The following is a 55,418-nucleotide window of genomic DNA, read 5'->3' as shown; positions in this document are numbered from 1 at the left end:
CCAGCCGTCATGCGGCGTGAGCTGGTAGACCCAGGCAGCCTCGCCGGTGTCGGCATTGCGCGCGAAGATCGACGAGCCCCACTTGTTGTCGCCCTTGCGCATGTCGGGGTTCCAGACGCCGGGGTTGCCGGTGCCGTAGTACACCAGGTTCAGCGCCGGGTCGTAGCTGAACCAGGCCCAGGAGGTGCTGCCGCCCTGCTGCCAGGTGGTGCCCGGCCAGGTGGTGACGCCCAGGTCGACGCCGCGGTCCTTGGCATACCAGGGCTTGGTGTTGGCGCCGATCAGCACCTCGCTGTCGGGGCCGGTGCTGAAGGCCTTCCAGACCTGCTGGCCGTCGGACACGCGCAGCGCCTTGACCCAGCCGCGGATGCCCAGCTCGCCACCGGCGTTGCCGATGATGACCTTGTCCTTGGCGATGATGGGCGCGCCGGTCAGCGTCTCGCCGGTGGTGACGTCGCCGTGGCGGGCGCGCCAGACCTGCTGGCCGGTGCTGGCGTCCACCGCCACCGTGCTGTCGTCGAGCAGGTTGTAGATGATCTTGCCGTCCGCGTAGGCCGGTCCGCGGTTGACGGTATCGCAGCAGGCCACCCCGCGCGAATAGGCGTCCACCCGCGGGCTGAAGGTCCACTTCACCGTGCCCGGGTTGTTCAGGTCCAGCGCGATCAGCTTGTTCGGGTAGGGCGTGACGATGTACATCGTGCTGCCCACCACCAGCGGCTGGCCCTGGTGGCCGCCCTTGGTGCCAGTGGCCACGCTGAACTCCTCGACCAGCGTGCCGACGTTGCCGGCATGGATGGACGCCAGCTCGCTGTAGCGCATGGCCTGGGGGTTGCCGGCGGGCGTGGTCCACTCGTTGCCGGCGCCAGCGGCGAGGGCTGAGCCCATCGCCAAGAGGCCGGACAATCCGGCCAGGAATCGGTTCACCCTGCGCATGCGCGTCTCCTCGTTGCGGTGACTGGAGCCTTGATCATGTGCAATATGCACATTTATAGCCAGCCCCCTGAACGTGGGGGGTTGACGTTCAGCGTCCGGCGTGGCGGGCGGCGCGCGAGGACAGCGCGTTCGGGAAGTACAGCGCCGTCAGGCTCTTGCTGTGCACCGGCGAGTAGCCGCGGCCGTCGCCGCCCTCGGCCGCGTCGGCATAGCGGCGCCAGTCGCGCACCCAGTGGATGTCATCGCAGACTTCCAGCAGGCCCAGCGTCTCGCGGTCGCCGACCAGCACGCCCTGCACGCGCAGACCCAGCCGCGCGCGGGCCTCGTCCAGCCGCGCCAGCGTGGCCGGCACGCAGCCGAACTCACCGTCGCTGACCACCAGCACATCGGCGCTGCGCCAGCGTGCTTCATGGACCCGCTCGATCGCGCGCTCGATCGGCGTCTGCACATCGGTGCCACCGTCAAAGCCCTGCCCCATCAGGTCCAGCACTGCCTGCAGGCCCTGCCGGCCGGTGCCCAGTTCGCGCTCGACCAGCTCGCCCGGACCGCCAAAGGCGATCAGGCAGCAGCCGCGCCCGGCCTCGTGCGCAGCGCGCAGCGCGGCGATGACCACCGCCTTGGCGACGTTCTCGGGGGCGCCGCGCATCGAGCCCGAGGTGTCCAGGCACAGCACGATCGGCCCGCGCTCCAGCGCCTCGTCGCGCCGTGGCGGCGTGCTGGCCTGGGGGCGGCCGGCGGGGTCGGGGTGCCAGTCCATCAGCACCGCCTCGCTGTCCCAGCCCAGCAGGCGCGATTCGGCATGGCGGGCGCGCCAGAGGCGGCGCAGCACCGGGTGGCGCAGCATCACCGCCTCGCTGGCCAGCATGCGCTCGGGACGGCCGGTGAAATGGATGCCGGTGAGCTCACCTGGCGCATCGGGCAGGCGGGTCTCGACCGGACGCAGCGGCACTGGCGCCAGGTCGCCGGGCTCGGGCGGGGCGGCCTGGGGCAGCGGCTGCGCGCTGCGCTCGACGCGTCCCAGGCGACGGATCAACGCGGCCAGCTCGGGCAGCTGCTGCAGCCACTCGGCGGCCCGGCGTGCGGCCTGCCAGGGCCGGCCGCTGAGCTGGCCGCGCAGCTCGTCCCAGCGCAGCTGCGCCAGGTCGCCCAGGCCCTGCAGCAGCGCCAGCGACTCTTCCAGGCCCTGGGTCTCGAACTGCCAGGCCGCGGCGAACTCGGCGGCCACCTCGACGATGGCCTCGTCCCGCGTCAGCCGCGGCTGGTGGTCGGCGATGCGGTCCAGGTGCCACAGCACCGCGCGCAGCACCTGCTCGGCCAGCGAGGGCACGCCGCGGCCCATGGCCGGCAGCTTCAGCTCGCCCACCGCCTGGCGCAGCGCGGCCGCCGCCGCAGCATCGCCGAAATCCGCATCGGCCGGGGGCAGTTCGCCAGCAGTCAGCGACTGCAGCCAGCGCTGGGCGTCGCGCAGCCGCGCCGCGCGCTCGCCGGTGGCATTGACCAGGCTGCCCAGCCACACGCCGCGCGGCAAGGGCGCCAGCGCGTCATAGGGCCGGTCGAGGGGGCCGTGGCCACTGACGTCGCCACTGTGGCCCGCATTCACGCCGGCTCCAATTGCACCGGCGGCGGCGCCGGCTCGTTCAGGGTGTTATCCAGCGGCAGCGCAGCGAAACCATCGCGCACCGGCGTCAGCCGGGCCACCAGCGCGGCCAGCACGGCCTCGGTGTGGCGGTGGGCGTCCACCACCTGCTGCGCCAGCGCCGGTGGCCACCACAGGCGGCCGCGCAGGCGCTCGGCCAGCGCGTCAGAGGTGGCGGCGGCCGCAGCGCGCTGAGCCTGCAACTGGGCCAGCAATTCGTCGGCCTGGGCCACGCGTGCCGCCACGTGCACCGGGCTGTAGCGCCGGCGCAGCTGGGCCTCGAGCTGCTGCGACACCATGCGCAGCATGCCGTCCCCGTCATCGCCCTGCCCCATCCCGATCTGGCGCGCCAGCGCCAGCTTGCCCGCGGCGTCATCGGCCTCGGCGTCCTGGCGCGCGCTCATCTCCAGGTCCAGCTGACGCTCGAAAGCCTCGACCGCCCGGGTCAGCCAGGGCGCCTCCTGCGGCACCGCCTGCAGCCACTCGGCCTGGAACCACTGCGCCAGTGCGGCGGCCTGCGCCGGCTCGTCGGCAGCCACCAGCGGCGCGGTCCACAGGTCCAGGCCGTCGATCTGGCTGCGGCCCTCGGTGGCCGCGGCCACCCGCAGCAGGCCCACCCACTGGCGCCAGCGGCGGTCGCTCAGCGAGCGGCCCTGCGCCGCCAGCCAGGCGCGCAGCGCGGCCAGCGCCTGCACCGCCTCGTCGCCCAGCGACACCTGGGTGGCGGCGGCGCTCACCGCGGCCCGCTCGTCGGGGCTGATCGGCACCGGCCAGAGCGGCTCGGCGCCGTCCAGGCGCAGCAATGCAGCAAAGTGATCGTCCCCCACCGGCGTCACCGGCACGCGCAGCAGGAAGCGGTCATGGAAGGCGCGCAGCGCCTCGTCGGCCGGGCCTTCGTTGCTGGCCGCGACGACGCTGAGCAGCGGCGTGCGCTGGCGGCCGCTGCCGTTGTCGAACTCGCGCTCGTTGAGCAGGGTCAGCAGCGCGTTGAGGATGGCCGAGTTGGCCTTGAACACCTCGTCCAGGAAGGCCACGCCCGCGGTGGGCAGGAAGCCATCGACCAGGCGCTCGTAGCGGTCATCCTCCAGCGCCTTCAGCGACAGCGGGCCGAACAGCTCTTCGGGCGTGGAGAAGCGCGTCAGCAGGCGCTCGAAGTAGCGGGCGCCGCCAAAGGCCCGGTGCAGGCGGCGCGCCAGCTCGCTCTTGGCGGTGCCGGGCGGCCCCAGCAGCAGCACATGCTCGCCAGCCAGGGCCGCCAGCAGCGCGGCGCGCACGGCCAGGCTGCGCTCCAGCAGGCCGCTCTCCAGGGCCGACAGCCAGGCCTGCAGGCGTTCAGGGGTGGGCAGGGACATGGCAGGATTGTCGGTGGGCGTGAAGGGGGCGGCAAGGCGCCGCGCCGGGGCATCGGTTATCGTTCACCTTGGAACCTCCTCATGAAATCCCGCGGCGTCCATCTCCAGTACAGCTTCCAGTCGGACGGCCAGCGCGGCGCGGACATCCAGAACCCGCTGTTCGACCTGCTCTCGGCGCTGCGCCAGCACGGCTCGATCCAGCACGCGGCCACCGCCACCGGCGCCTCCTACCGCCACGTCTGGGGCGCGCTCAAGCAGTGGGAGCTGGTGATCGGCGAGCCGCTGGTGCTGTGGGCCAAGGGCCAGCCGGCGCGGCTGACGCCCTTTGCCGAGCGGCTGCTGTGGGCCGAGGCGCGCGCTCGCACCCGCATGACGCCGCACATCGAGGCGCTGCGCTCCGAGCTGGAGCGCGTGCTGGCCGAGGCGCTGGACGGCAGCCACCAGGTGCTCACCATCTACGCCAGCCATGACCTGGCGCTGCCGGCACTGCGCGAGTGCGCCGCCGAGCACCACCGCCTGCACATCGACCTGCGCTTTGCCGGCAGCATGGACGCGCTGCGCGCGCTGTCCGAGGGCCGCTGCACCGTGGCGGGCTTCCACGTCCCGCCGCTGGAGGACGCGCGCAACCTGTTCGCCGAGGCGCTCAAGCCGCTGCTCAAGCCCGGCGTGCACAAGTTGATCGGCTGCACCCGGCGCACCCAGGGCCTGATGGTGGCGCGCGGCAACCCGCTGCGCCTGCGCGGCCTGGCGGACCTGGCCAGCGGCTCGGTGCGCTTCATCAACCGCCAGGAAGGCTCGGGCACCCGGCTGCTGACCGATCACCTGCTGGCCCAGCAAGGCCTGTCCAGCAGCTTCGTGCCGCGCTACCACGAGGTGGTGGAGGACAGCCACCTGGCCGTGGCCGCGGCCATCGCCAGCGGCCTGGGCGATGCCGGCGTGGGCATTGCCGCGGCGGCCGAGCAGTTCGGCCTGGACCTGGTGCCGCTGGTCGAGGAAGACTACTTCCTGGTCTGCCTGAAGGATGCGCTGCAGCACCCGGCGGTGCAGCAGCTGTGCGAGGCCCTGGCCGGCGCACCGATGCACCAGGCCGTCTCGGCGCTGCCCGGCTATGCGCTGAACACGCCGGGCGAGGTGCTGTCGCTGACCCGGGCCCTGCCCTGGTGGCATTTCCGCACCCGCAAGGAAGCGCACGAGGCCCGCCACGCTGCCGAGTAGGCCTGATCAGCGCCGGGCCGCGGCGGCCAGCGCCTCGCGCTCGTAGCGCGGATACAGGTGGGCCACGTTGCGCACGTACTCGGTGCGGAACGCAGCCCAGGCGCGGAACTCTTCGGGCACGGGCGCGCGCAGAAGCTCGTTCATCTCCCAGCCCTGCTGCGCGGCGCGGCGGAAGTGGCCATCCAGCCACTGCAGGTAGCGCCGCGTCTGCGCCAGGCCGCGCGTGCCCTCGTGCACCGGTCCATGGCTGGGCACCACGGTGCGCAGGCCCTGGGCCTGCAGCGCATCCAGGCTGGCCAGCCAGTCGGGGATGCGGGCATGCGGCGTGGTGGGAATGCGGTCGGCAAAGACCAGGCCGCCGACGAAGGCCACGCCACTGGCGCGGTCGAACAGCACCAGGTCAGAGTCGGTGTGGCCGCGCCACTCGCGCAATTCCAGCTCGCGCGAGCCGATGCGCCAGCGCAGGCCCTCGGGCGGCACCACCAGGTCGGTGTCGGGCGCCAGGGTTTCGGTGCCCTTCATCCAGTCGCCGCACAGGCGGTAGAGGTTGGTTTCGTAGGCGGCCGCTTCGCGCGCCACGCCCGCCCGCGTGGAGGCGGTGGCGCGCCGTGGCACGTCGGCAAAGGCCTGGTCGCCCAGGAAGTAGTCGGGGTGCAGGTTCAGCTGCAGCACCTGCACCACCGGCTCGGGCGTGGTGCGGGCGATCAGGGCGCGCAACTGCTCGCCATACCGCCGGCTCGGGCCGGTGTTGATGACCACCACGCCTGCACCGGTGGCGATGAAGCCGGTGTTGATGATGTTGCAGCCATTGGCCACGCTGAAGTCGTCGTTCGCGCCTTCGACCACCCATACGCCAGGGGCCAGCGCACGCGCCTGCAGGCGGTAGTCCTGGGTGACCGGATCCGGCGCGGCCTGCACCCACGAAGGCAACGCGGCCAGCAGCACCAGCACCAGGGCCAGCCCCAACGCCCCCAGGGGCGTGCTGATCTGCGGCCACCTCACGGCAGTCGCCCGTCGATGCGGTTGCCGTTGTTGTCAGCCCCGACGATGCGCACGCCGCCCTCCGGCGGGCTGCGGAAATCCAGGCTGAACACCGGGTTCTCGCTGACCGGCTCGAAGGCCTGCAGCCGGGCCAGCTCGCGCCCCTGCCCGTCCTGCACCGACAGGCGGTTGACGAAGAAGGCCGGCACGCCGCCCACCAGGCCGGTGTCCATCGGGTGCATCACACGCAGGCGCAAGCGCGCCGCCGGGCTGGAGGGGCCTTCGCTCTGCAGCGCAAAGACGCGGCCGCTGAGCTCACCCAGAGTGCGCGACCAGCTGCCGTCCTTGCGGCTGTCACCGCTGACCGTGCAACCGCCGCCGGCCGAGTCGATCTCGGTGCCGCCGACGTGCCACACGCCATCGGCGGTGCGCGCGGCGGCGCGGATCGGCGAGGCCTGCTCCAGCTTGAAGCGCAGCGAGAGGCTGGGCAGCGCCAGCATCGGCTGGAAGGCCACCACCCGCTTGATCGGGTTGCGGTCGACCAGCACCAGGATCTGCTCGATCGGGCCCAGCGCCGGATCGACACGCACGCTCACCGGCACGTTCATCGGGTCTTCGGCGAAGGCCGGGGCCTGCACCTGCACCCGCTCGTCATAGACCACCCGGCCGCCGCCCAGGTACTCGCGGCGCATGTCGATCCAGACGTGCGAGCGGTAGGGGTCGCCCTCGAACTCATCGGCGCGCGCGCCCAGGCCGCCGGCCAGCGCGGCTGCCGCCCCGAGCCAGCGCAGGCAGTCGCGACGCACCGGCATGGTCAGCGCCCCAGTCCCAGGCGCAGGCCCAGCAGCACGCTGCGCGGCGCGCCCGGCTCGAAGAAGCGGCCGTTGCCGTCGTTGACGATCACGCTGCCGGCATAGGCGCGGTCGGCCAGGTTGTCGACGCGCGCCAGCAACTCGGCGCGGGTGCCGTCGGGCAGCGTGTAGGCCTTGCGCCAGCGCAGCGCCAGCACGCCGTAGCCGCCGGCAAAGTCGGTGTTGCGGTCGTTCACCGCCACCCTGCCGGCGCCGCGCGCTTCCAGGCCGAACTCGCCCCAGCGCGCATCACGCCAGGCCAGCTCGGCAAAGCCGGTGCTGCGCGGCGCACCGGCCACGCGGTTGCCGGCCGCCACATCGGCGGTGGGCGCGGTACAGGGCGTGCCCGCGCAGGTCTTGAAGGCGTCCAGGTAGGTGGCGTCCAGCCAGGTCAGCGCGGTGGCCGCGCGCCAGCCGCTGGCCGGGCGCCAGGCGGCGGACAGCTCGGCGCCCTGGCGGCGGGTGCGGCCCACGTTCTGGAAGCTGGAGCGGCCGCCGCTGTTGGTGGCGGTGCTCAGTTCGTCGTCGACCTGGGTGTGGAACAGCGTTGCATCGAGCTGCCAGGCCTGGGCGCGCCAGCGCGCACCCAGCTCGGCCTGGCGGCTGGTCTGGGCCTTCAGCGCGGTGTTGAAGCCGCCCTGGCCATCGGGCCGGTAGGCCAGCTCGCCCAGCGTGGGCGCCTCCACACCCCGGGCCACGCTGGCATGCAGCTGCCAGCCCGGCGCCACCTGCCAGCGCAGGCCCAGCACCGGGTTGGTGTAGGTGTAGCGGACCTCGCCGGAATCGTCGCCATTGGCCAGGTAGGCGTCGTCGGCCGACAGGCTGACCTTGCCGTGGCGCAGGCCGGCGCTCAGCGCCAGCGTGGGGTTCAGCTGCCAGTCGGCCTGGGCGAAGACGTCGCGCGTGTCGGCGCGGTCCACCTCGTCACGCCGCAGCCGGCCGGTCACGCCCAGCGTGCTGCCGATGAAGTTCTCATAGCCGCGGCGGTCATCGCGCTGGCTGTCCAGCGCCGCACCGACCACCAGGTCCAGCGCGTCCCAGCCCCAGCGCAGCCGGGCCTCGGCGCCATGGAAGCCGCGGTCGAAATCGACCACGCCGCCGCCATGGCGCGGGCTGCCCTGCGCCGCCACCGGGATGGCCTGCCACTGCGTGACGCTGCGCTGGCCGCTGTAGCCCGCCAGGCTCGCCTCGCGCAGCGCGCCGGCGTCGAAGCGGTGCGTCCAGCTGCCGCCCACCTGGGTCTGGGCCAGTTCCTTGCGGGTGTTGAAGTCGATCGCCACCTGCGTGGTCTGGTAGGGATCGGCGTTGAAGTCGGCGCGGTTCAGGCCCAGCGCGTCCTGCGCGTTCTGGCGCAGGTGGTTGAGTTGCAGCACGACGCGGTCGTTGCCCTCTTCCCAGGCGCCGCGCAGCGTGCCCAGCGTGCGGTTGGCGGCGCTCTGCGGCCGGAAGCCGTCCAGCGTCATCTGTGTCAGCGAGGCGCGCACGCCGATGCCCGCGCTGGTCAGGGCCCCCACCGAGGCCCGCACCTGACGCAGACCGTCGCTGCCGCCATCGACGCTGAAGTCGGCCTCGGGGCCCTTGACCGGTGCGCTGAACAGCGAGATCACGCCGCCCGAGCTGTTGCCGTAGAGCGCCGAGAACGGCCCGCGCAGCACCTCGATGCGCTGCGCATTGACCAGGTCGAATTGCGAGACCTGACCCTGGCCGTCGGGGCCGCTGGCCGGGATGCCGTCGGTGTACAGGCGGATGCCACGCACGCCGAAGCCGGCCCGCGCGCCAAAGCCGCGGGCGCTGATCTGCAGGTCCTGGGCGTAGTTGCTGCGGTTGTTGACGACGATGCCGGGCACGCGGCCGATGGCCTCGCTGAGGTTGATGCCCGGGCCGGCGGCGCTGATCGTGTCGCGGTCGACCACGCCGATCGCGAAGGGCACCAGGTCGGCGGCGCGCGGCGCGGCGCTGCCGCTGACCACCACCTGGGTGGCGGCGGCGTCCTGGGCCTGGACGGACGGGAAACAGGCGGCCAGCACGGCCAGCGCGACAGGGCGGAGCAGGGAACAGTGGTGTCGAATCATGGGGCGCGATTGAGCAGCAGCCGAAACGGCCGCGATCTGATCCGCATCAGACCCGGACGGCGCGCGCCCGCAAAGTTCGCGAAAACCCCGATCAATGCGCCAGGACGTGACACTGCCCGGCGCGCGCCACGGCGCCCCGGGGATCAGGGCTTGCCCCAGGTGTGGGGGCTACACCACGCAGCCGGCCGTGACGCTGGTCGCCGCGCCGCCCACGAAGCGGGGCTCGGGGATCTCCCAGCCGTAGCGGATGGCCGTCAGCTCGGCCAGGATGGACACCGCGATCTCGGGCGGCGTGCGCGCGCCGTTCTTGATGCCCACCGGGCCGTGCAGCCGCGCCAGCTCGGCCTCGGTCATGCCGAAGTGCTCGGCCAGGCGCTGCTTGCGCTTGGCCTGGTTGACGCGCGAGCCAATCGCGCCGACGTAGAAGCAGGGGCTCCTGAGCGCCTCCATCAGCGCCAGATCGTCCAGCTTGGGGTCGTGGGTCAGCGCGATCACCGCGGTGTGGGCGTCTGGCTTCATCGCGATCACCGCGTCGTCGGGCATCTCGCGGGTGCGCTGCACGCCGGGCAATTCGGGCAGGTACTCCTCGCGCGGGTCGCAGACCGTGACCTGGTAGTCCAGCGCCTGCGCCATCTGCGCCAGGTAGACCGTCATCTGGCCGGCGCCGATCACCATCAGCCGCCAGTGCGGGCCGTGCGTGGAGACCAGCGTGGTCTCGTCCAGCAACACGGTGTCGGCACCCTCGGCCGAGGCCAGCTTCACCGCCCCGCTGCGCAGATCCAGCGTGCGCCGCACCCGCTGGCCATCGGCCAGGCGCTGCAGCAGGTCCTCGACCAGGCTGTGCGACGCCAGCGGCTCCAGCACCAGCTCCAGCGTGCCGCCACAGGGCAGGCCGAAGCGCGCGGCCTCGTCGCCCGACACGCCGTAGCGCACCACCTGTGGCGCGTCGGCCACCAGGGCCTTCTCGCGCATGCGGGCGATCAGGTCGTCCTCGATGCAGCCGCCCGACACCGAACCGGCGATCTGGCCGTCATCGCGCACCGCCACCACCGAGCCCACCGGCCGCGGCGCCGAGCCCCAGGTGCGGGTGATCGTGCCCATCACCACCGCATGTCCAGCCTCGCGCCAGGTCACGACCTGGCGCAGCACCTGCAGATCCACATTGTCCATCGCCGGATTCTGGACCCGTCGTCAGGTTCCTGCAGGCGGCGGGACAAGCTCACCCACGCCACGCCTGCCAGCTGCTCCACAGCAGCCGCAGGCCAAAGCCGCCCACCACCGCCGCCGATACCCGGTTGAACACCCCGGCGTGGCGCAGCCAGGCCTGCTGCACCGCCGGCTGGGACAAGGCCAGCGCCAGGCCGCCGTGCCACAGCAGCGAGTTGCCGAACACCAGCGCCACGGCAGCCGCCTGCAGCGCCAGTGCCGGCTGCGGAGGCATCGCGGTGGCGAACACGCTGGCGTAGAACAGCGCGATCTTCGGGTTCAGCATCGCGGTGGTGAAGCCCACGCGGGCCGCGGCCCAGCGCGACAGCCCCTCGGCCTGGGCCTGCGCGGTGGGCGAGCCGGCCGAGGCCCACAGCCGCCAGGCCAGCTGAAGCAGGTACAGCCCACCCGCCACCTGCACCGCGTCGCGCAGCAGCGGGTGCGCGGCGAACACCACGCCCACGCCCAGCACCGCCAGCAGCGCCCAGCTCAGCGTGCCCGCCGTCATGCCGGCCACCGCGGCAAAGGCACGGTCGCGCTGGCCGCTGGCGGCCAGCTGGCCCAGCAGCACGAAGTTGAAGCCGGGCACCAGCAGCACGGCCCAGTGCAGCACGGCGATGGTGGCGAGCGCAGCGGTCATCAAGCCATGCTACCCGCGCAGCTCAGCCAGCCGCGCCTGCACCACCGCCTCGATCAGGTCCATCGGCAGCGGCTGGTCATGGCGGAACTGCAGGTTGCCCTTCGGGCCCGCCCAGGGCGCCAGCCGCGCGCGCAGCGCCGCGTCCCGCACCGGCGGGTACAAGCCGATGTGTTGCCTGAAGGCGGCGTAGTGAAGCACCACGCCGCCGCGAAACATCGTCGGCATGCGGTAGCTCAGACGCTCCTGGCCATCGGGCACGCAGCGCTGCAGCAGCGCGCGGATGTCGCGCAGGCGCTGGCGCACGGCCGCATCGGGCCAGTCCTCGATCCAGGCCTGCACGGCCGCTGCGCCTTCGTCCATCACGGTCTGCCTCCGGGGTCCATGGTGCACGACGAAGCAGGCCGGCGCCGATCGACGGCTCAGCGCCCTGTCGGGCGGGCGCAACGCGCAAGCGCCGCGCCGTTGGCTATTTTTTGTAAGCGCTGAAGCACGGGCCGAGACCCGCCGCCCAGCCAGTCCCGGGTCAGACCCGGGCCTGCGTTAAGAAGCGTAAGCGCCGGCCCACCGGCCCCGCCGCAGCCCCGGGTGGCTGCCCATGCCGGTGCGGCCGGGCGATGCTAGCCTGCGCCACCGAAGACGCGGTTGCCACGCGTCCGACCGATGGAGACCCTGTTGATGCGCACGCCCCTCCTGGCCACCCTGCTGGCGGCCACCCTGCTCGCCCCGGCCCAGGCCGGCACGCTGACGATCGAGAGCTGGCGCGTCGACGACAAGGCGCTGTGGGAAAGCACGCTGATCCCCGCCTTCCAGCGCAAGCACCCGGGCGTCGAGGTGAAGTTCGCCCCCACCGCGCCCACCGAGTACGACTCCAGCCTGTCGGCCCGCCTGACCGGCGGCACCGCGGGCGACCTGATCGCCTGCCGACCGTTTGACGTGTCGCTGGCGCTGTACAAGAAGGGCCACCTCGAGAAGCTCGACGGCCGCCCCGGCATGGAGAACTTCCCCGCCAGCGCCAAGGTGGCCTGGCAGACCGATGACGGCAAGGACAGCTACTGCATGCCGATGGCCTCGGTGATCCACGGCTTCTTCTACAACAAGGCCATCTTCCGCAAGCTCTCGCTGCAGCCGCCCAGGACCGAGGCCGAGCTGTTCACGCTGCTGGAGACCGTCAAGAAGGCCGGCGGCATCGCCCCGCTGGCGCTGGGCACGGCCGACCAGTGGGAGGCCAACCAGATCGTCTTCACCAACCTGGGCCCGAACTACTGGCAGGGTGAGGCCGGCCGCAAGGCGCTGATCGCCGGCCAGGCCAAGTTCACCGACCCGGCGTTTGAAGGCGTGTTCGAGCTGATGTCGCGCCTGGGCGCCTACCTGCCCAAGGGCGCCAGCGCGCAGACCTATGGCGACAGCCAGAACCTGTTCGCGCTGGGCCGCGCCGCGGTCTACCCGGCGGGCTCCTGGGACATCGCCTACTTCAACCAGCAGGGCGTGGAGTTCGGTGCCTTCCCGCCACCGGTGCGCAAGGCGGGCGACAAGTGCTTCATCTCCGACCACACCGACATCGGCATGGGCATCAACCGCAAGTCGAAGAACAAGGAAGACGCGCAGAAGTTCATCACCTGGCTGGGCTCGCAGGAGTTTGCCGATCTGTACACCAACAAGGTCACCGGCTTCTTCTCGCTGTCCAACCACCTGATCGCGGTGCGCGACCCGGTGGCCAAGCAGATGATGGACTGGCGCACCCAGTGCGGCTCCACCATCCGCCTGAACAGCCAGGTGCTCAACCGCGGCACGCCGCCGATGGAGAACGAACTCTGGAACGTCGGCGCGCAAGTGCTGAACGGCAAGCTCGCGCCCAAGGACGCCGCCGCGCGCCTTCAGTCGGGGCTGGCCAAGTGGCACAAGCCGGCGCAGTGACGCTGCCTGGCCGCGCATGAGTCGTCTGCGCCCGTCGCCGCCGGTCCAGCGCTGGGTGCTGGCCGTGTTCTTGCTGCCGGCGGTGGCGGTCTACGCCGTCTTCAGCGCGCTGCCGCTGCTCGACACGCTGCGGCTGGGCCTGTTCGTCGCCGACGACAGCGGCGCGGCCCGCTTCGCCGGCCTGGCCAACTTCCACACGCTGCTGACCGACCCCGACTGGTCGGCCGCGTTCTGGAACGCGATGGGCAACAACCTGCGCTTCTTCGTGATCCACATGCTGGTGCAGAACCCGATCGCGCTGGGCCTGGCCGCGCTGCTGAGCCTGCGCGGCCTGCGCGGTGCCGCCACCTACCGCACGCTGATCTTCCTGCCCACGCTGCTGTCGGTGGTGATCATCGGCTTCGTCTGGCAGCTGATGCTGTCGCCGCTGTGGGGCCTGGGCGAGCGGATGCTGGGCTGGGTGGGCCTGGCCGAGCAGTTCCAGCCCTGGCTGGGCCAGGAAGAGACCGCGCTGACCACGATCGCGCTGATCTCGGTGTGGCAGTACGTGGGCATGCCGATGATGCTGATCTACGCGGCGCTGATCGCCGTGCCCGAGGACATCATCGAAGCGGCCCATGTCGAAGGCGCCAGCGCCTGGCGCATCTTCTGGGCGATCCGGCTGCCGCTGGTCTACCCCACGCTGGGCCTGGTCACCATCCTCACCTTCGTGGGCAACTTCAACGCCTTCGACCTGATCTACTCGGTCAAGGGCGCGCTGGCCGGACCGAACTTCTCCACCGACCTGCTGGGCACACTGTTCTACCGCACCTTCTTCGGCTACCAGGCGCAGATCGGCAGCCCGCAAATGGGCGCGGCGGTGGCCACGCTGATGTTCCTGGTGATCCTGGGCGGCGTGGGCCTGTACTTCGCGCTGGTGCAGCGCCGGCTGGTGCGCCATGCCCTCTAGCCCGGCCTCGCGCAAGCCACCGCTGCTGAACCGGCCGCAGCCGCTGGGTGTGGGCCCCGGCCTGGGCCGCGCCGGCGTGCACGCGCTGCTGCTGGCCTATACGCTGGTGGCGCTGTTCCCGATCGCGCTGGTGCTGATCAATGCGGTGAAGTCGCGCGCCGCGATCTTCGACGATCCGCTGTCGCTGCCCGACGCCGCCAGCCTCTCGTGGGTCGGCTTCAACAAGGTGCTGGCCGCCACCCACTTCGCCCAGTACTTCGGCAACAGCCTGGTGGTGACGCTGGGCTCGCTGGTGCTGATCCTGCTGTTCGGTGCCATGGCCGCCTGGGCCCTGACCGAGTACGACTTCCGTGGCCGGCGCCTGCTGGGGCTGTTCATGGCCTTCGGCATCATGATCCCGATCCGCCTGGGCACGGTGTCCATCCTCGAGCTGGCGGTGCAGCTGGACCTGGTCAACACACTGACGGTGCTGGTGCTGGTCTACACCGCCCAGGGCCTGCCGCTGGCCGTGCTGATCCTGTCCGAGTTCATCCAGCAGGTGCCGGGCGAGCTGAAGGACGCGGCGCGCTGCGACGGCGTGGGCGAACTGCGCATCTTCTTCCAGGTGGTGCTGCCGCTGATCCGCCCCGCCGTGGCCACGGTGGCGGTGTTCACGATGATCCCGGCCTGGAACGACCTGTGGTTCCCGCTGATCCTGGCGCCGTCCGAGCCCACCCGCACCGTCACGCTGGGCGTGCAGCAGTTCATCGGCCAATATGTCACCGACTGGAATGCGGTGCTGGCGTCGCTGACGCTGGCGGTGCTGCCCATCCTCGTGCTGTACGCGCTGTTCTCGCGCCAGCTCATCCGCGGCCTGACCTCAGGCGCCGTCAAGTAAAGCCCTCCCTCATGGCCCGCGTCCGCCTCTCCCGTCTGCGCAAATCCTACGACGGCCGCACCGATGTGCTGGCCGGCATCGACCTGGACATCGCCCACGGCGAGTTCGTCGTGCTGCTGGGCCCCTCGGGCTGCGGCAAGTCCACGCTGCTGCGCCTGCTGTGCGGGCTGGAGCCGATCACCGAGGGCACGCTAGAGATCGGCGACCGCGTCGTCAATGACCTGCCTCCCGCGCAGCGCGGCATCGCCATGGTCTTCCAGAGCTATGCGCTCTACCCGCACATGACGGTGTGGAAGAACATGGCCTTCGGCCTGAAGATCGCCGGCCAGGACAAGGCCGAGATCGATGCGCGCATCCGCCGCGCCGCCGCCATTCTGAAGATCGAGCACCTGCTGGAGCGGCTGCCGCGGGAACTGTCCGGCGGCCAGCGCCAGCGCGTGGCCATCGGCCGCGCCATCGTGCGCGAGCCGCAGCTTTTCCTGTTCGACGAGCCGCTGTCCAACCTGGACGCCGCGCTGCGCGTGCAGACCCGGCTGGAGATCGCCAAGCTGCACCGTCAGCTCGACGCCACCATCGTCTACGTCACCCACGACCAGGTCGAGGCGATGACCCTGGGCGACCGCATCGTGGTGATGCACGAGGGCCACATCCAGCAGGCCGGCACGCCGCTGCAGCTCTACCAGCAGCCGGCCAACCTGTTCGTCGCCGGCTTCATCGGCTCGCCGAAGATGAACCTGCTGCCCGCCCGCGTGCTGGCGGCCGCCGCCGACGGTGTGGTGCTGAGCCTGGGCGATGGCGCCCAGGTACGGGCGGCAGTCGATGGCCGGGGCGTGGCCGTCGGCAGCGCGGTGACGCTGGGCCTGCGCGCCGAACACGCCCGCGCCGGCCACAGCGCCAGCGAGCGCTTCAGCGGCCGCGTGCAGGCGGTCGAGCACCTGGGCGAATCCAACCACATCTACCTGGCCCTGGCCGATGGCAGCGAGCTGGTGATCCGTGGCGAGGGCGACCGCCCGGTCGATGCCGACGCGCCGCTGCATTTCTCCGCTGACCCGGCCGCCTTCCACGTCTTCGACGAGCGCGGCCAGGCGCTGACACGCTTGCAGCCCGGCAACCTGGTCTCCAGCGGCCGCGCCCGCGCCACGGGGGCCGCATGACGCCGCGCGCATGCCGCCAGGCGTGGGCCGCGATGGCCCTGGTCCTGCTGGGCCCCGCGGCGCTGGCCACCCCCGCCACGCTGCAGTGGTCGGTGCTGCGCAACGGCCCGGTGGCCGGCCACCCGGACCCGCTGGGCCTGCTGGAGCTGCAGCTGAGCCTGCCCGCCGACCTGGCGCTGCCGGCCACCGGCTGGTCGCTGTACCTCAGCACGGTCTCGGGCCTGCGCACCGGTCCCACCGAGGGCGGCCTGCTGGTGGAGCCGGTCAAGGGCACGCACTACCGGGTGCGGCCCATCCAGCCCCAACCGGTGGCCGCCGGCCAGACGCTGACGCTGCGCTTGCTGGCGGCCGAGCCCATGCACCGCGTCGACAAGGGCCCGCGCGGCGCCTACCTGGTGCTGGACGCCGAGCCCGACCGCGCCTGGCCCCTGGCCACCACCGCCCGCGCACTCGTGCCCGGCCCGGGCGACCCCCAGCCACCCACGGCGGCCGAGCTGTATGCGCGCTACCAGCGGCCGGCCCCGGCCGATGCGACGGCGCTGCCGCCGGTGTTTCCGCCGCCGCTGCATTGGCAGGCCGGCGCGGGCGAACTGCGCTGGCGCGCCCGCCCCGCGCTGCAGGCCGCGCCCGCGCTGCGCGCCCAGGCTGATCAACTGAACCGCTGGCTGGGCGCGCGCTGGCCCGGCCCGGTCGATGCCTCGCAGCCACCGCTGCGCCTGCGCGTGGGCGCAGTGCCCGGCAACGCTTCGCCCGAGGCCTACCGGCTGCAGATCCACCCGCAGCGCGGCATCACGCTGACCGGGCGCAGCCCGGCCGGCGTGGCGCGCGGCCTGTCCTCGCTGCGCGACCTGTGGCCCGCCCCGGGCGCCGCCTGGCCGGCGCTGGACATCACCGATGCGCCGCGCTTCGCGGTGCGCGGCCTGCTGGTCGACATCGCGCGCAACTTCCAGTCGCCCGACACGCTGAGCCACACGCTGGCGCTGATGGCCCGCCTGAAGCTCAACACGCTGCACCTGCACCTGAGCGACGACGAGGGCTGGCGCCTGGAGATCCCCGGCCTGCCCGAGCTGACCGACTTCGGCGCCCGCCGCGGCCACAGCGCCGATCCCTGGCGCCACCTGCCGCCGGCCCATGGCTCGGGCGCCGACGTGGCCGACCCGCACGGCAGCGGGCATCTCAGCCGGGCCGACTACATCGCGCTGCTGCGCGAGGCCGCGGCGCTGCAGATCACCGTGCTGCCCGAGATCGAGATGCCCGGCCACGCCCGCGCCGCCGTCTGGGCCATGGCCGCGCGCGAGCGCGCACTGGCCGCGCAAGGCCGGCCCGATGCCGCCCAGTACCGCCTGCGCGACCCGGACGACCCCTCGGTCTACCGCTCGGCCCAGCTGCACACCGACCATGTGATCGACCCCGGCCTGCCCGGCACCTACGCCTTCATCGACAAGGTGCTGGGCGAGATCGCCGCGATGCACCGCGAGGCCGGCGTGCCGCTGCGCCGCATCCACCTGGGCGCCGACGAGCTGCCTGGCCGCGCCTGGAGCGCCTCGCCGGCCAGCCTCGAGACCATCCGCCGGCTGGGCCTGGGTGACCGCGACGGCCTGTGGAACCACTTCTACCAGCGTGTCGACGCCATCGCCCGGCGCCACGGCGCGCGCGTCGATGGCTGGGAGGAGCTGGGCGCGGTGCGCCGCCCGCACGTGAACAGCAACGGCCCAGGCAGCCGGCTCGAGCCCAACCCGGTGTTCCGCGGCCGCGGCATGCGGCTGTTCGTCTGGAACAACCTGGACGACTCCGACGACCTGGCCTACCGCCTGGCCAATGCCGGCCACGACGTGGTGCTGGCGCCCGCCACGCGCCTGTACTTCGACATGGCGCATGACGCCGAGCCCAACGAGGTGGGCGTCAACTGGGCCGCGCTGACCGACCTGCAGCAGACCTGGTCCTATGTCCCGCTGGACGACCTGCGCGCCCGCCCCACCGACCCCACCCCGCTGCCCGGCCGCGCGGCACTCACCGCCAGCGGCCGTCGCCATGTGCTGGGCCTGGAGGGCACGCTGTTCTCCGAGGTGGTGCGCGAGCCCGCCACCATGCAGCGCCTGCTGCTGCCGCGCCTGCTGGCACTGGCCGAGCGCGCCTGGTCGGCCGACCCCGCCTGGGCGCGCAGCCGCGTGCCGGCGGACGCCGCCGCCGGCCATGCGCAGGACTGGGACCGTTTCACCCGCCAGGTGGGCACCCAGGTGCTGCCGCGGCTGCTGAGCGAGCAGCCGGGCCTGGCCTACCATGTACCGCCCCCGGGCCTGCAGGTGGACGGCGCACGCACCCGCAGCGCCACCGCCTGGCCCGGCCTGCAGGTGCGCTACACCACCGACGGCAGCGAACCCGGCCCCGACAGCCCGCTGGCCGGCCCCGACGGCATTCCCGCCACCACCGGCGTGCGCGCCGCCGCCTTCGGCCCGGGCGGCCAGCGCAGCCGCACCATCGCCCTGCCATGATGCGTCACCGCCTGCTCCTGTCCCTGCTGCTGGTCCTGCCGCTGATGAGCACCGCCGCCACCCCGCCCGACGACTGGGCCCAGCTGGGCCGCTTCCGCGAGGCCAACGCCGCGCTGGGCGCGCCGCGCGCCGACGAGGCCCGCGTGGTCGTGCTGGGCGACTCGATCACCGAGCACTGGAGCCACGACGCGCCCGATCCCTTCGGCCCCGGCGGCTGGATCAACCGCGGCATCAGCGGCCAGACCACGCCGCAGATGCTGCTGCGCCTGCGCCAGGACGTGATCGCGCTGGCGCCGCGGGTGCTGGTGATCATCGCCGGCACCAACGACATCGCCGGCAACACCGGCCCCACCACCGTGGAGGCCATCGCCGGGAACATCGCCTCGATGGCCGAGCTGGCGCGCGCACACGGCATCCGCGTGGTGATCGGCACCGTGCCGCCGGCCAGCCGGTACTGGTGGGCGCCCGAGATCGACCCGCGCACGCGCATCATCGAGCTGAACCACCTGCTGCGCCGCTACGCCCAGCAGCAGGACCTGGTGCTGCTGGAGCTGCACACGCCGCTGGCCGATGCCGACGGCGGCATCGCCAAGGCCCTGGCCGAGGACGGCGTGCACCCCACCGCCGCCGGCTACCGCGTGATGAGCGCCGCCGCGCGCGAGGCCGTGCAGCGCGCCCTGACCCGCTGACGCGCCGGTCTGGGCAGACAATGCCGCCGTGCGCCTCGTCCTGTCCACCCTCCTGCTGACCCTGCCGCTGGCCGCCGCCGCTGCCACGCCGCTGCAGGTGCTGCACTGGTGGACCTCGGCCAGCGAGCGCCGCGCGGTGGAGGTGCTGGCCGCGCATGCCGCGGCCGAGGACATCGCCTGGCGCGATGCCGCCGTACCCGGCGGGGCCGGCCAGGGCGCCGGCAAGGTGCTGCGCAGCCGCGTGCTGGCCGGCGACGCGCCCGACGCCACCCAGCTCATCGGCCGCTCGATCGCCGACTGGGCCGAGGTGGGCGTGCTGCTCGAACTCGACAATGTCGCCGGCACCTGGCCGCAGCAGCTGCTGCCCCCGGTGGCCGCGCTGCTGCGCCACCGCGGCCACACGGTGGCGGTGCCGCTGGGCATCCACCGCGCCAACGCCTTGTACCTGCACAAGCCCACCTTCGACCGCCTGGGCCTGAAAGCCCCCACCACCTGGGCCGAGCTGGAACGCACCGCCGCCGCGCTGCAGGCCGCCGGCGTGGTGCCGTTGGCGCAGAGCAGCGAGCCCTGGCAGGTGGCCGGCCTGGCCGAGGCGATGATCCTGGCCGAAGGCGGCGTGGCCCTGCACCGCGCGCTGTTCGTGCGCCACGACCCCGCCGCCGCGGCCGACCCGCGCCTGGCCACGGCGCTGCGCCGCCTGCGCCAGCTGCGCGGCTGGATCGGCGGCGCCGCCGCTGACCGCCCCTGGACCGACGAGGTCCGCCGCCTGCAGCGCGGCGACGCGGCCATGCTGATGATGGGCGACTGGGCCAAGGGCGAGCTGCTGGCGCTGGGCGCCCGGCTGGACCAGGACGTGGTCTGCAGCACCTGGCCCGGCACCCAGCGCCTGCACCTCTACAGCATCGATTCACTCGGCATGTTCACCAACGACTACGCCCGCAGCCCGGCGCAGGAGCGCCTGGCGCGTCTGCTGGTGACGCCGGCGGTGCAGGCCGACTACAACGCGGTCAAGGGCTCGGTGCCGGTGCGCCGCGACACCGACCCGGCCCGGCTGGATACCTGCGCGCGCGACTCCTGGCTGAGCTTCGCCCAGGGCAGCGCGCAGCGCGCGCCCAGCATGGTCCACCGCATGGCCACCGACGAGGCCAGCAAGGAGGCGCTGATCGACGAACTGCGCCGCTTCTTCCTGGACGACCAGGCCACGCCCGCCTCCCTGCAGCAGCGCCTGGCCGCGGTGCTGCGCACCCTGCCCCAACGCGCCACGGACGACTGAAGACCCATGGGACGCCAGATCCTTGTCGTCGACGACGACCAGAAGACCCGCCAGCTGCTCAAGACCTACCTCGAGAAGAACCAGTTCGAGGTGCTGGTGGCCCACGACGGCGCCAGCTTCATGGCCGAATTCCTGCGCCATGCCGACGAGCTGGCGCTGGTCATCCTGGACGTGATGCTGCCCGACACCGACGGCTTCGCGCTGTGCCGCGAGGTGCGCGCCCGCGCGCCCAAGGTGGCCATCATCATGCTCACCGCCAGCGCCGACGAAACCGACCGCGTGGTCGGCCTGGAGATCGGCGCCGACGACTACATGGCCAAGCCCTACAGCCCGCGCGAGCTGCTGGCGCGCATCAAGGCCATCCTGCGCCGCAGCGGCGCCGAGCAGTCGCCCGCGCTGCGCTTTCACCGCTTCGCCGGCTTCACGCTGGATCTGGTCGAGCGCACCGTGGTCGATGCCCAGGGCCAGCCGGTGGTTCTGACCGGCCTGGACTTCCAGCTGCTGCGCTGCTTCGTCGAGCACCCCGGCGTGATCCTCGACCGCGACCAGCTGTGCGAGCAGACGCGCGGCCGCGAATCCGGCCCGCTGGACCGCTCGCTCGACGTGCAGATCAGCCGCCTGCGCCTGCGCCTGGGCGACGACGGCAAGCAGCCGCACCTGATCAAGACGGTGCGCGGCGCCGGCTATGTCTTTGCCGCCGAGGTCGTCTCCGGTGCCGTCTGACGCACGCGGCGGCTGGCCGACCTCGATGATGGGTCGGCTGTCGCTGCTGCTGGTCGGCGGCGTGCTGGTGGTGCAGCTGGCGCTGGGCGCGCTGTGGAACGCCCAGTTGCGCGCCGACCGCCGCGCCGAGGCCGAGGCCGCCGCCCAGGTGCTGGGCCACGGCGCGGCGCACACCATCCGCTCGCTGCGCAGCGTGCCGGCCAGCTACCGGCCGCTGGTGGTGCAGCAGCAGCGCGACATGGGCGGCGCGCGCTTCCTGCTGTGGTTGAACGACGCCCCGGTGCCGGTGCAGCCGATCGCCCCGGCCGCGCTGGCCGAGCAGGCGCTGGCCTCGCTGGCGCGCACCCTGCACGCCGACCTGGCCAGCCTGCCGGGCCTGCAACTGGCCTTTTCCTGGCCGGGCGAGGTGCAGGTCAGCCCCGCCGGGGCGCGCCTGGTGGAGCTGCCTGAGCTGTGGGCCCAGCAGCTGCTGCTGCCGCAGCCGGCGCCGGTGCTGCTGGTGCAGACCGAGCTGGAGCCCGGCCACTGGCTGCTGCTGGCCACACTGATGCCCAACCCCTACTTCCTGGACGGCAGCGACGCCTTCAGCGCCGAGCGCCTGCTGCTGCCCGGCATCTCGCTGGCGGTGGCGCTGCTACTGCTGATGCTGTTCGTGCTGCGCGGCATCATCCGCCCGCTGGCCCGGCTGTCCGACGCCGCCACCGCCATCGGCCAGGGCGAGCCCATGCCGGCACTGCCCGAGACCGGCAGCCGCGAGTTCATCAACACCGCGCGCGCCTTCCGCGCGATGCAGCAGCGCATCCACAACTACCTGGAGGACCGCGAGCGCCTGTTCGTCGCCATCTCGCACGACCTGCGCACGCCGATCACCCGGCTCAAGCTGCGCTCGGAACTGCTGGACGACGACACGCTGCGCACCGAGTTCGAGGAAGACCTCGACGAGCTCGACATGATGGTCAAGGGCGCGCTGCAGAACGTCAGTGACAGCGACATCCACGAGGACGTGGTGGACGTGCGCCTGGATGCGCTGATCGCCCGCCTGGTGCGCGGTGCGCAGCTGTCGGGCCAGGCGGTGGCCTTCACGCCGGCGGGCCTGACGGTGCGCGCCAAGCCGCTGGCGCTCAAGCGTGCGCTGGGCAACCTGCTGGACAACGCGCTGTTCTACGGCGCGCGGGCCGAGATCAGCGTGCGCCGAGACGGCCCGCACACCGAGATCGCCGTGCGCGACCACGGCCCCGGTGTGCCCGACGAGGCCCTGCCGCGCCTGTTCGACCCGCACCTGCGCCTGTCGCATGGGCGCGAGCACAACGCGGGCGGCATGGGCCTGGGCCTGGGCATCGCGCGCAGCCTGGTGCAGGCGCAGGGCGGCGAGTTGCTGCTGGCCAACCACCCCGAGGGCGGATTCGTGGCGCGGATCCGACTGCCGGCCTGATCCGCGGGCCGCGGCCGGGCAAGTTTTTGTAATCTTCGGTGAGGCATCGCGCCGCGCGCACGCGCGGCCCTGGCCCGGCGGGGTAATGATGCGTAAGGGCGCCGCGCGCCGCACGCGGTGAATCAGGCACTTGCACCGGGGGGCCCCGGTGGCCGGGCCTCTGGCCTCGGCGCGCCGGGGATGCTAACTTGGGCACCGATGTCCACCGCCCACCCGTCCACCGCCCCCTCGCGTTCATTGGCGCTGGACGTGATGCGCGGCCTGACGGTGGCGCTGATGATCGTGGTCAACATGTCGCTCAGCGAGCAGCTGTCCTACGGCCAGCTGCTGCATGCGCGCTGGCACGGCTTCACGCTGACCGACCTGGTCTTCCCCAGCTTCCTGTTCATCGTGGGCGCGGCCATGGCCTTCTCGCTGGAGCGCAGCGCGCAGGCCGGCCGCGGCGCGGCCTTCGCGCGCGTGCTGCGCCGCTCGGCCCTGCTGTTCGGCTGCGGACTGTTGCTCTACTACTTTCCGTTCGTCCAGCAGGGGGCCGATGGCAGCTGGTCGCTGCGGCCGCTGGCCACCGCGCGCATTCCCGGCGTGCTGCAGCGCATTGCCCTGTGCCAGGCGCTGGCCGCCGCCGTGCTGCTGTGGGGCGGGCGGCGCGGCGCCATCGTCTTCAGCGGGTTGGTGCTGCTGGGCACCTGGGTGGTGCTGCTGACCGGCGGCGACCTCACGCTGGAGGGCAACGCCGCGCGCCGGCTGGACCTGTGGGTCTTCGGCGCCGGCCACATCTACCAGGGCGAAGGCCTGCCCTACGACCCTGAAGGCCTGCTGGGCACCGCCGCCGCCACCGTGCATGTGCTGGCCGGCTACGGCGCCACCCGCTGGCTGCGCGCCGCGCCGGCGCAGCCCCTGGCGCGGCTGGTGGTGCTGGGGGCCGCCAGCGTGGGCCTGGCCCTGGCCTGGGACCCGCTGCTGCCGATCAACAAGAAGCTCTGGACCCCCAGCTACGTGGCGCTGACCATCGGCCTGGACCTGTTGATCCTGGCGGCACTCACCGCGCTGATCGACCGCCGCGGCTGGCGTCGCGGCCTGTGGGTGTGGCAGGTCTTCGGCCTGAACCCGCTGGCCATCTACCTGCTCAGCGAGGTGGGCAATGCGGTGCTGTGGCTGACGCCGGTGCAGGGCACGTCGCTGATGGAGTGGCTCTACCAGCACGGCTTCCAGTCCTGGGCCGGCGACAAGCCCGGCTCGCTGCTCTACGCGCTGGCCTACACCGCCGCCTGCTGGCTGCCGGGCTGGTGGCTGTGGCGGCGCGGCATCGTGGTGCGGCTATGACGATGCCCCGCTACCTGGCCGGCGTGGATGGCGGCGGCACCGGCACGCGCGTTCGGGTGACCGACGTCGCCGGCACCCCGATCGGCCACGGCCGCGCCGGTGCATCGGCGCTGATGCACGGCATCCCCAGCGCGTGGCAAGCCGTGCGCGACGCCTTGGCCGACGCCTTCGCCCAGCAAGGCCAGCCGATGCCGCCCTGGTCCGAGATCGCGCTGGGCCTGGGCCTGGCCGGTGCCAACAACCCGCCCTGGGCGGCGGCCTTCGTGGCTGCCGACCCCGGCTGCGCCGCGCTGTGCCTGGCGAGTGACGCGCTGACCACACTGCTGGGCGCCCACGGCGGCGCGCCCGGCGCGGTGGTGGCCATGGGCACCGGCAGCGTGGGCCTGCGCCAGGATGCCCACGGCGCCCGGCGCGACGTGGGCGGCTGGGGCTTCCCGGCGGGCGATGAAGGCAGCGGCGCCTGGCTGGGCCTGCGCGCCGCCGCGCATCTGCAGCAGGTACTGGACGGCCGCGCCAGCGCCGACGCGCTGTCCCACGCCGTGGCCCAGCGCTGCGGCGCCGACCCCGACACCCTGCGCACCTGGCTGGGCCAGGCCAGCCAGGGCCACTTCGCCAGCCTGGCTCCGCTGGTGCTGGATCACGCGCCCAGCCACGCGCTGGCGCGCGCCTGGGTGGAACAGGCCGCGCGGGAGGTGGTGCGCCTGGCCGATGCCCTGGTGCCCCAGGGCGAGCTGCCGTTGTCGCTGTGCGGTGGCCTGGCCGCGCCACTGATGCCCTGGCTGCCCGAATCCTTCCGCCGCCGCCTGCAGCCGCCCCGCGGCGACGCGGCCGACGGCGCCCTGATCCTGCTGCGCCAGCACCTGGCGCACACTGACGCATGACCTTGCACACCCTGCACGCCAATGTGCTGACGCCCGAGGGCTGGCGCCTCGGCCCGCTGCGCTTCGACGAGCGCATCCAGGCCATCGACGGCGCGCCCATCGCCCAGCCCGACCCCGCGCTGCCGATCGCCCTGCCCGGCTTCATCGACCTGCACGTGCACGGCGGCGGCGGCGCCGACACCATGGAAGGCGCCGCCGCCGTGCGCACCCTGGCCCGGCTGCATGCGCGCCACGGCACCACCGCACTGCTGGCCACCACGATGACCGCGCCCACGGCCGATGTGCAGCGCGCCCTGGACGGCATCGCCGCCGCCATGGCCAGCGGTCCGGGTGACGGTGCCCGCGTGCTGGGCGTGCATCTGGAAGGCCCCTGGCTCAGCCCGCAGCGCCTGGGCGCTCAGCCACCCGACACCCACGCCGCCACGCTGGCTGAGCTGGACGACTTCTGCGCCCGCGCCACGCTGCGCGTGGTCACGCTGGCGCCCGAGGAGGACGGCCACCTGGCGCTGATCCCGCAGCTGGTGGCGCGCGGCCTGCGCGTGCAGATCGGCCACAGCGAGGCCAGCTACGAGCAGGGCGTGGCCGCGCTGGCCGCCGGTGCCAGCGGCTTCACCCACCTCTTCAACGCCATGTCCGGCCTGCACCACCGGGCCCCCGGCCTGGTGGGCGCGGCGCTGGCCCACGCCCAGCATGCCGAGCTGATCCCCGACGGCCTGCATGTGCACCCCGGCGCGCTGCTGGCCGCGCTGCGCGCCATCCCGCGCGTGTTCGCGGTGACCGACGCCACCGCCGCCGCCGGCATGCCCGAGGGCGAGTTCCGCCTGGGCCGCCAGACCGTGCACCACTGCGCCGGCGGCGTGCGCCTGGCCGACGGCACGCTGGCCGGCAGCGCGCTGACCATGGACCGCGCGCTGCGCCACCTGGTCGGCCTGGGCCTGAGCCTGGCCGAGGCCAGCGACCGCGTGTCGCGCTTCCCCGCCGACTACCTGGGCGAGACCGAGCGCGGCCGCCTCGCCCCCGGCGCCCACGCCGATCTGGTGCTGCTGGACGCACGGCTGGGCGTGCAGGCGGTCTACGTGGCCGGCCGGGAGCTGCCCCGATGAGCCGCATGCGCGACGAAGCCCTGGAGGCCGCTGCCGCGGTCGAGCGCCAGGGCATTGACGAGGACGCGCGCCTGGCCGCGCTGGGCCGCCACCTGGCCGCCTTGTCACCCGCGGTGACGCTGACCCTGGCCCGCGGCAGCAGCGACCACGCCGCCAGCTACCTGGCCTACCTGGTGATGGCGCGCCTGGGCTGCGTGGTGGCCTCGCTGCCGCTGTCGCTGCTGACTTTGGGCCAGGCCCCGCTGCGCACCGCCGGCGCACTGGCCGTGGCCGTGTCGCAATCGGGCCAGAGCCCCGACGTGGTCGAGCCGATGCGCGCGCTGCGCGCCAGCGGCGCCTGCACCGTGGCCCTGGTCAACGACACCACATCCCCGCTGGCCCAGGCCACCGAGTGGACCATCGGCTTGCACGCCGGCCCCGAGCGCAGCGTGGCCGCCACCAAGAGCTTCATCGCCAGCCTGGCCGCCGCCGCCCGCCTGGTGGCCCACTGGCAGGACTCCGCCGCCCTGCACGCCGCGCTGGCCGAACTGCCGCACGACCTGACCCGCGCCGCCCAGACCGACTGGTCGGCCGCCCTGCCCGTGCTGCAAAGCGCCCGCCACCTGATGGTGGTGGGCCGCGGCCTGGGCCTGTCGGTGGCGCAGGAGGCCGCGCTGAAGTTCAAGGAAACCTCGGCCCTGCAGGCCGAAGCCTTCAGCAGCGCCGAAATCCGCCACGGCCCGATGGCCCTGGTCGAACCCGGCTACCCGTTGCTGGTCTTCGCGCTGCGTGGACCCACGCAACCGGGCCTGCGCGCGCTGGCCGCCGACATGCGGCAGCGGGGTGCCGCGGTGCTGCTGGCGGCACCGGCCGATGTGCCCGAACGCGATCTGACGCTGCCCACGGCCACGCTGCCGGAGTTGGATCCGGCGTGCGCGATCCAGGCGTTCTACGGGATGGCGGCGCAGTTGGCCCAGGCGCGGGGGATGGACCCGGACCAGCCGAGGCATCTCAGCAAGGTGACGAAAACGGTGTAGTGAGACGAGCTCTGCCACGGCCCGCTAGAGGCCGCCGACATGCTTGATCAGCGCCTGCTTGTCTTCCGACAACCCAGCCAATTGCGCCTCCTGGATCCGTCCCTCGCGCAACAGGCGACCGAACACGATGATCAGTTGCGAGTACCGGTAGTCATATTTGGCGTCGATCTCGCGTTGCCGGTCAGCCAGGAAGGGCTGAATGGCCCACATCGCCTCGGGGCTCGACACCGCCGCTGCCCGGGCCTTGAACTGGGCCAGTGTGTCAGCCAGTTCCGCATCGAGCGCCTGGTCAAACAGGCGACGTGACAGGCTCTTCTCGGCCTGCGTCCACGTCAGGTTGTGCATCGCGCTCGCCAATGAGGGTCCACCGGGTGTGCGCTCACGCCGGCTGGGCGTGCAGGCGAACACCGAGCGCACGCGCCACCTTGAGCACCGTGGCGAAGCTGGGATTTCCGCCTTCGCTGAGCGCACGATAAAGGCTCTCGCGGCTCAGGCCAGCCTCCTTGGCGACCAGGCTCATGCCCTTGGCGCGAGCGATGTCACCCAGTGCGCGTGCAATGCCGGACACGTCATCGGGAGCGTCCTCGAGCCAGGCATCCAGATACGCCGCCATCTCCTCAGGCGTGCGCAGATGCTCGGCCACATCGTACGAGGACGTCTTGACCTTGGGGGTCGACTTGCGGGCAGCAGTGGCCATATTCACTCTCCGTACAACTGGGCCAGGCGAATGGCCCTGGCAATGTCCTTGGACTGGGTCGACTTGTCACCGCCGATGAGCAGCAACAGCAAGCGGTCACCGCGCTGGGTGTAGTACACACGGTAGCCTGGGCCCACATCGACCTTGAGCTCCGAGACGCCGTGAGTCAGGCAATGCGGTGCGCGCCCGGATTGCCATGGACGAGCCTGTCGACACGCATCAGGATGCGCGCACGCCCGGCAGTGTCCTTGAGGCTGTCAATCCACTCGCGATACTCGTTCGTCTTCTCGACGCGCATGGCCGGATTGTAGCCCAAAAGCTACATCCGGAACCATCTTGTGCATGGCACTGAATGCCTCGCCCGGAGCGTGACGAGTCATCGCCCGCCGTTGCTGCCCGCCGAAGCCCGCCCACCCCAGCGTACCGTCAACACCAACGGAAAGTGGTCACTGGTATAGCGCCCCCGCAATGAATCGGTCAGCACCGCATAGTCCAGCACCCGCACCCCCGGGCTGACGAAGAGGTAGTCGATGCGCTCCTCCGCCGCCGCATCCCACTGGAACGCATTGAAGGTGCCCATCGGCCCATAGGGTGGTGACTCGCTCAGCTCGCGCGCATCGCGCAGCGCGGCCCGCATGATCGCCACCGGCTCGCTGTCGGGGGTGGCGTTGAAGTCGCCCAGGCACAGCACCGGCAGGCCCTGGGACAGGGCCTTCACCCGCTCGACCAGCAGCCGCGCCGATTCGCGGCGCGACACCGCGGCCTCGTGGTCGAAGTGGACCGAGAAGGTGATGAAGCGCTGGCCGCTGGCGCGGTCGCGCAGCCGGGCCCAGGTGGCCAGGCGGTGGCAGCAGTTCGAATCCCAACTCATCGACGGTTTGTCGGGCGTGGCGCTGAGCCAGAAGTCGCCGTGGTCCTCCAGCGCCAGGCGCTCGCGGCGGAAGAAGATGGCCGAGTGTTCGCCACCCTCGCGGCCATCGTCGCGGCCCACCCCCACGCGGGCCCAGCCGGGCATGGCTTCCAGGTCATGGATCTGGTCGATCAGGCCTTCCTGCGTGGCCACCAGGTCCAGGCGGTGGTAGCGGATCAGGGCCTTGACCTGCTCGCGGCGGTGCGGCCAGGCGTTGGGGCCGTCCTCGGGCTCGTTCAGGCGCAGGTTGTAGGTGGCCACCTTCAGCGGCGGTGCGGCCTGCGCGGCGCCGACCAGGCCCAGCAGCAGCGCCAGCAGCCAGGCCCTCATCGGGCGCTCCCCGCCTGCCACACCCGCACATGGTCCACCGCCATCGTCACCGGGAAGATGCTGTCGTCCACGCGCCCGCCCAGGTCACCGCCGATGGCGATGTTCAGCACCAGGAACTGCGGGCGGTCGAAGGGCCAGGCGTCGCCGCCGTGGTTGAGGTAGCGGTAGTGCGCCACGCCGTCGATGCCGAAGTCGATGTGCGTGGGCGTCCAGTGCATCTGGTAGTCGTGGAAGGCGGTGCACACGTCGGTCAGCGTGCGCTCGGCCCCGCTGCCCCAGGCGCCGCTGCCGGCCTGGGTGTGCACGGTGCTGAAGACGCGGTCGGGTCGCTCGCCGATCTGCTCCAGGATGTCCAGCTCACCATCGGCCGGCCAGCGCCCGCCGCTGCCCACCATCCAGATCGCCGGCCAGGTGCCCTGGCCGCAGGGCAGCCTGGCGCGGATCTGGAAGAAGCCGTAGGTCCAGTCGCCTCGTCCCTTGGTGATCAGCCGTGCCGAACTGTAGGGCTGGCCGCCCCAGTCGGGCTGCTCGCGCAGCGCTTCGCGGCGGGCGGTGATGTGCAGTTGGCCGCCCTGCACCACCGCGTTCTCGGCGCGGCGGTCGCTGTAGTACTGGGCCTCCTTGTTGTACCAGCCCTCGCGGTTGCGGTGGGTGTCGTGCACCCAGCGCGCGGGGTCGGGCAGGCCGTCGCGGTCGAACTCGTCGGACCAGACCAGCGTGTAGCCGGCGGGCACGGCCAGGCGCTCGGGCAGCGGCGCGGTGAGCGGCTGCACGCGCTGGGGCGGGCTGCTGCAGCCGGCCAGCGCCAGCAGCGCGGCGCACAGGGCGGTGGCCAGCGCCTTCATGCGCGGGCTCCGGCGCGCCAGCGCGTCAGCGCGTCGCGGTAGGCGCGGGCGCTGGCCTTGGGGGTGCGCGCCAGGGTGGCGTAGTCGACATGCACGATGCCGAAGCGCTTGGCATAGCCGCTGGCCCATTCGAAGTTGTCCATCAGACTCCAGACGAAGTAGCCGGCCAGCGGCACGCCCTCCTGGGCGGCGCGCACCACGGCGGCGATGTGGGTGCGCAGGTAGTCGATGCGGTCGTGGTCGTGCACCAGACCGTCGGCCTGCACCGGGTCGGGGAAGGCGCCGCCGTTCTCGGTGATGTAGGTGGGGGGCAGCGCGTAGTCGCTGTGCAGGCGGGTGAGCAGCGCGTGGAAGCTGTCTGGGCAGATCTCCCAGCCCATGTCGGTCACCGGCAGGCCGTGCGCGGCCGGGTCCCAGGGTCCGGCGCTGCTGGACACGTTGCGGGTGTAGTAGTTGACCCCCAGCCAGTCCAGCGGCTGCGCAATGGCCGCCAGGTCGGTCGGTTCCATGCGCGGCGCGTCGCGCCCCAGATCGGCCCACACGTCCTCGGGGTAGCGGCCCCGCAGCAGCGGGTCCATGTACCAGCGCAGACCGCGGCCGTCCTGCAGGTGCGCCAGCGCCTGGTCGGCCGGGTCGGGGGTGGCCGGATCCTGCGGCGACATATTCAGCACGATGCCCAGCGGCGCGGTGGCGCCGTCGGCACGCAGGGCCTGCAGCGCCAGGCCATGACTCAGCAGCAGGTGGTGGCTGACCTGGGCAGCGGCGGCGCGGCTCTTCTGGCCGGGCGCGAAGATGCCCAGCTCATGGCCCAGGGTGGCGATCACCCAGGGCTCGTTGTGCGTGGCGATGCTGGCCAGCCGGTCGCCCAGGCGGCGCTGCACACCGCGCGCATAGTCGACAAAGCGGTGCACGGTGTCGCGCGCCACCCAGCCGCCCTGGGTCTGCAGCACCTGCGGCAGATCCCAGTGGTACAGCGTGGCGAAGGGCTGGATGCCGCGCGCCAGCAGTCCGTCGACCAGCCGGTCGTAGAAGCCCAGACCCTCCTCGCTCCACGGCCCCCAGCCCTGCGGCTGCACGCGCGGCCAGCTGATCGAGAAGCGGTAGGCGTCCACGCCCAGGCTGGCGATCAGGTCCAGGTCCTCATCCAGGCGGTGCACATGGTCGCAGGCCACGCTGGCGTCGCTGCCGTCGGCGATGGCGCCGCTCTGGCGGCAGAACACGTCCCAGATCGACTCGCCCTTGCCGTCGTCGTGGGCGGCGCCCTCGATCTGGAAGGCGCTGGTGGCCACGCCCCAGACGAAGTCGCTCGGCAGGCGGTGCTCGGGATCGATGGGCAGGCTCATGGTCACTTGACGGCGCCGGCCGTCAGACCGGCGATGAGTTGGCGTGAGCTGATCGCGAACAGCACGATCAACGGCAAGGTGGCGATGGCCGAGCCGGCCATCAGCGCGCCCCATTCGGTGCTGCTGGGCGCCTGCAGCGTGCGCAGCGCCAGCGGCAGCGTGTAATGGGCGGTGCTGCGCATCACCACCAGCGGCGCCATGAAGTTGTTCCACGAGCCGATGAAGGTGACCAGGCCCAGCGTGCCCAGCGCCGGGCGCAGCAGCGGCAGCGCAATGCGCCAGTAGATGCCCCACTCGCTGCAGCCGTCCATGCGCGCGGCCTCGACCAGCTCCTTCGGGATGGCGCTGCCGGCGTACTGGCGCACCAGGAAGATGCCGAAGGCACTGGCTGCACCGGGGATGTACAGCGCGCGGTGCTGGTCGATCCAGCCCAGCGCGTCCATCACCATGAAAGTGGGGATCATGTTCATGAAGGTGGGCAGCAGCATCGTGCCCATCACGAAGCCGAACAGCGCGTTCTTGCCGCGGAACTCCAGCCGCGCGAAGGCATAGCCGCCCATCGAGCAGAACAGCAGCGTCAGGCCGGTGGACATCAGCGCCACGTACAGGCTCCAGCCCACGTTGTGCCAGAACGGCAGCTTGGCGGTCAGGATGCCCAGGTTCTCCAGCAGCGCGCTGCCGAAGAAGGCCGGCGGGGGCAGGCGGAAGATCTCGCCCCGCGGGTGCGTGCCGAAGACGAACATGAACCAGAACGGCGCCAGCATCAGCAGCGCGCCGGCCCCCACCACGGCGTAGGCGGCGCCGGTGGCCAGCGACGGGGTGGTGGCGCGCTTCATTCGCTGGGCTTGAGCAGTCGGTGCGTCAGCCAGGTCATGCCCAGCACCACCAGGAACAGCAGCCAGGACATGGCGCTGGCGCCGCCGAAGTCATTGAAATCGAAGGCCATGCGGTAGAGGTACATGGCCGCGGTCATGCCGGCCTGGTCCGAGCCGCCGCGGCCATTGGTCAGCACGAAGGGCTCCTCGAACAGCTGCAGCCCGCCGATCACGCTGAGCGTGACGCCGAAAAAGATCATCGGCTTGAGCGAGGGCAGCGTGATGTGCAGGAACTGCCGCCAGGGCGTGGCGCCGTCCAGCGCGGCGGCCTCGTACAGGTCGCGCGGAATGGTCTGGATGGCCGCCAGGTACAGCACCAGGTTGAAGCCCAGGAAGCGCCAGAACACCACCATCGCGATCGCTGGCTTGATGAACTCGGGGCGGTTGAGCCAGTCGATGCCGCTGATGCCGGCCAGGCGCTGCAGCGTGGTGTTGACCAGGCCGTAGTCGGTGGAGAAGAAGGACGCGAACAGGATGGCCACCGCCACCGTGCTGGTGATGTAGGGCAGGAAGTACGCGCCCACCACCCAGTCGCGGCCGCGGCGCACGCGGCGGTCGATGAAGGCCGCCAGCGGCAGCGCCACCAGGTGCTGCGGCACGCCCGACATCACCGACAGCCACAGCGTGTTCCACAGCCCCTTCCAGAACCACTCGTCGCCGATGGCGAAGGCGAAGTTGTCCAGGCCCACCCAGTGCATCGCGCCCAGGCCGCCGGTGGGCTCCCAGGACTGGAAGGCCAGCCACAGCGAGAACAGCAGCGGGAACAGGCCGAACACCGCGAACAGCGCAAAGAAGGGCGCCACGAACAGGTAGGGCGCCCAGGCGGGCGGGATCCAGGCACGGCGCGGTGCGCTCATCGATTGGCCCGCCTCTCCAGCAGCCGCGCCGCGTCCTGCAGCGCCTGCGTGATGTCCTTGCCGTGGTCCATCACCTTGTCCAGCTCGCCGCCCACCACCTCCTCGGCAAAGGCGTTCTGCTTGTGCACCGGCACTGCGGGCAGGCGACGCGCGGTGTCGCGCCACTGGCGCCGTGCGCGCTGACCACCCAGGAAGGGCAGCGGCTCGTCGAAGAACGGATCGTCCAGCGTGGCCAGCAGCGTGGGGAAGGCGTCGAACTGCTTGAAGGCCAGCAGCTGCACCGCCGGGTCCAGCGTCATCATCCGGATGAAATCCCAGGCCAGCGCCTTGGTGGCGGGGTCGGAGCGGCGCGGGATGGCGTAGCTGGAGCCGCCATAGCCGATCAGCGCCCCCTCGGGCAGCGGCGCGGCGCGCCACAGGCCGGCGGTTTCGGGTGCCAGCCAGCCGCTGAGCTGGCCGGCCATCCAGGCGCCGCTGAGCGCGGTGGCCACGCGGCCGCGGCGCAGCGCCTCGACCCACTCGTTGGTCCAGATCATGTAGCGGCCGTCCAGGCGCTCCTGGCGCACCTGGCGCGCCAGCGTGAAGCCGCGCACGAAGCGCGCCGAGGTGACCTGCGGGTGGTTGTCGGCGCCGTAGTACAGGCCGTCACCCGGGGCGATGCCGGTGCGCGCGACGATGTCCTTGAGCTCCAGCGCATGCCCCACCAGCCTGGCGCCGGTGCGGGCCTGGATCTGGCGGCCGGCGTCGAGGTAGCTGTCCCACGAGGCGCTCAGGCGCGCTGGATCGACGCCCGCCTTGTCCAGCACATCGGCGCGGTAGAACATCGTGCCCGGGCCCACGTCGGCCGGCGCCGCCACCAGCTCGCCGCGGCGGTTGCGGCCCTGCTCGTAGGCGCCACGGATCCAGCGTGGCGCATCGGCCTCGATGTTGAAGGGCGGCTGGCGCAGGTCCTCCAGGCCGCTGCCCTGGCCGAAGCGGCCGACGAAGCCGATCTCCAGCGCCATCACGTCGGGCAGGTGCGAGGCGGTGGACAGCGCCGTGGTCATGGCCGTGTGGTGGTCCATCCACTGGCGGCTGATCACCTCCAGCGCCACGCCGGGGTGGCGTTCACGCCAGCGCGGTGCCATGCCCTCGATCAGCTTGTCCAGCAGCGGAAAGGCCGCCACGCTGAGCCGGCGCGGCGTCTGCGCCTCAGCCGGGCCAGCGGCGGCACCCATGCACCAGGCGCCGGCCGCGCCAAGAACGCGGCGGCGGGTGAACGGGGGAGCAAGCGGAGGGCGGGACACGCGGGCAGAGGGTCTGGAAACGCCCGCGATGTTAATGTTTCATTAAACTATGAACGCTCGGGGCTTACCCTGGCGGGCCCGCCGCCGGCCACCTGCGGCAGGCAGGCGCGCGCCAGCAGGCCGCGCGGCGAGGCCGGCAGCAGGCGCACCTGGCCGGCGTGGCGCTCGACGATCTCGCGCACGATGGCCAGGCCCAGGCCGCAGCCGCTGCCGTCGTGGCGGGCGCGAGTGAAGCGCTCGAACATGCGTTCGCGGTCCGGCTCGGACAGGCCGGGGCCGTCGTCCTCGACCTCCATGCAGACCTGCCCGCCACCCTGGCGCACCCGCACCGTCACCACACGGCCGGCGCCGGCATAGCGCACCGCGTTGTCGATCAGGTTGTGCAGCGCCTCGCGCAGCAGCAGCGCGATGCCTTCCACCTGGGTGTCCTCGGGCGGCGGCGCCGGCTCGGGCTCGTCGTAACCCAGGTCCACGCCGGCGGCCAGGGCGCGCGGCACCCATTCGGCGGTCAGCTCGCGCGCCAGCCGCGCCAGGTCCAGCACCGCGCGGTCCTGGCGCGAGGCCGACTCGGGCTCGGCGCGCGCCAGCGTCAGCAACTGGTTGACCAGGTGCGCGCTGCGCGCGGCGCTCTCGTGCACCCGGGTCAGCCGGGCCTGCAGCGCCGGGTCGGTGGCCTCGCGCAGCGCCAGCTCGGTCTGGCTCTTCAGGCCGGCCAGCGGCGTGCGCAGCTGGTGCGCGGCGTCCGAGATGAAGCGCTTCTGCGCCGCCACGCTGTGCTGCACCTCGGCCAGCAGGGTGTTGATCGCGCGCGCCAGCGAGCGCACCTCGGGCGGCGCCGCCTCGATCTCGATCGGCGCCAGGTCGTTGGCGGTCTGGCCCTGCACCCGCTGCTGCAGCTGGTCCAGCGGCTGCAGGCCGGCGCGGATGCCGGCCCAGACGATCAGCGTCATCAGCACCACCAGCGCCGACAGCGGCAGCGCGGTGTCGACCAGGATGCGCCGCGCCAGCTCTTCGCGGTTGGCGCGCGAGCGGCCCACCTGCACCAGCATCATGCCGTCCGACGCGCCCTCGGCCGCAAAGGGCAGGTACAGCGCCACCATGCGCACCGGCTCGGGCGCGGCCTCGGTGCGGGCCGGGTCGGGCAGCAGGCTGTCGTAGTGGTAAGGCTCGCCCAGGCGCGGCTCGGGGATGTCGGGCACCGGCAGGTTGGGCGTGCCGATCAGGAACTGACCCGGCGGCGAGCTGACGGCGTAGAGCACGCGGTCGGACGGGTCGGCCTCCAGGATCTCCTGCGCCGAGCGCGGGAAATCGATGTACAGGCCGGTGGCGGTGGGCTTGATCTGCCGCGCCAGCGCACGCGAGGCCTGCACCAGGCTGGCGTCGATCGCCTCCTGCACATAGTGGCCGGCCAGCTTGTAGGTGAAGCCCGCCGCCGCCAGCCACAGCACCACCTGCGGCAGCAGCAGCCACAGCAGCAGCTGGCGGTGCAGCGAGCGCGCACCGGGCAGGCGGGCCAGGTGACGCAGGCCGTTCATGCCTCAGGCGCGGGTGGTGTCGGGTTCGAGCAGGTAGCCCAGCCCGCGCACCGTGCGGATCGACAGGCCGGAGTCCTCCAGCTTGCGGCGCAGCCGGTGGATGAAGACCTCGATCGAGCCGGCCGCCCCGGGATCGGCGCCATCGGCGGCCCAGGCCTGGACGATCTCGTCCTTGGTGACCACCTGCTCGCGGCGGCTCAGCAGCAGCTCCAGCAGCAGCCACTCGCGCGGGCTGAGCTCCAGCGCCTGGCCGTCCACCGTGGCGCGGCGCGCGGGCCGGTCGAAAACCAGCCGGCCCAGGCCGATGTCGCCGGTGGCCGGGCGGCTGCGGCGCAGCAGCGCATGCAGCCGCGCTTCCAGCTCAGGGAAGTCGAAGGGCTTGGTGAGGTAATCGTCGGCCCCGGCGTTCAGCCCGGCAACGCGGTCGGCCAGGCTGTCCAGCGCGGTCAGCACCAGCACCGGCACCGGCTTGCGCGCCTCGCGCACGCGGCGCAGCACGGTCAGGCCGTCCACCATGGGCAGGCCCAGGTCCAGCACCGCCACATCCCAGGGCTGACGCAGCAGCAGGTACTCGGCCACCGCGCCGTTGGGCGCGTGCTCGACCTGGAAGCCGGCCCGCTGCAACTGGGCCGACAGCGCGTCGGCCAGGATGGCGTCGTCCTCGGCCAGCAGCAGCGTGGGGGTGGTGGGCATGGTGGCCCGGACTGTAGCGCGCGACGTGGCGGGAAGTGGACAACCTAGGGTTAACGTTCAATTAACAACATTTCCATCTCGTTAAGAATCAGCGAAAGGTGCCGCAGTGCACTGCCCGCTTCCCGTTCCAACCACAGGAGACATCCCATGACACATGCCCGCGCTCGACAGCGGCGCTCTCTCTCGTCGCCCGGCACCCCGGTGGTGCGTCTGTCGCCGCTGGCACTGGCCAGCCTGGTGGTGCTGGGCCTGCCGGCCGGCCCGGCGCTGGCACAGGACGCGCAGGACACCCAGTCGGTGGTCGTGACCGGCATCCGCCGGGCGATCGAGACCTCGGTGGCCATCAAGCGCGAGTCCACTTCGGTGGTCGAGGCCGTCTCGGCCGAGGACCTGGGCAAGCTGCCCGACATCAGCATCGCCGAGTCGCTGGCCCGCCTGCCCGGCCTGACCGCGCAGCGCGTGAACGGCCGCGACCAGGTGCTGTCGGTGCGCGGCATGGCGCCCAAGTTCGGCGTCACGCTGCTCAATGGCCGCGAGGTGGTCTCCACCGGCGACAACCGCTCGGTCGAGTTCGACCAGTTCCCGAGCGAGCTGATCAACGGCGCCGTGGTCTACAAGACGCCCGATGCCAGCCTGGCCAGCCAGGGCCTGGCCGGCACGGTCAACATGAGCACGGTGCGGCCGCTGGACTTCCGCGAGCGCATCATCAGCGTTGGCGTGCGCGGCGAGCGCAACAGCAACGGCGCCCAGGTGCCCGGCAGCAGCGCCACCGGCAACCGCCTGAGCGTGTCCTACGTCGACCAGTTCGCCGACAACACCGTCGGCCTGGCGCTGGGCTTTGCCCACCTGGACAGCACCAGCCAGGAGCGCTACTTCAAGCACTGGTGGTGGGGCAATTCGGCGATCTGGGGCGGCGCCTTCCGCGGCCTGGAGAACACCGACCCGTCCAAGGCGCCGCACACGCTGCAGGGCTTCGAGACCGGCGTCACCGCCACCAAGCAGGTGCGCGACGGCGCCCTGGCCGTGCTGGAGTTCAAGCCCAACAAGGACATCCGCAGCCAGGTCGACCTGTACTACTCCAAGTTCAGCCAGGACGCCCAGGGCCGCGAGCTGCAGGCTGACCTCGGGCCGAACTGGTCGGGCGACGGCACCCCCGGCCACGAGGCCAACGGTGGCCCGATCTACAGCAACATCAAGACCCAGCTCATCGGCAATGACCGCTACCTGGTGGGTGGCCGCGTCACCAACGTCGATCCGCGCATCCTGACCCGCTACGGCCAGCGCGATGACAACATCACCGCCCTGGGCTGGAACACCGAAGCCAACCTGGCCGCCGGCTGGAAGGGCGTGGCCGACCTGAGCTGGTCGAAGGCCAAGCGCGACGAGCTGGTGGGCGAGGCCTATGCGTCGGCCACCACCCTGGGCGGCTTCGACTTCGTGGCCAATCCCAATGGTGGCTTCTCGCAGTTCACCCCGCTGGGCAACTACGGCGACGCCAACAACATCCAGCTGCGCGGCCTGTCGGGCTGGGGCAACCTCAACGGGGTCGGGCAGGCGGGCTCGCTGTCGCCGATCCATGTCAGCGACGAGCTCAAGTCGCTGCGCCTGGGGGCCAAGAAGGACCTGGAGTGGGGCGTCGTCAGCGGCTTCGAAGGGGGTGTCAACTACTCGCAGCGCAGCAAGGATCGCAACAGCACCCAGACCATCTATGCGCTGAAGAACGGCACCACCTGCGTCGGCAACGATGTCTGCCAGCCCTTCCCGGCCGGCCTGTTGCAGTCGCCGGTGAACATGGCCTTCTCGAAGGTGCCGGGCCTGGTCAGCTTCGACATGATGGCGGCCATCAATGCCGGCCTGTACAACTCGGGCGTGGTCAACCAGTCCTCGGCGCCGGGGCGGATCTGGGGTGTCGACGAGAAGGTCACCACCGCCTACGGCAAGGTCGACCTGGACTTCAACGCCGGCGTGCCGGTGCGCGGCAACCTGGGTCTGCAGGTGGTGCATGCCAACCAGAGCTCGACCGGTCTGGCCTGGGACGCCAACGCCAATGCGGCCACGCCCATGACCTTCGGCACCAGCTACACCGACGTGCTGCCCAGCCTGAACCTGGTGGCTGAGCTGCAGCCCTCGCTGCTGATGCGCTTCGGCCTGGCCAAGGTGGTGGCGCGGCCCAACATGGACGACATGCGCGCCGGCTTCTCGGCCAGTGTGGCCACCAGCGGCCAGGACCTGGGCAAGTGGTCCGGCTCGGGCGGCAACCCCTTCCTCGAGCCGTGGCGCGCCCGGGCGATCGACATCTCGCTGGAGAAGTACTTCGGCAAGCGCAGCTATGTGTCGGTAGCGGGCTTCCACAAGAAGCTGGCCAACTCGATCTATGTCGAGGACTTCCAGTTCGACTTCACCGGCTTCCCCAACACCTCGGGCACCACGCCGATCAGCAACATCGGCAAGCTCACCGCGCCGGTCAACGGCAAGGGCGGTCATGTGGCCGGCCACGAGGTCACCGCCGCGCTGGAAGGCAACCTGGTAAGCCCGATGCTGGACGGCTTCGGCATCATCGCCAGCTACTCGCACACGGTGAGCAACCTGCCGGGCACGGCCAATGACGGCAAGGCCGCGCTGAACCGCAGCCTGGAGGGCCTGTCGGGCGAGGTCTACTCGCTGCAGGGCTACTACGAGAAGAACGGCTGGCAGTTCCGCGTGGCGCAGCGCTACCGCTCGAAGTTCGTGGCGGAAGTGCGCGGCGTGTGGATCGACAAGTCGCTCTCGGCGATCGACGCCGAGAAGATCACCGACCTGCAGCTGGGCTACAGCTGGGAGTCGGGTCCGCTCAAGGGCGTGTCGGTGCTGCTGCAGGTCAACAACCTGGACAACACGCCGTACAAGACCGCGCTGGCGGATGACTCGTCCACCTCGACGCCGCTGCGCATGATGCCCGAGCGCTACATCGAGTACGGTCGCCGCTACCTGCTGGGCGTGAACTACAAGTTCTGACCCTGGCCCGCGAACGGGGCGGTCCTGGCGCAACCCGCGACCAGGCCGCCCCGGTCGCTCCTCCGACACGACCACGACGCCACGATGTTCGATGCTCCGACGGCGCGCCAGCTGCGCCGCACCGATTTCCCGCCCGATTTCCGCTGGGGCTGCTCCACCTCCTCGTACCAGATCGAGGGCGCCGTCGATGAAGGCGGCCGCGGCGAATCGATCTGGGACCGCTTCTGCGCCCAGCCCGGACGCATCCGCGACGCCAGCAGCGGCGCGGTGGCCTGCGACCATTACCACCGCTGGCCCGAGGACCTGGACCTGGCGCAATCGCTGGGCGTCAACGCCTACCGGTTTTCCATCGCCTGGCCCCGCATCCAGCCCAGCGGCCGCGGACCGGGGCTGCAAGCCGGCCTGGATTTCTACGAACGCCTGGTCGACGGCATGCTCGAACGCGGCCTGCAGCCCTGGGCCACGCTCTACCACTGGGACCTGCCGCAGGCGCTGCAGGACGCCGGTGGCTGGGTGCAACGCGAGACGGTGGACGCCTTCGTCGACTACGCCGACCTGGTGGTGCGGCGCCTGGGTGACCGGGTGCGCCACTGGATCACCCACAACGAGCCCTGGTGCACCGCCTTCCTGGGCCATGCCGAGGGCTGCCACGCGCCCGGCGTGCAGGACTTCGGCGCCGCGATCCAGGTCTGCCACCACCTGCTGCTGTCGCACGGCCTGGCGGTGCCGGTGATCCGCGCCGCCTGCCCCGGCGCGCAGGTGGGCATCACGCTGAGCCTGCACCCCATCCATGCGGCCAGCGACTCGGCCGCCGACCAGGCCGCGGTGCAGCGCCACGACGGCCTGCGCAACCGCTGGTTCCTGGACCCGCTGCACGGCCGGGGCTACCCCGCCGACACGCTGGCCCTGCTGGGCGACCGGGCGCCGCAGGTGGCCCCCGGTGACCTGCAGGCCATCGCCACCCGCACCGATTTCCTGGGCGTCAACTACTACTTCCCTGAAGAGGTGGCCGATGCACCCGGCCAGGGCCCGCTGGCCACCCGCGTGGTCGAGCGCGAGGGCGTGCCGCGCACCGCCTTCGGCTGGGAGGTCTCGCCCGAAGGCCTGGTCGAGCTGTTCACCCGTGTGCAGCGCGACTACACCCCCGGCCCGATCTACCTGACCGAGAACGGCTCGACCTGGGACGACACGCTGGGCCCCGATGACCAGGTGCCGGACGAGCAACGTCTGGACTACCTGGCGCGCCACCTGGCCGCCGCGCGCGAGGCGATGCGCCAGGGCGTGCTGCTCAAGGGCTACTTCGCCTGGAGCCTGCTCGACAATTTCGAGTGGGCCGAGGGCTACACCCGCCGCTTCGGGCTGACCTATGTCGACTACCCGACGCAGCGGCGCATCCTGAAGGCCAGCGGGCAGTGGTACGCCCGCTTCCTCCACGCCTGAGACACTGCATGCCGATGCGCCGATTGCCCCGCTCCCTGCTGCCCGCCGCCCTGGCCCTGGCCATGGCGGCGCCGCAGGCCGCCCCCACGCCCCCCGCCCCGGCGGCCTCCCCCGCACCGGGCCCGCGCGCCGAGGTCATCCACTGGTGGACCTCGGGCGGCGAGTCGGCGGCCGTGAAGACGCTGGCCGACGCCTACCGCGCCGCCGGCGGCGTCTGGGTGGACATGGCGGTGGCGCTGGGCGAGCAGGCGCGCGCGGTGGCGGTCAACCGCATCATCGGCGGCAACCCGCCCACCGCGGCGCAGTTCAACACCACCAAGCAGTTCCACGACATCGTCGAGCAGGGCCTGGTGGTGCCGATGGACGAGGTGGCACAGAAGGACGGCTGGGACCGCTTCCTGCCCGAGATCGTGCTCAGCGCGATCCGCATCAAGGGCCACTACTACGCGGTGCCGGTGAACATCCACATGCCCACCTGGATCTGGTACTCCAAGGCGGCGTTCAGGCAGGCCGGCATCAGCGCCGAGCCGCGCACGATGGAAGAGCTGTTCGCCGCCCTGGACAAGCTCAAGGCCGCCGGCCTGGTGCCGCTGGCGCATGGCGGCCAGGCCTGGCAGGACAACACCGTCTTCACCGCGGTGCTCACCAATGTGGGCGGGCGCGAGCTCTACCTGAAAGTGCTGCGCGACCGCGACCCCGCGGCCATCAACTCCGAGGCCTTCCGCCAGGTGCTGCTGACCTTCAAGCGCCTGCAGGGTTATGTCGACAAGGGCTCGCCCGGGCGCAACTGGAACGACGCCACCGCCATGCTGATCAGCGGCAAGGCCGGTGTGCAGTTCATGGGCGACTGGGCCAAGGGCGAGTTCGCCCAGGCCCGCCAGGTGGCCGGGCGCGATTACGGCTGCATCCCCGGCTTCGGACCGCAGGCGCCCTACATCATCCAGGGCGACGTGTTCGTCTTCCCGCGCCAGAAGACGCCCGGTGTGCAGCCGGCCCAGCAGCTGCTGGCCCATGTGGTGACCCAGCCCGCCACGCAGGTGGAGTTCAGCCTGCGCAAGGGGTCGATCCCGATCCGCACCGATGTCGACGTCAGCAAGCTCGACATCTGCGCCCAGCAGGGCGTGGCGGCGATGAAGGACAAGGCGCGCCAGCTGGGCAACGGCGAGCTCTACCTGACCCCCGACCAGAACGGCGCGCTGCAGGACATCCTGACCACCTACTGGAACCGCAACATCCCGGTCGAGAAGGTGCAGCGCGACATCCTCGCGGCACTGCGCAGTTGATGCCCCGCCCGCGGACTCTCCAGCGACTGCGCCGTGCCCTGGTCGGTTGGGCCGCCCTGGGCCCGCTGCTGCTGACCGTGCTGCTGGCCTACGGCGGCTCCGTGCTGTGGACGCTGAGGGTGTCCTTCAGCAGCTCGCGCACGCTGCCGGTGGACGACTTCGTCGGCCTCGCGCAGTACGAGCGGTTGCTGGGCAATGCCCGCTGGATGGAGTCCCTGCAGCACCTGGCGCTGTTTGGCGGCCTGTTCATGCTGGCCTGCCTGGGCCTGGGCATCCTGCTGGCGGTGGCGATCGACCAGAAGGTGCGCGCCGAGGACCTGCTGCGCAGCCTCTTCCTCTACCCCTATGCGCTGTCCTTCGTGGCCACCGGCCTGGTCTGGCAATGGCTGCTGCAGCCCGATGGCGCGGTGGCGGCAGGCGTGCGGGCGCTGGGCGGCGAAGGCTTCGACTGGCTGATCGACCCCGACCGCGTTATCTACACCCTGGTCATCGCCACCACCTGGCAGGCGGCCGGGCTGGTGATGGCCATCATGCTGGCCGGCCTGCGCGGCGTGGACCCGCAGCTGTGGCAGGCCGCGCGCGTGGATGGCATCCCGCGCTGGCGGGTGCTGCTGCAGATCGTGCTGCCCTCGCTGGGCCCGTCACTGGCCACCGCCACGGTGCTGCTGTTCACCGGCGTGGTCAAGCTCTTCGATGCGGTGGTGGCCATGACCCAGGGCGGCCCGGGCAACGCCAGCGACGTGCCGGCACGCTTCATCATGGACCACCTGTTCGGCCGCGCCAACATCGGCCTGGCCTCGGCCGGCGCGGTGCTGATGCTGCTGAGCGTGCTGGTGCTGGTGGCGCCGCTGCTGTACTGGCGCGCCCGCCGACAGGAGGCCGCATGACGCGCCGCCGCCTGATGCGCCGTCTGGATGTGGGCCGGCTGGGCCTGGTCGCCTTCCTGCTGCTGTCGGCACTGTTTTTCGTGCTGCCGCTGTGGGCGATGGTGGTCACCTCGCTGAAGGACATGGACCAGATCCGTGCCAGCAGCCCGCTGGCCTGGCCCGACGCCCCCACGCTGCAGGCCTGGCGGGCCGCCTGGAGCGAGGCCTGCGCCGGCGTGGACTGCGGCGGCGTGCGCAGCGGCTTCTGGAACTCGGTGGCGATCGCCCTGCCCTCCACGCTGCTGCCCATTGGGGTGGGCGCGCTCAACGGCTACGCACTGTCCTACTGGCAACCGCGCGGCGCCGGCTGGCTGTTCGGCGCACTGCTGCTGGGCGGCTTCCTGCCGGTGCAGGTGATGATCTACCCGCTGGTCAAGACGCTGGCCGCTGCCGGCCTGTTCGGCACGCTGCCGGCCATCGTGGTGGTGCACCTGGTGTTCAGCATGCCGGTGATGACGCTGCTGTTCCGCAACCACTTCCTGTCGCTGCCGCGCGAGCTGTTCCTGGCGGCGCGGGTGGACGGCACCGGCTTCTGGCGCGTCTTCGTGCAGCTGATGCTGCCGATGTCGCTGCCCATCATGGTGGTGGCCGGCATCATCCAGGTCACCGGCGTGTGGAACGACTACCTGCTGGGCCTGGTCTTCGCCGGCCCCGATTGGCAACCGATGACCGTGCAGCTCAACAACATCGTCAACACCAGCACCGGCGAGCGCCGCTATGACCTGAACATGGCCGCCACGCTGCTGACCTCGCTGGTGCCGCTGCTGGTGTACTTCGGCTCGGGCCGCTGGTTCGTGCGCGGCATTGCCGCCGGAGCCGTCAAGTGAGCCGCCTGGTCCTGCGTCAGCTGGCCGCCGGGCACGGCCGCGCGCCGGTGTTCCAGGGCCTGAACCTGGAGGTGGCCGATGGCGAATTCATCGTGCTGCTGGGCCCGTCCGGCTGCGGCAAGAGCACGCTGCTGCACGCGATCGCCGGCCTGGTCGAGGTGCAGCAGGGCCAGGTGCTGATCGGCGAGCACGACATGACCGACGCCGACCCCGCCGAGCGCGGCATCGGCATGGTGTTCCAGTCCTACGCGCTCTACCCGACGATGACGGTGGCCGGCAACATCGGCTTCGCGCTGCGCGTGGCCGGGCTGCCAGCCGCTGAGGTGGCGCAGCGCGTGCAGCGCGTGGCCCGCCTGCTGCAGCTCGAGCCGCTGCTGCAGCGCAAGCCCGCGCAGCTGTCGGGCGGGCAGCGCCAGCGGGTGGCCATCGGCCGCGCGCTGGTCCGCGAGCCGGCGCTGTTCCTGTTCGACGAGCCGCTGTCCAACCTGGACGCCCAGTTGCGCACCGAGCTGCGGCGCGAACTGAAGCTGCTGCATCGCCAGCTGGGCTCGACCATGGTGTACGTCACCCACGACCAGGTCGAGGCCATGACCCTGGCCACCCGCCTGGTGGTGATGCACGAGGGCCGCATCCAGCAGGTCGGCACACCGGCCGAGGTCTACGGCCGCCCGGCCAACCGCTTCGTGGCCAGCTTCGTCGGCTCGCCGGGCATGGCCTTCGAAGCGGGCACCTTGCGCGTGGGTCCGCAGGGCCAGGTCTCGTTCGTGTCCTCGCGCCTACAGCTGCTGCTGGACCCGGCCACGCTGGACCACCCGCCGCGCGACGGCCAGGCCGTGCACCTGGGCCTGCGCGCCGACCAGATCCGCTTGCAGGCCGACGGCCCCCACGAAGCGGCGGTGCAACTGGTCGAGCCGCTGGGCGGCCAGGCGGTGGTCTGGCTGGACCTGGGCGGCTGCCCACTGGCCACGCTGTGGTCCGAGCCGGTGCTGCCGGTGCTGCCGGCGCTGGACCAGCGCCTGCGCTTCACGATCCATGCGGCCGGGGCGTCGGTGTTCGACGCCGCCACCGGCCAGCGTTGCTGAGAGCATCCTCATGAGCGAACTGCATTTCCAACCCGCGCGCCGCGTGGTCATCGTGGGCGGGGGCACTGCCGGCTGGATGACCGCCGCGGCCCTGTCCACCCTGCTGGGCCCGCTGCACGAGATCCACCTGGTCGAGTCCGACGAGATCGGCACCATCGGCGTGGGCGAGGCCACGATCCCCCACATCCGCGTCTTCAACCAGGCCCTGGGCATCAACGAGGACGAATTCATCCGCGCCACCCAGGGCAGCTTCAAGCTGGGCATCGAGTTCGTCAACTGGGGCCAGCTGGGCGACCGCTACATCCACGGCTTCGGCACCATCGGCCACGACTACCACGGCACGCCCTTCCACCACTGGTGGCTGCGCCGCCAGGCCGAGGGCCGCGGGGGCGACCTGGCCGCGGTGTCGATCAACACCGCCGCGCCGATGCAGGCGCGCTTCATGCGCCCCCGCGCCGACATGGCCGGCTCGCCGCTGGCCGACATCGCCTACGCCTTCCACTTCGACGCCAGCCTGTACGCGCGTTTCCTGCGCGGCTTTGCCGAGCAGCGCGGCGTGCGTCGCCACGAAGGCCGCATCACCCGCGTGCACCAGCGCCCCGGCGACGGCTTCATCACCGGCGTGACACTGGCGAGCGGCCAGCAGATCGACGGCGACTTCTTCATCGATTGCTCGGGCATCCGCGCGCTGCTGATGGAGCAGACGCTGATGGTGGGCTACGAGGACTGGCGCCACTGGCTGCCCTGCGACCGCGCCATCGCCGTGCCCTGTGCCAGCGTCGAGCCGCTGCTGCCCATCACCCGCTCCACCGCGCACAGCGCCGGCTGGCAGTGGCGCATTCCGCTGCAGCACCGCATCGGCAACGGCCATGTGTTCTGCAGCCGCTTCATGAGCGAGGACGAGGCGCAGTCCATCCTGCTGAACCACCTGGACGGCGAGCCGCTGGCCGAGCCCCGCACCATCCGCTACGTCACCGGCCGGCGGCTGCGCTTCTGGGACCGCAACTGCGTGGCGGTGGGTCTGTCCAGCGGTTTCCTGGAGCCGCTGGAGTCCACCAGCATCCATCTGATCCAGACCGCGATCACCCGCATCATCCAGTTCTTCCCGCATGCCGGCTTCGACAGCGCCGACATCGCCGAGTACAACCGCCAGACCCGCTACGAGTACGAACGCATCCGCGACTTCCTGATCCTGCACTACCACGCCACCGACCGCACCGATTCGCCGTTCTGGAACCACTGCCGCACGATGGAGGTGCCCGAATCGCTGCGCCACCGCATGGCCCTGTTCCTCAGCAACGGCCGCGTGGTGCGCGAAGGCAACGAGCTGTTCGCCGAGGCCAGCTGGTTCCAGGTGATGTACGGCCAGCGCATGCGCCCGCGCGCCTACCACCCGCTGGCCGCCCAGCGTCCGCTGGCCGAGGTGCAGGCGTTCGTGGACGGCGTGGAGCAGGTGATCGGCCGCTGTGTGCAGGTGATGCCCAGCCATGCCGAGTTCATCGCCCAGCACTGCGCCGCCCCCAGCCCGAAGGCCATGGCATGAAGCAGCTGCTCGCACTGTCCCTGCTGTACGCCGCACTCGGGCTGGGCGCACCGGCCCAGGCCGCGCCGCAGGCCTGGGTCACCAGTGGCGACGGCCTGCAGCTGATGCAGCCGCAGCCGCCGCTGCGCGCTGCCACTGCGCCGCGTGGCCAGCTGATCGAGATCGACCCCGCGCAGCGCTTCCAGACCATGAGCGGCCTGGGGGCCAGCATCACCGACGCTTCGGCGCAACTGCTGATGGCTCTGCCCCCGGCCCGGCGTGACGCCCTGCTGCGCGAGTTGTTCGGGCGCCAGGGTGCGGCGCTGGGCTTCTCGCTCACCCGCCTGACGATTGGCGCCTCGGACTTCTCCACCCGCCACTACAGCTTCAACGACCTGCCGCCCGGCCAGACCGATGAGGCGCTGGCCGGCTTCTCGCTGGCGCCCCAGCGCGCCGATGTGATCCCCGTCACCCGCCAGGCCCTGGCCATCAACCCGCGCCTGCAGGTGATGGCCTCGCCCTGGAGCGCCCCGGGGTGGATGAAGACCAATGACTCGCTGATCCAGGGCCGTCTGCGGCGCGACCGGCACGGCGTGTTCGCCCGCTACCTGGTGCGCTATGTGGACGAGATGGCCCGCGAAGGCGTACCGATCTTCGCGCTGTCGGTGCAGAACGAGCCCCACTTCGAGCCCGGCGACTACCCCGGCATGCGCATCGAATCACAGGACCGCGCCGCGCTGGTGGGCCAGCACCTGGGCCCGCTGCTGGCCGGGCGCCAGCCGCCGGTGCAGATCATCGAATGGGACCACAACTGGGACCAGCCGCAGGCGCCGCTGGAGATGCTGTCCGATGCCCAGGCCCGCCGCTTCGTCAACGGCGTGGGCTGGCATTGCTACGCCGGCGATGCGCAGGCCCAGTCGGTGGTGCGCAACGCCCATCCGGACAAGGACACCTGGTTCACCGAGTGCTCCGGCGGCCGCTGGAAGCCCCACTGGCCGGAGACCCTGCCGTGGATGATGCGGAACGTCGTGATCGGCAGCATCCGCCACTGGGCGCGCGGCGTGCTGATGTGGAACCTGGCGCTGGACGACGAGGGCGGCCCGCACCTGGGCGGCTGCCCCGACTGCCGCGGGGTGGTCAGCATCGACCCCGCCACCGGTGCAATCACGCGCAACCTGGAGTACTACGCGCTGGGCCACGTCAGCCGCTGGGTGCGGCCGGGGGCGGTGCGCATCGGCAGCTCGCCCGGCGGCGACGGCATCGACAACGTGGCCTTTCGCAACGCCGATGACGGCTCGGTGGTGCTGGCCCTGTGCAACTCGGCACCCGAGGACCGCTGGCTGACGCTGCGCCTGAACGGGCGCAGCACCACGCTGCGCCTGCCGCGCGAGAGTGTGGCCACGGTGGTGTGGCCCGGACCGGGCCGCCTCACGCCGCGGTAGCCGGGGCGGTCTGGTAGCGCTGCTCGATCACCCGCGCCAGTGCCTGCATCTCCTGCTCGGCGTGGCGCTGCCAGATGGCCTGGGTGAAGAACAGGCGCGCCAGCAAGTGGCGCCAGGCATTCGGAAAGACGATGCAGATGCTCAGCCCCAGCCGGCAGGCGGCCGGGCCATCCGGATCAAAACGAAAGCTCACCTCCGAGCGCGAGGTGCTGCGGAACAGACCCAGCACGCGGACCTGGCTCTGCTCGGACACCAGGTCCATCCGCCGCCCAGGCACCAGCGCCGCCACCCGGTACTGGTGCTGCACCCGCTGGAAGCCCGCCTGCTCCCAGACATCGATCACGGTGTCGGGGCCCAGGTGCTCGCCCCGCATCTCGTACTTCAGATGGGCCGGGCTGAGCGCCAGGTAGAACTCGCGCACCCCCATGTAGACCTGGAAGGCCGCTTCCGCAGGACAGGCCGCCCCCAGCGCGGTGCCCACCTGCACCGCATGGCGCGGCGCTGCCACCACGCGCCACAGGCTGTACAGCACCCAGCCCGCCAGCAGCGCCTGGACCAGGTGCATCAGCATGCGTGCCTCGCCCCGCAGCAGCGCTGACAGCGTTCAGGATCCGACACGCTGGAGGGCATAGGCGTTGCGCAGCGTGGCCGTGCCCGAGGCCGCGTGTTCGGTCTTGGACCAGGCCAGTGTCTTCGGGACCACCGCCAGCACATGGCGGTCGATGCGGTCGTCCACGGCACGCTCGAAGGCGATCTGACTGCCCTCGCCGCCCGCCTCGGCACGGGTGATGCGGTGCTGGGACGTGCCGGGCTTGGCAATGCCGGTGGACCACACCAGCGCCTGCGCTGCAAAGTCAAAGGCCATGCGCTCGTAGGAGTACACCCGCTTGCCGGGGCCGTCGTCAAACTCGAAGAACAGCGCCAGCTCCTGCGGCGCCGCCAGCGACACCGACAGCTGGCAGGGCAGCGTGACCCGCGTGTCCGGACGGCTCCAGTCCAGGTAGGTCAGCGTGCCCGCCCATGCGCCCACGGCCGCCGCCAGCAAGGGATGCGGTCGCGGGTCATACAGCGCCCGAGCGACACCCGGCAGGGTCGCTGCCAACGTGGCGGTGAGTGTGCTGGTCAGTGCGGTGGTGAGCGCGGTGCGACGTTGCATCGTTCGATCTGAGCGAGAGCCAGGAACCGGGCGGGACATGCCCGCGCCATGATGACCGCATCCGGGCCGCCAGCCAAGAGCCTGGCCGATGATCCGCGCCGTGCTGGCGTCCAAACTCACCCGGCCGCCGGGCCGCGCAAGGCCTGGCGTACCACCAGCTTCAGGCCGGACCACACCTCGCTGACCGCGCACACCTTGATGTCCACGTACCCCAGCGGCAGCGCCAGTTCGCGGATCACGTCCTCGGTGACGGTGGTGGGCACCTTCGACGCCTTCTTCGGCCAGGACACCCACACCGCCGCGTCGGGTTGGAGCGACGCACGCAACTCGGCCAGCGTCTGCGCCAGCGCATCGCGCTGGGTCACGAACAGATGGACCAGCGTGGTGCTGGTGGTCACCGCCGGCTGGCACTGGGTGCCCTCGGGCAGCGGCCCGTAGAGTGACGGCAGCTCGGGGGGTGGCTCCAGCACGACCAGGCGGGTGCTGGCCGTGATGCCCAGCTTCTTCAGCAGCGGCGTTCCTGAGTAACCGGCAGCCATGGTGTCTCCTCACTCACGCACAAGGGCATCCTGCACTCAGGCCCCAGGCCGGATGGCCTGGCTCGGCCAGGCGCGGCGCACCAGGTCCAGACGCTGCGCCACGGATTCGTCGGCCTGAAGACGCAGCACCGGACACGCGCGCTGTGCCAGCCAGGCCTGGTGCCTGGCCAGGCTGCGGCCCTCCGGCGGGCCCTCGTCGTACTGCGCCGCCCAGCGCAGAAAGGCCTCGTCGGCCTGGCCCAGGTGCTCGATCTCCCGCTGCCGCAGCCGCTGCACCCGCAGCGCAGCTGGCAGGTACAGGAATACGATCAGGTCGAAAGCATCTTCCAGCTCGGCACCCCAACCCACGATCGAGCCGCTGAGCACCACGTCCCCGCCCGACAGCAGGTCGCGCCGCAGCAGCGCCAGGCGGTCGGCCGGGTCGCGCTTGGTCTGGAACGGCGGAGTGGTGGGCAGCCAGTAGTAGCCGTCGGCATCCAGGTGCCGCATCGACCGCTCGGCGGCCAGGGCTGCACCCAGGGTCGAGGTACCACTGCCAGACGCGCCGGTGATGTGCACACGCATGGATCGCAGTGCCCGGATCGGGCTTGGATGGCCTGGCAGGGCGCCGCGGCCGACCCCGGCATTGTGCAGTGTGCAGTGTGCGGCCGTCCGTCAGCCGGAGCCCGAAGACCCGCCTCAGGCACGCAGGACCTTCTCCATCGCCTTGCCCTTGGCCAGTTCGTCCACCAGCTTGTCCAGTTGGCGGATCTGCTGCATCAGCGGGTCCTGCACCGTCTCGACCCGCACGCCACAGACCACGCCCGTGATCAGGGCCCTGTTCGGATGCAGGGCCGGCGCACCGGCGAAGAAGCTGCGGATGTCCGAGCGGTCATCGATGCGCGCCTGCAAGCCGGCAGCGTCGTAGCCCGTCAGCCAGCAGATCACCTGATCCACCTCGGCCCGGGTGCGCCCCTTGCGCTCGGCCTTGTTCACATAGGCCGGGTACACGGCGGCGAAGGGCATGGCGAAAAGGCGGTGCTCGGTCATGGTGGCGGGTCGGTGGGGAATCGGCGACGGCCTGCCGTCGGGGGCAGGCACCGGGCCTGGGGGCTGCTCAGCGAGCCCGGCCCGTGATTCGACCACGCGCCAGGCCCGCGCGCCAGCCTGGGCCACACCGGCGGGCGCGCTGGCGGCTCATCCGGCACGGCTGGCCGTGAACACGCGCTCCAGGCCTTGTCCCTGGCTGTAGAAATAGTCGCCGCTGGGGCTGATCACCACCGCGCGGTGTTCCCCCGGCTGCACGAAATAGCGCCACCCATGGGCCGCATCGCCGGGACGTGTCTCCACCGGCACCTGCTGCCAGGCTGTGCGCGCACCGTGCGCCTGCTGATCGTCCGAGCGGGGTTGCGCCGCCCAGGCCGCCATGCTGAACAGGGCCGCAACGAGGCCCCATGCCCACACTGTGTTCGCGAACATATGGTCCATCCTTTCTTCCGACAGGTTCCAGTCGACGCTGACTGTGCGTCCACTGTGGGCGTCGGAACTGAAGACCATCTGATGCCGGGTGGCGCGTCGCTCGAATCCAAGGCCATGGTCTGCACACCACGGCCCAGGGCGGAGCGCCTTCGCCTGGGCTATGCGCAAGAAGCCTGCATGCCACCGCCCCCACGGCCCAACGCGGCAGGCCGCCACGCGCCACGGCGGCCTTGGCATCCACGGGCGCCATGGTGTACCGCCTCCCGGCCAGTCTCACGCCCGGGAAGATCTGCACACCCACGTTGCGAAGGCAGAGGGCGCCCAGCACCTTGAGCGCCACGTCAACCCTCGGGACAGCCATCGGGACCGCATGAGGCACCGTCCCGGGGGGCGGGGGCGGCTTGGCCGCGTCGGAGTTCGACGCTAGAACTTGCCCCAGCCCGGGAGGGCCGCCGCCTGGCGGACCCACGCCAGCACCTGCTCCTCATCCAGGGCACCTTCCACCAGGTTGATCCACCGGGCCTCCTGGGCGCTGCCACCGGGCGGAGGCGGACGCAGCGACGTGCCCTTGAAAAAGGTGAGCTTCACGAAACCGGTGAAGACGTGGAAACTGACAAACCAGCCCTGGCCCGGCATCCCGTACATCGGCGAGTTCCAGCGCACGGCCTTGCTGACGCCGGGCACGGCCTGGCAGATCAGTGCATCGAGGCGCTCGGCCACACCGCGCTTCCAGCCGGGAACGGCGCTGAGGTAGGCCTGGACCGGTGCATCACCGTCGGCCTTGGCGATCTGTGGATTGCCGCCGGCCAGGAGCCTGGGCGGTGCGGACGATGGACCTGGTGCAGCCACATGGCCTCCTGCAACCTGTCGTGGGAACCCGGCCGCGCACACACGACGACGGCCTCAGCACGGACCCCGGCCATGATAGTTCGGCAGCGGCCGTTCCTCAGTCCTGAGCATCCGCTGGAGCCGGCGCCAGGCAGTCGTCGTTGCCGCGTGAGGCCTGCCCGGCAGGCTACCGCTCGCACAGTCCCTTGAGCAGGGCCAGCGCCTTCGGAAAGCTGTCCAGCATGTACTGTTCCCACTCGGCCGCGGTGTCCAGCGTCACAACCAGCTGGCAGCCACCCGGCACATCCAGCAGGCGGTAGGTCTCGTCGGCGGGCGCCCAGGCGCGCACCTTGTCGCTGGTCGTGTCCTCCACGCCGTTCTCGATCATGCCCAGGTGCCGGATGCGGACGAACGCCTCCGGTCGGTGCTCGGCGATCTCCGACACCATCCCATCGCCCGACGGTGAGAGGAACAGGATTTTGGCGCCCTGGTCCCACGAACCGACGAAGTGCGAGCCTTGCGCGAAGGCGGACGTCCAGGCCCGGTAGCCCGCCGGGTCGAGCATGGTGGCCCACACCGTGGACCGTGGCGCGCGGACCGTGATGTCGAAAGTCAGTGTCTTCATGGGTGCTTCCTCGTTCATCGGCTGCGGAACCTTGTCGCCGCCTGCCTGACGACGATTGAGCATGCGCGACATCGACCGGGCCCTGGATCGTGCAGCTTCGCGCCGTGGCGCTCCATGGGGACGAAGCTTGCCACGCAGCCCTGGCACGCATGTCCACCCTGGTCCATGGCGCGTTTCGTTCACTGCGCGCCCGGGCGATGTTCGACGGATCGTGCGTCATGGGCGAAGAGCGTTGCCGCCGAGCCAGCAGCAGGCGCCTGGCGATTGGCCGGTGGCACGCATGGTGCACCACGGCCAGCAGCCAGGCCAGGTGCCCTGGCGGTGACAGCAAGCGCCTGCGGGGCCTCAGGCCGAGCGTTGTCTGGCGGCCAGATAGGCCTCGATCTGCGGCAGCAGGACCTGCCGCCGCGCCAGGCTCTCAGGTGGCCAATGGTGCTCGCGATCGTAGTAGGCCGTGACGGCCGGAACACCCACGGGCAGCACGACCCAGGGCTGCTTGGATGCCGTGAAGATGTGGATGTCCGGCGGCAGCAGGTCCGGGTTGTCGAGCGTGCCCACCCGAATGAACTTGAACAGCGGTCCGGCGCCGGCATAGTGGCTCCACACAGCGATCTTGCAGTGGGGGCAGCGGGCGATCACCTAGCCGCTGCCGCTCTCCGATGGGGTATCGACCCACTCCGGAGACTGACCCAGTGGCGTGACCCGATCGGCCTCGATCATGGCGTTCAGCGCGAAGGACGCGCCAGACTCCCGCTGGCACCAGCGGCAATGACAGCAGTGGACGAACAGCGGCGCGGTCTGCATGCGGTAGCGCACTGCCCTGCAATCGCAGCCACCTTCAGCGGGGAACGAACTCGGGGGAGGCATGGCTGTGCCCTTCCTGAAGCGCCTGGTGTTGAGGACATCCGGCCCGCGGCCAACATCCGCCACCGGCCCGGTGCCCGATCATGCACCATGGACCCTGAACCGCAGGGCTTGCAGTCCCTGACGCACGACCTGCAATGCGGAACCGGGTGGGCCCTGGTCCCGCGCCGGATGAGGCTGATGCGCGCCCCGCGGGCCGGGCGCCAGGCCTGTGGCTGTCAAACGTCGCCAGCGGTCATGCAGGAATCTTGGCATAGATGCGCAGGTGGCGCAGCCGTCCCTGGGGCGTGAACCCGGCATTGCGGTGCAGCCCCTCCAGTGAGAACCCTGCGCGCTCTGCCAGTTGCCAGCTCTTCCGGTTGTTGTCATCGACACTGAGTTCCAGCCGGTTGGCCCGCAGCACCGTCATGGCGTGATCGGCGAGTGTTTGGACGGCTTCCGTGATCAGGCCCTGGCCGCCGTGTCCGGTGCGACACCAGTAGCCGACCTCGAACTTGCGAAGCTTCCAGTCGGCCTTGTGCAGGCCGCCACCGCCCACCAGCCGACCTGACCCTCGCTCGAAAAGGAAGACCATCAGGTCCTCACCCAGCAAGTAGCAGCCGTGGGCCTTCCTGCATTCCATCTCACAGAAGGCCACCGACGGCGGCGGAAACGTCCAGGCCAGCCAGGGCGAGAGCTCTGCCTGCGACTCGATGAGCGCCGCGTAGAACGCCTCGCCATCACCGGGGGCAGCCGGCCGGATGAGCAGACGGTCCGAGATCAGCCGATCGGGAAAGATGTCTGGTGTGTCCATGGAGCGAATCTGCGACCTGGCTGTCGAACTCAGGAGCCGACGCGGCCATGCCACTCAGCCCCTGAGGCTGAGGATAGGCAGGCAGCGCCCCGCGGGCAAGCCGCCGTGCCCTTGGCGCTCACCTTGAACAACGGCTCAGACACCGCTGGCCTGCCTTACCAGAAGGTCATTTCCCGAAGTGCCAAGCGAACCGGCTGCTGAAAGCCAGCGGCACGGTCACTGGCGTATCGGGTGGTGAGGAAGGACGGGAAGACGGTGAGCCCGGAAAGCGCATCCAGCTCATGCCATGCCGCCTGCGTGATGTGTTCGGCCACGGCGTCAGGGTGGCTCCAGTTCAGCTGGCCGCCCATGAAGCGGGCAGCGAACCAGAACTTGACGTGCCGACACTCCGGGTTGAAGAACTCTTCCACATAGAGCAGGCGACCCACGTGGACCTCCAGCCCGGTCTCCTCGCGCGCCTCCCGGGCAGCCGCCTCCTCAAGGGACTCCGTGCCCTTGACGCCGCCTCCCGGCGCCACCCAGAAATCGTAGGCGCCAGGCTTCACGTGGCGGACAAGCAGCAAGCGACCGTCGTGTTCCACGATGACGCCGGCGGAGATTCGATGTTGCATGGGTTTCACGGTCCTTGGCGTGTAACTGACCGGCGCCGCACCGGCTTGGCGCCCAACAATGGAGTCAACTCTGCCGGCCGCAGCGGGCAAGGGTTGAACGGCGGGTCTGGCGGCATGGGCACAGGGGCGATACGCATGGTACGTAGGCGAGTGCACTACCCGCACCTGCCGCCAGGAAGTCTCTGCCTCTGGACTGTCGACTTGACGGGGAAGCTGACGCGAGCGCCGGCATGGCAGCGGGCGTCGGTTGTAGCGAGCGGTCAGGCGGCGACTGCGGCGCGTGGGTTGGGGAGCTCATAGCGCAGTTCCGCAAAGCCTGTGCCCACCTGGCGAACGGAAAGGAGCTTCCAGGGCGGACTGGTGACTCGACGTGGAAAGAGCTGCTTTCCCTTGCCCAAGGTGACCGAAGCGACCTGAATAATGGCTTCGTCCAGAAGCCCGGCGTCAAAGAACTGGCCTGCAAGATCCCCACCACCGACAACCCAGACATTCTTGGCGCCTGCAGCGCGAACCATCTCTTTGTGGACCGCCCGCACATCCCCTTGAACGAAGCGGACGTCAGCCCCCTCAATGGGCGGCAGGGTGCGGTGAGAGAACACCCAAGCGGGCTGTTCGTAAGGCCATGGCGAGCCAGCCTGCTCCGCCACCTTCTCCGCATGGCGCACCATCCACATGTACGTGGCTGAACCCATGGCCAGTGCCCCCACATCGGCAATGAAGGAGGGGTAGCCGGTGTCGTTGATGTCCCCAAGCGGGAACAGCCAGTCCAGCGAGTCCTCCTCTGTCGCAATGAAGCCATCAAGGCTTGTGGCTGTGTAGTACTGCGTCTTCATGGCGAGGGAAGTTAGAAGGACAGTGTTGTCGCCGCCTAACGAATGAAAGGGACTTCCCCGTCCCGGACCAGCCGCGAAGCGGCAGACGGCAACTGAGTGCCACGATGGGAAG

54 protein-coding genes and 1 pseudogene (1 of these 55 running past the window's edge) are annotated in these 55,418 nt (G+C 71.4%); 22 read left to right on the top strand and 33 right to left on the bottom strand.

The window, feature by feature from the left end:
* The 3 genes from KAK07_RS09800 to KAK07_RS09790 form a co-directional block, all read right to left on the bottom strand.
* On the bottom strand, nt 1-885 hold the 5' portion of the coding sequence (locus KAK07_RS09800; RefSeq protein ID WP_210856992.1) for a PQQ-dependent dehydrogenase, methanol/ethanol family. Its footprint begins 867 nt before the window's first position; 885 of the gene's 1,752 nt are visible here — the first part of the coding sequence; its start codon is at nt 883-885; its stop codon lies off the left edge, out of view.
* Between the two features lie 136 nt (nt 886-1,021).
* Nucleotides 1,022-2,533 carry a VWA domain-containing protein gene (locus KAK07_RS09795; protein WP_210860525.1) on the bottom strand — a complete coding sequence of 504 codons (1,512 nt, stop codon included), beginning with the start codon at nt 2,531-2,533 and terminating at the stop codon, nt 1,022-1,024.
* Nucleotides 2,530-3,921, bottom strand: coding sequence for an AAA family ATPase (locus KAK07_RS09790; protein WP_210860524.1), 1,392 nt, complete (start codon nt 3,919-3,921; stop codon nt 2,530-2,532). The genes KAK07_RS09795 and KAK07_RS09790 overlap by 4 nt, the downstream gene beginning before the upstream one ends.
* A gap of 81 nt (nt 3,922-4,002) precedes the next feature.
* Here KAK07_RS09790 and KAK07_RS09785 point away from each other — a divergent pair, with 81 nt between their 5' ends.
* Nucleotides 4,003-5,136: a substrate-binding domain-containing protein gene (locus KAK07_RS09785; RefSeq protein WP_210856989.1), complete on the top strand. Its 1,134-nt coding sequence runs from the start codon at nt 4,003-4,005 to the stop codon at nt 5,134-5,136.
* 6 nt (nt 5,137-5,142) lie between these two features.
* Here the strand turns inward: KAK07_RS09785 and KAK07_RS09780 are convergent, their stop codons facing one another.
* The 6 genes from KAK07_RS09780 to KAK07_RS09755 form a co-directional block, all read right to left on the bottom strand.
* Nucleotides 5,143-6,138: a quinoprotein relay system zinc metallohydrolase 1 gene (locus KAK07_RS09780; RefSeq protein WP_310740717.1), complete on the bottom strand. Its 996-nt coding sequence runs from the start codon at nt 6,136-6,138 to the stop codon at nt 5,143-5,145.
* Nucleotides 6,135-6,929 carry a quinoprotein dehydrogenase-associated SoxYZ-like carrier gene (locus tag KAK07_RS09775; RefSeq protein WP_210860522.1) on the bottom strand — a complete coding sequence of 265 codons (795 nt, stop codon included), beginning with the start codon at nt 6,927-6,929 and terminating at the stop codon, nt 6,135-6,137. The genes KAK07_RS09780 and KAK07_RS09775 overlap by 4 nt, the downstream gene beginning before the upstream one ends.
* A 2-nt stretch (nt 6,930-6,931) precedes the next feature.
* Nucleotides 6,932-9,040 (bottom strand): TonB-dependent receptor family protein, encoded by a 2,109-nt coding sequence (locus tag KAK07_RS09770; protein ID WP_210860519.1) that lies wholly within the window; start codon nt 9,038-9,040, stop codon nt 6,932-6,934.
* Nucleotides 9,041-9,208: 168 nt separating this feature from the next.
* Complete coding sequence (locus tag KAK07_RS09765; protein ID WP_210860518.1) at nt 9,209-10,210, bottom strand: XdhC family protein; 1,002 nt, start codon at nt 10,208-10,210, stop codon at nt 9,209-9,211.
* Between the two features lie 49 nt (nt 10,211-10,259).
* Nucleotides 10,260-10,886 (bottom strand): LysE family translocator, encoded by a 627-nt coding sequence (locus tag KAK07_RS09760; protein WP_210860517.1) that lies wholly within the window; start codon nt 10,884-10,886, stop codon nt 10,260-10,262.
* A gap of 9 nt (nt 10,887-10,895) precedes the next feature.
* Nucleotides 10,896-11,246 (bottom strand): iron chaperone, encoded by a 351-nt coding sequence (locus KAK07_RS09755; protein ID WP_210860513.1) that lies wholly within the window; start codon nt 11,244-11,246, stop codon nt 10,896-10,898.
* 315 nt (nt 11,247-11,561) lie between these two features.
* On the opposite strand from KAK07_RS09755, the gene KAK07_RS09750 reads away from it, so the two are divergent.
* The 13 genes from KAK07_RS09750 (at nt 11,562) to KAK07_RS09690 (ending at nt 26,712) form a co-directional block, all read left to right on the top strand.
* Nucleotides 11,562-12,800: an ABC transporter substrate-binding protein gene (locus KAK07_RS09750; RefSeq protein WP_247664315.1), complete on the top strand. Its 1,239-nt coding sequence runs from the start codon at nt 11,562-11,564 to the stop codon at nt 12,798-12,800.
* A gap of 16 nt (nt 12,801-12,816) precedes the next feature.
* Nucleotides 12,817-13,749, top strand: coding sequence for a carbohydrate ABC transporter permease (locus tag KAK07_RS09745; RefSeq protein ID WP_210860510.1), 933 nt, complete (start codon nt 12,817-12,819; stop codon nt 13,747-13,749).
* The gene (locus tag KAK07_RS09740) at nt 13,739-14,626 is read left to right on the top strand and encodes a carbohydrate ABC transporter permease (protein ID WP_210860508.1); all 888 of its coding nucleotides are present in this window, start codon (nt 13,739-13,741) and stop codon (nt 14,624-14,626) included. The genes KAK07_RS09745 and KAK07_RS09740 overlap by 11 nt, the downstream gene beginning before the upstream one ends.
* A gap of 11 nt (nt 14,627-14,637) precedes the next feature.
* Entirely contained in the window at nt 14,638-15,780 is a 1,143-nt protein-coding gene (locus tag KAK07_RS09735; RefSeq protein WP_210856980.1) for an ABC transporter ATP-binding protein, read from the top strand.
* A gap of 32 nt (nt 15,781-15,812) precedes the next feature.
* Nucleotides 15,813-18,272, top strand: coding sequence for a family 20 glycosylhydrolase (locus tag KAK07_RS09730; RefSeq protein ID WP_210856979.1), 2,460 nt, complete (start codon nt 15,813-15,815; stop codon nt 18,270-18,272).
* Nucleotides 18,269-18,961 carry a GDSL-type esterase/lipase family protein gene (locus KAK07_RS09725; protein WP_210856978.1) on the top strand — a complete coding sequence of 231 codons (693 nt, stop codon included), beginning with the start codon at nt 18,269-18,271 and terminating at the stop codon, nt 18,959-18,961. Before KAK07_RS09730 ends, KAK07_RS09725 begins: the two co-directional genes overlap by 4 nt.
* Before the next feature lie 28 nt (nt 18,962-18,989).
* On the top strand, nt 18,990-20,234 hold the full coding sequence (locus KAK07_RS09720) for an ABC transporter substrate-binding protein (protein ID WP_310738713.1): 1,245 nt from the start codon (nt 18,990-18,992) through the stop codon (nt 20,232-20,234).
* A gap of 6 nt (nt 20,235-20,240) precedes the next feature.
* A complete protein-coding gene (locus tag KAK07_RS09715) occupies nt 20,241-20,957 on the top strand; it encodes a response regulator (RefSeq protein ID WP_210856977.1) in 717 nt (238 codons plus the stop codon).
* The gene (locus KAK07_RS09710; RefSeq protein WP_310738712.1) at nt 20,947-22,389 is read left to right on the top strand and encodes an ATP-binding protein; all 1,443 of its coding nucleotides are present in this window, start codon (nt 20,947-20,949) and stop codon (nt 22,387-22,389) included. Before KAK07_RS09715 ends, KAK07_RS09710 begins: the two co-directional genes overlap by 11 nt.
* Before the next feature lie 198 nt (nt 22,390-22,587).
* A complete protein-coding gene (locus KAK07_RS09705; RefSeq protein WP_210856975.1) occupies nt 22,588-23,712 on the top strand; it encodes an acyltransferase family protein in 1,125 nt (374 codons plus the stop codon).
* Nucleotides 23,709-24,593 (top strand): glucosamine kinase nucleotide-binding domain-containing protein, encoded by an 885-nt coding sequence (locus KAK07_RS09700; protein ID WP_310738711.1) that lies wholly within the window; start codon nt 23,709-23,711, stop codon nt 24,591-24,593. The genes KAK07_RS09705 and KAK07_RS09700 overlap by 4 nt, the downstream gene beginning before the upstream one ends.
* A complete protein-coding gene (gene nagA, locus KAK07_RS09695) occupies nt 24,590-25,696 on the top strand; it encodes an N-acetylglucosamine-6-phosphate deacetylase (RefSeq protein WP_210856974.1) in 1,107 nt (368 codons plus the stop codon). Before KAK07_RS09700 ends, nagA begins: the two co-directional genes overlap by 4 nt.
* Before the next feature lie 5 nt (nt 25,697-25,701).
* Nucleotides 25,702-26,712, top strand: coding sequence for an SIS domain-containing protein (locus KAK07_RS09690; RefSeq protein WP_210856997.1), 1,011 nt, complete (start codon nt 25,702-25,704; stop codon nt 26,710-26,712).
* A 24-nt stretch (nt 26,713-26,736) separates the two neighbouring features.
* Here the strand turns inward: KAK07_RS09690 and frp are convergent, their stop codons facing one another.
* The 12 genes from frp to KAK07_RS09635 all read right to left on the bottom strand — a co-directional run bounded on the left by frp (nt 26,737) and on the right by KAK07_RS09635 (nt 36,083).
* Nucleotides 26,737-27,057: a fluorescence recovery protein gene (gene frp, locus KAK07_RS09685; RefSeq protein WP_210856973.1), complete on the bottom strand. Its 321-nt coding sequence runs from the start codon at nt 27,055-27,057 to the stop codon at nt 26,737-26,739.
* 34 nt (nt 27,058-27,091) lie between these two features.
* Nucleotides 27,092-27,409: an addiction module antidote protein gene (locus tag KAK07_RS09680; protein WP_210856972.1), complete on the bottom strand. Its 318-nt coding sequence runs from the start codon at nt 27,407-27,409 to the stop codon at nt 27,092-27,094.
* A gap of 2 nt (nt 27,410-27,411) precedes the next feature.
* Nucleotides 27,412-27,528: an addiction module toxin RelE gene (locus tag KAK07_RS25735; protein ID WP_310738710.1), complete on the bottom strand. Its 117-nt coding sequence runs from the start codon at nt 27,526-27,528 to the stop codon at nt 27,412-27,414.
* 47 nt (nt 27,529-27,575) lie between these two features.
* On the bottom strand, nt 27,576-27,707 hold the full coding sequence (locus KAK07_RS25730; RefSeq protein ID WP_310738709.1) for a hypothetical protein: 132 nt from the start codon (nt 27,705-27,707) through the stop codon (nt 27,576-27,578).
* A 78-nt stretch (nt 27,708-27,785) separates the two neighbouring features.
* A complete protein-coding gene (locus KAK07_RS09670; RefSeq protein WP_210856971.1) occupies nt 27,786-28,649 on the bottom strand; it encodes an endonuclease/exonuclease/phosphatase family protein in 864 nt (287 codons plus the stop codon).
* Nucleotides 28,646-29,494, bottom strand: coding sequence for a glycoside hydrolase family 16 protein (locus KAK07_RS09665; RefSeq protein ID WP_210856970.1), 849 nt, complete (start codon nt 29,492-29,494; stop codon nt 28,646-28,648). The genes KAK07_RS09670 and KAK07_RS09665 overlap by 4 nt, the downstream gene beginning before the upstream one ends.
* The gene (locus KAK07_RS09660; RefSeq protein WP_210856969.1) at nt 29,491-30,837 is read right to left on the bottom strand and encodes a GH1 family beta-glucosidase; all 1,347 of its coding nucleotides are present in this window, start codon (nt 30,835-30,837) and stop codon (nt 29,491-29,493) included. Before KAK07_RS09660 ends, KAK07_RS09665 begins: the two co-directional genes overlap by 4 nt.
* 2 nt (nt 30,838-30,839) lie before the next feature.
* Nucleotides 30,840-31,673 (bottom strand): carbohydrate ABC transporter permease, encoded by an 834-nt coding sequence (locus tag KAK07_RS09655; protein WP_210856968.1) that lies wholly within the window; start codon nt 31,671-31,673, stop codon nt 30,840-30,842.
* Nucleotides 31,670-32,569, bottom strand: a complete 900-nt coding sequence (locus KAK07_RS09650) for a carbohydrate ABC transporter permease (protein WP_210860505.1) — start codon at nt 32,567-32,569, stop codon at nt 31,670-31,672. The genes KAK07_RS09655 and KAK07_RS09650 overlap by 4 nt, the downstream gene beginning before the upstream one ends.
* On the bottom strand, nt 32,566-33,786 hold the full coding sequence (locus KAK07_RS09645; RefSeq protein WP_210860503.1) for an ABC transporter substrate-binding protein: 1,221 nt from the start codon (nt 33,784-33,786) through the stop codon (nt 32,566-32,568). Before KAK07_RS09645 ends, KAK07_RS09650 begins: the two co-directional genes overlap by 4 nt.
* Nucleotides 33,787-33,902: 116 nt before the next feature.
* Complete coding sequence (locus tag KAK07_RS09640) at nt 33,903-35,390, bottom strand: sensor histidine kinase (RefSeq protein WP_210856965.1); 1,488 nt, start codon at nt 35,388-35,390, stop codon at nt 33,903-33,905.
* Between the two features lie 3 nt (nt 35,391-35,393).
* Complete coding sequence (locus KAK07_RS09635) at nt 35,394-36,083, bottom strand: response regulator transcription factor (protein WP_210856964.1); 690 nt, start codon at nt 36,081-36,083, stop codon at nt 35,394-35,396.
* Nucleotides 36,084-36,230: 147 nt separating this feature from the next.
* Between KAK07_RS09635 and KAK07_RS09630 the strand changes: the two genes are divergently transcribed.
* From KAK07_RS09630 to KAK07_RS09595, 8 genes are all read left to right on the top strand, one after another.
* The gene (locus tag KAK07_RS09630; RefSeq protein WP_210860501.1) at nt 36,231-39,077 is read left to right on the top strand and encodes a TonB-dependent receptor; all 2,847 of its coding nucleotides are present in this window, start codon (nt 36,231-36,233) and stop codon (nt 39,075-39,077) included.
* An 84-nt stretch (nt 39,078-39,161) separates the two neighbouring features.
* Entirely contained in the window at nt 39,162-40,517 is a 1,356-nt protein-coding gene (locus KAK07_RS09625) for a GH1 family beta-glucosidase (protein WP_210860499.1), read from the top strand.
* Nucleotides 40,518-40,525: 8 nt separating this feature from the next.
* Nucleotides 40,526-41,800, top strand: coding sequence for an ABC transporter substrate-binding protein (locus KAK07_RS09620; protein ID WP_375140997.1), 1,275 nt, complete (start codon nt 40,526-40,528; stop codon nt 41,798-41,800).
* A complete protein-coding gene (locus KAK07_RS09615) occupies nt 41,800-42,687 on the top strand; it encodes a carbohydrate ABC transporter permease (protein WP_210860497.1) in 888 nt (295 codons plus the stop codon). The genes KAK07_RS09620 and KAK07_RS09615 overlap by 1 nt, the downstream gene beginning before the upstream one ends.
* On the top strand, nt 42,684-43,553 hold the full coding sequence (locus tag KAK07_RS09610; protein ID WP_210860496.1) for a carbohydrate ABC transporter permease: 870 nt from the start codon (nt 42,684-42,686) through the stop codon (nt 43,551-43,553). Before KAK07_RS09615 ends, KAK07_RS09610 begins: the two co-directional genes overlap by 4 nt.
* Nucleotides 43,550-44,635 (top strand): ABC transporter ATP-binding protein, encoded by a 1,086-nt coding sequence (locus KAK07_RS09605; protein WP_210860494.1) that lies wholly within the window; start codon nt 43,550-43,552, stop codon nt 44,633-44,635. The genes KAK07_RS09610 and KAK07_RS09605 overlap by 4 nt, the downstream gene beginning before the upstream one ends.
* A gap of 10 nt (nt 44,636-44,645) precedes the next feature.
* Nucleotides 44,646-46,178: a tryptophan halogenase family protein gene (locus tag KAK07_RS09600; protein ID WP_210860491.1), complete on the top strand. Its 1,533-nt coding sequence runs from the start codon at nt 44,646-44,648 to the stop codon at nt 46,176-46,178.
* On the top strand, nt 46,175-47,599 hold the full coding sequence (locus KAK07_RS09595; RefSeq protein ID WP_210860489.1) for a glycoside hydrolase family 30 protein: 1,425 nt from the start codon (nt 46,175-46,177) through the stop codon (nt 47,597-47,599). The genes KAK07_RS09600 and KAK07_RS09595 overlap by 4 nt, the downstream gene beginning before the upstream one ends.
* Here KAK07_RS09595 and KAK07_RS09590 read toward each other — a convergent pair.
* From KAK07_RS09590 to KAK07_RS09535, 12 genes and pseudogenes are all read right to left on the bottom strand, one after another.
* Nucleotides 47,586-48,170 carry a hypothetical protein gene (locus tag KAK07_RS09590; RefSeq protein WP_210860487.1) on the bottom strand — a complete coding sequence of 195 codons (585 nt, stop codon included), beginning with the start codon at nt 48,168-48,170 and terminating at the stop codon, nt 47,586-47,588. The two genes, KAK07_RS09595 and KAK07_RS09590, sit on opposite strands and share 14 nt — an antisense overlap.
* A gap of 33 nt (nt 48,171-48,203) precedes the next feature.
* Nucleotides 48,204-48,755, bottom strand: coding sequence for a hypothetical protein (locus KAK07_RS09585; protein ID WP_210860482.1), 552 nt, complete (start codon nt 48,753-48,755; stop codon nt 48,204-48,206).
* Between the two features lie 116 nt (nt 48,756-48,871).
* Entirely contained in the window at nt 48,872-49,294 is a 423-nt protein-coding gene (locus KAK07_RS09580; RefSeq protein ID WP_247664314.1) for a DUF3052 domain-containing protein, read from the bottom strand.
* Nucleotides 49,295-49,330: 36 nt separating this feature from the next.
* On the bottom strand, nt 49,331-49,858 hold the full coding sequence (locus KAK07_RS09575; protein ID WP_210860480.1) for an AAA family ATPase: 528 nt from the start codon (nt 49,856-49,858) through the stop codon (nt 49,331-49,333).
* A 114-nt stretch (nt 49,859-49,972) separates the two neighbouring features.
* Nucleotides 49,973-50,323 (bottom strand): DUF2200 domain-containing protein, encoded by a 351-nt coding sequence (locus KAK07_RS09570; protein ID WP_210860478.1) that lies wholly within the window; start codon nt 50,321-50,323, stop codon nt 49,973-49,975.
* 147 nt (nt 50,324-50,470) lie between these two features.
* The gene (locus tag KAK07_RS09565) at nt 50,471-50,830 is read right to left on the bottom strand and encodes a hypothetical protein (protein ID WP_210860476.1); all 360 of its coding nucleotides are present in this window, start codon (nt 50,828-50,830) and stop codon (nt 50,471-50,473) included.
* A gap of 345 nt (nt 50,831-51,175) precedes the next feature.
* The gene (locus KAK07_RS09560; RefSeq protein ID WP_310740716.1) at nt 51,176-51,472 is read right to left on the bottom strand and encodes a DUF1801 domain-containing protein; all 297 of its coding nucleotides are present in this window, start codon (nt 51,470-51,472) and stop codon (nt 51,176-51,178) included.
* 295 nt (nt 51,473-51,767) lie between these two features.
* Complete coding sequence (locus KAK07_RS09555) at nt 51,768-52,277, bottom strand: SRPBCC family protein (RefSeq protein ID WP_210860472.1); 510 nt, start codon at nt 52,275-52,277, stop codon at nt 51,768-51,770.
* 273 nt (nt 52,278-52,550) lie between these two features.
* A pseudogene (locus KAK07_RS09550) lies at nt 52,551-53,072 on the bottom strand (GFA family protein).
* A gap of 232 nt (nt 53,073-53,304) precedes the next feature.
* Nucleotides 53,305-53,862 (bottom strand): GNAT family N-acetyltransferase, encoded by a 558-nt coding sequence (locus KAK07_RS09545; RefSeq protein WP_210860470.1) that lies wholly within the window; start codon nt 53,860-53,862, stop codon nt 53,305-53,307.
* Between the two features lie 155 nt (nt 53,863-54,017).
* On the bottom strand, nt 54,018-54,473 hold the full coding sequence (locus tag KAK07_RS09540; protein ID WP_210860468.1) for an NUDIX domain-containing protein: 456 nt from the start codon (nt 54,471-54,473) through the stop codon (nt 54,018-54,020).
* Between the two features lie 260 nt (nt 54,474-54,733).
* Entirely contained in the window at nt 54,734-55,306 is a 573-nt protein-coding gene (locus KAK07_RS09535; RefSeq protein ID WP_210860465.1) for a dihydrofolate reductase family protein, read from the bottom strand.
* Nucleotides 55,307-55,418: the final 112 nt, after the last annotated feature.

The organism is Ideonella alba (genome assembly GCF_018069875.1).
GTDB lineage: Bacteria > Pseudomonadota > Gammaproteobacteria > Burkholderiales > Burkholderiaceae_C > Ideonella > Ideonella alba.
The sequence above is the reverse complement of the archived record's forward strand: the minus strand, read 5'-3'. Positions and strand labels throughout refer to the sequence as shown.

Coding starts and splice junctions, on each gene's coding strand:
- KAK07_RS09705 (WP_210856975.1), top strand. CDS start 22,588: ATGTCCACCGCCCACCCGTCCACCGCCCCCTCGCGTTCATTGGCGCTG.
- KAK07_RS09630 (WP_210860501.1), top strand. CDS start 36,231: ATGACACATGCCCGCGCTCGACAGCGGCGCTCTCTCTCGTCGCCCGGC.
- KAK07_RS09655 (WP_210856968.1), bottom strand. CDS start 31,673: ATGAAGCGCGCCACCACCCCGTCGCTGGCCACCGGCGCCGCCTACGCC.
- KAK07_RS09750 (WP_247664315.1), top strand. CDS start 11,562: ATGCGCACGCCCCTCCTGGCCACCCTGCTGGCGGCCACCCTGCTCGCC.
- KAK07_RS09580 (WP_247664314.1), bottom strand. CDS start 49,294: ATGGCTGCCGGTTACTCAGGAACGCCGCTGCTGAAGAAGCTGGGCATC.
- KAK07_RS09600 (WP_210860491.1), top strand. CDS start 44,646: ATGAGCGAACTGCATTTCCAACCCGCGCGCCGCGTGGTCATCGTGGGC.
- KAK07_RS09785 (WP_210856989.1), top strand. CDS start 4,003: ATGAAATCCCGCGGCGTCCATCTCCAGTACAGCTTCCAGTCGGACGGC.
- frp (WP_210856973.1), bottom strand. CDS start 27,057: ATGCACAACCTGACGTGGACGCAGGCCGAGAAGAGCCTGTCACGTCGC.
- KAK07_RS09765 (WP_210860518.1), bottom strand. CDS start 10,210: ATGGACAATGTGGATCTGCAGGTGCTGCGCCAGGTCGTGACCTGGCGC.
- KAK07_RS09740 (WP_210860508.1), top strand. CDS start 13,739: ATGCCCTCTAGCCCGGCCTCGCGCAAGCCACCGCTGCTGAACCGGCCG.
- KAK07_RS09665 (WP_210856970.1), bottom strand. CDS start 29,494: ATGAAGGCGCTGGCCACCGCCCTGTGCGCCGCGCTGCTGGCGCTGGCC.
- KAK07_RS09645 (WP_210860503.1), bottom strand. CDS start 33,786: ATGGGTGCCGCCGCTGGCCCGGCTGAGGCGCAGACGCCGCGCCGGCTC.
- KAK07_RS09730 (WP_210856979.1), top strand. CDS start 15,813: ATGGCCCTGGTCCTGCTGGGCCCCGCGGCGCTGGCCACCCCCGCCACG.
- KAK07_RS09640 (WP_210856965.1), bottom strand. CDS start 35,390: ATGAACGGCCTGCGTCACCTGGCCCGCCTGCCCGGTGCGCGCTCGCTG.
- nagA (WP_210856974.1), top strand. CDS start 24,590: ATGACCTTGCACACCCTGCACGCCAATGTGCTGACGCCCGAGGGCTGG.
- KAK07_RS09725 (WP_210856978.1), top strand. CDS start 18,269: ATGATGCGTCACCGCCTGCTCCTGTCCCTGCTGCTGGTCCTGCCGCTG.
- KAK07_RS09690 (WP_210856997.1), top strand. CDS start 25,702: ATGCGCGACGAAGCCCTGGAGGCCGCTGCCGCGGTCGAGCGCCAGGGC.
- KAK07_RS09755 (WP_210860513.1), bottom strand. CDS start 11,246: ATGGACGAAGGCGCAGCGGCCGTGCAGGCCTGGATCGAGGACTGGCCC.
- KAK07_RS09585 (WP_210860482.1), bottom strand. CDS start 48,755: ATGCAACGTCGCACCGCGCTCACCACCGCACTGACCAGCACACTCACC.
- KAK07_RS09620 (WP_375140997.1), top strand. CDS start 40,526: ATGCCGATGCGCCGATTGCCCCGCTCCCTGCTGCCCGCCGCCCTGGCC.
- KAK07_RS09635 (WP_210856964.1), bottom strand. CDS start 36,083: ATGCCCACCACCCCCACGCTGCTGCTGGCCGAGGACGACGCCATCCTG.
- KAK07_RS09700 (WP_310738711.1), top strand. CDS start 23,709: ATGACGATGCCCCGCTACCTGGCCGGCGTGGATGGCGGCGGCACCGGC.
- KAK07_RS09535 (WP_210860465.1), bottom strand. CDS start 55,306: ATGAAGACGCAGTACTACACAGCCACAAGCCTTGATGGCTTCATTGCG.
- KAK07_RS09650 (WP_210860505.1), bottom strand. CDS start 32,569: ATGAGCGCACCGCGCCGTGCCTGGATCCCGCCCGCCTGGGCGCCCTAC.
- KAK07_RS09745 (WP_210860510.1), top strand. CDS start 12,817: ATGAGTCGTCTGCGCCCGTCGCCGCCGGTCCAGCGCTGGGTGCTGGCC.
- KAK07_RS09670 (WP_210856971.1), bottom strand. CDS start 28,649: ATGAGGGCCTGGCTGCTGGCGCTGCTGCTGGGCCTGGTCGGCGCCGCG.
- KAK07_RS09540 (WP_210860468.1), bottom strand. CDS start 54,473: ATGCAACATCGAATCTCCGCCGGCGTCATCGTGGAACACGACGGTCGC.
- KAK07_RS09555 (WP_210860472.1), bottom strand. CDS start 52,277: ATGTCGCGCATGCTCAATCGTCGTCAGGCAGGCGGCGACAAGGTTCCG.
- KAK07_RS09545 (WP_210860470.1), bottom strand. CDS start 53,862: ATGGACACACCAGACATCTTTCCCGATCGGCTGATCTCGGACCGTCTG.
- KAK07_RS09770 (WP_210860519.1), bottom strand. CDS start 9,040: ATGATTCGACACCACTGTTCCCTGCTCCGCCCTGTCGCGCTGGCCGTG.
- KAK07_RS09790 (WP_210860524.1), bottom strand. CDS start 3,921: ATGTCCCTGCCCACCCCTGAACGCCTGCAGGCCTGGCTGTCGGCCCTG.
- KAK07_RS09610 (WP_210860496.1), top strand. CDS start 42,684: ATGACGCGCCGCCGCCTGATGCGCCGTCTGGATGTGGGCCGGCTGGGC.
- KAK07_RS25730 (WP_310738709.1), bottom strand. CDS start 27,707: ATGCGCGTCGAGAAGACGAACGAGTATCGCGAGTGGATTGACAGCCTC.
- KAK07_RS09715 (WP_210856977.1), top strand. CDS start 20,241: ATGGGACGCCAGATCCTTGTCGTCGACGACGACCAGAAGACCCGCCAG.
- KAK07_RS09735 (WP_210856980.1), top strand. CDS start 14,638: ATGGCCCGCGTCCGCCTCTCCCGTCTGCGCAAATCCTACGACGGCCGC.
- KAK07_RS09595 (WP_210860489.1), top strand. CDS start 46,175: ATGAAGCAGCTGCTCGCACTGTCCCTGCTGTACGCCGCACTCGGGCTG.
- KAK07_RS09775 (WP_210860522.1), bottom strand. CDS start 6,929: ATGCCGGTGCGTCGCGACTGCCTGCGCTGGCTCGGGGCGGCAGCCGCG.
- KAK07_RS09570 (WP_210860478.1), bottom strand. CDS start 50,323: ATGACCGAGCACCGCCTTTTCGCCATGCCCTTCGCCGCCGTGTACCCG.
- KAK07_RS09680 (WP_210856972.1), bottom strand. CDS start 27,409: ATGGCCACTGCTGCCCGCAAGTCGACCCCCAAGGTCAAGACGTCCTCG.
- KAK07_RS09565 (WP_210860476.1), bottom strand. CDS start 50,830: ATGGTCTTCAGTTCCGACGCCCACAGTGGACGCACAGTCAGCGTCGAC.
- KAK07_RS09575 (WP_210860480.1), bottom strand. CDS start 49,858: ATGCGTGTGCACATCACCGGCGCGTCTGGCAGTGGTACCTCGACCCTG.
- KAK07_RS09760 (WP_210860517.1), bottom strand. CDS start 10,886: ATGACCGCTGCGCTCGCCACCATCGCCGTGCTGCACTGGGCCGTGCTG.
- KAK07_RS09625 (WP_210860499.1), top strand. CDS start 39,162: ATGTTCGATGCTCCGACGGCGCGCCAGCTGCGCCGCACCGATTTCCCG.
- KAK07_RS09660 (WP_210856969.1), bottom strand. CDS start 30,837: ATGAGCCTGCCCATCGATCCCGAGCACCGCCTGCCGAGCGACTTCGTC.
- KAK07_RS09590 (WP_210860487.1), bottom strand. CDS start 48,170: ATGCTGATGCACCTGGTCCAGGCGCTGCTGGCGGGCTGGGTGCTGTAC.
- KAK07_RS09615 (WP_210860497.1), top strand. CDS start 41,800: ATGCCCCGCCCGCGGACTCTCCAGCGACTGCGCCGTGCCCTGGTCGGT.